Source organism: Pseudomonas sp. Eqa60 (assembly GCF_018326405.1).
Classification (GTDB): Bacteria; Pseudomonadota; Gammaproteobacteria; order Pseudomonadales; family Pseudomonadaceae; genus Aquipseudomonas; species Aquipseudomonas protegens.
The window spans coordinates 1,766,604-1,824,274 of sequence record NZ_AP024342.1 but is presented as its reverse complement, the minus strand read 5'-3'; the positions used below and the strand labels follow the sequence as shown (position 1 = coordinate 1,824,274).

Sequence of the window (57,671 nt, the reverse complement as noted above, 5' to 3'; positions counted from 1 at the left end):
GACTTCCTGGCCGGCCTTGTAGTTGGCCGGCGTCTTGTCCAGGTAGCGGTCCAGACGGGCCGTGGCGGTAATACGGCGAGTGTGCTTGTCCAAGTAGACATGCACCACGCAGTATTCGCCGGCGTTCATCTGGCGCTTTTCCTCGGAGTACGGCAGCAGCAGATCCTTGGGCAGCCCCCAGTCCAGGAACACCCCGATACTGTTAACTTCGACGACTTTAAGACTGGCGAACTCACCAACTTGAACTTTCGGCTTTTCGGTAGTTGCGATTAACTTGTCAGCACTGTCCAAGTAAACAAAAACATTCAGCCAGTCTTCATCTTCACTGGGAATGTCCTTGGGGATATAACGATTGGGCAGCAATATTTCGCCGTCCGCCCCACCGTCCAGATACAAACCAAAGTTAGTGTGTTTAACCACTTGCAAACTGTTGTAGCGCCCGACTAAAGCCATTTCCAATACCCTCATTGCGTGGGCGGCATTCTACCTGTTTTCCAGGCCTGCGTTGACGCTCCTGAATCGCCGGCCACGAAATCCTTGATTTTTCTGGCGTTCCCAGCGCTCAACCGGCCGCTCGTCAGGCAAACAGCCGTGCATAGAGCCTTTGCGGAGCACAGCGAGAGGGCATTTTTTTCGATGGGTCCTTAGTTAAAACAGCGACTTAGGAAAATATCCGAAAAATAAACTTAGGAAAAACAGCAGGAAGCGCCTTTCTGTTCCAGGGGATATTTACCAAGCAATTGTCAAGTATTTCTGATAAGATGCCTGGCCAAATTAATTTTCCCGAAAGGTTAAATGGCCGCCATGCGAGTAAAAGCCTCCAACAGCAAAGCAAAACCAGCTCCCGCCGTTGAAACCAGTGAATCGATCAACGAACAGATCGCAGCGTTCCTGAAATCGGGCGGCGAAATCCAGCAGATCGCCAAAGGCGTCAGCGGCCAGACTTTCGGCCCGTCCAAGCAGATCAGCCTGGGCAAGAAGTAACTCCCCCGCGCATTATCCTGGTCCCTTAGCGCTTTGCCCTCAAAGCGCTAGGACTGGCACCCCCTCTCCTCCCCACTACCAGCAAATCGACGAACGGCCTTCAGCCAATGGCATTCGCCGGTATCCTTTACCCCCTCTAGATCAATCGTTTCAGCCGCCTTTCAGGTTGTCGCTCCGCGCAGTTCAGGGAGTGCTGCATGCTCAAATCCTCGTTGCTGGCCTGCAGCCTGCTGTTGGCCTGCCCCATTGCCCATGGGCAAATCTTCCAGCGCGAGCTGGGGGATTTCGACCTCAAGCTGGGCACCAGCCCCAGCCGCAGCATGGCCCAGGGCCTGGTCAAGCCGTCCTCAAGCGGCTCGTTCCACGGCGGCCTCGACCTGAGCCACGACAGTGGCTGGTATGCCGGCCAGTGGGCCCCCAGCATGGGCCTGAGCCCCTCCAGCAAACTGGAGGTGGATTCCTACCTGGGCTTCAAGCAGCCCTTCGACCAGACCCTGGGCTACGAACTGGGAATGATCCACTACAACTACCCGCAGTTGCGGACCCAGGACAGCCAGGAATTCTACGGCGGCCTGACCCTGCTCGGCAGCCGCTTCGGCGCGGCCTTCAGCAATGACCCGGACAAACGCAACAGCACCCTGTTCGCTGACCTGGGCGGCAACGTACCGTTCGGCATTGGCGTCAGCGTCAAATACACCACCCATCAACTGAACAATGGCGTCTCGATCGCCGACGGCGGCTACGTGGCCGGCTTCAATGACTGGTCGATCAAGCTCTCGCGCCCCTGGCTGGGGATCGACCTGAACCTGATCTACAGTGACTCCAGCCTCAGCGGCAACGACTGCAGCGCCTACTCCGGGCATAACCCGCAATGCGACGGCCTGCTCACCTTCAAGGCCGAACGGGCGTTCTACTGAACGTCTGAACTGCGAGGCGCCTTCAGGGTTCAGATACAGCAACCCGCACTCGCAAGGACTCGAACATGGCGCGCCGCTGGCACCTCCTCATTCCGCTCCTGATCATCAGCCTGCTGCTGGGCGCCTGTAGCCGGGTCGGCCTGGCCTATCGCAACCTGGATGTGATCATTCCCTGGAACCTCAACGACTACCTGGACATGAACAGCGAGCAGAAGAGCTGGTTCAACCAGCGCCTTCAGCAGCACCTGAGCTGGCATTGCACCACCCAGCTCCCGGGTTACCTGGACTGGCTCGACCGCCTGCAACTGATGGTGCAGAACAACCAGGTCAGCGACCAGGGCTTGCAAGAGCGCACCCGGGAAGCCAAGCAAGCCATCGCCGAAACCGCCCGGCAGATCGCCCCGTCCGCCGTGGAGCTGCTCCAGGGTCTGAACGACCAGCAAGTCAAAGAGATGAATTCCGCCTTCGCCAAGGACCTGCAGGAACACCAGGAGCAATACCTCAAGCCGCCGTTGGCGCAACAGATAGAGCAGCGCAGCCAACGCATGAGCAAGCGCCTGAACGCCTGGCTCGGCTCCCTAAGCCCGAGCCAGCAGCAACGGGTGGAACAATGGTCCAGCAGCCTGGGCGAGCAGAACCAGCAGTGGATCGCCAACCGAGCCCACTGGCAGGCGCAATTCAGCGCGGCCGTGGAGCAACGGCAAAACAGCGATTTCCCACAACGTATCGAGCAATTGCTGGTACACCGCGAGAGCTTATGGACGCCGGACTATCGCCAGGCCTACGCCCACACCGAACAGGCCGCACGCAGCCTGCTGGTGGACTTGATGGCACAAAGCACCCCGGCCCAGCGCCAGCGCCTGCTGAAGAAAATCGACGGAGTGCGCAAGGACTTCGCCGAGCTCAAATGCCTGCAGAACGCCCGCCAGGGCTAGGCGCAACCTAGGCGATCTGGGCCTTGGAGGCCACCTGATCGAAGGTCGCCGAATCCAGCGCATCGGCCTGCTCATCCAGCACCTGGCGCGGGTGATCATTGCCCGGGATGCTGCTGTCAATCAGGCACAGCAGGCTGGAACCACGGGGCGTGAGCACGAAGTTCTCGCCATTGCCGCCCTCCTCTTCCGGCCGGCTTTCGATAAAGCCACGGTCCAGCAGTAACTTTTCGTACTCGGTGGCGGTGACTTTCAGGTCATCCAGATTGCCGGTGGGCTCGCCTTCCGCCGCCTTGGCCGCCGCATGCTGCTCGGCATAGGGTCGCGGAGTGAAGCTGTGGCCGGCGCCGTTCTGCACTTCGTGCAGCAGTCGTTCGATCAGATCCCAGTTATAAGTCGTCATCCTGATTCAACCTCCAGACAAGAGAATGAAATGCCTTCACAAGTTGTGACCGGCAGGCCATTCAGCCGTTCAGGAAATCCACCCCAGGCCGCCGCCCCCTGATCGGAAAACCGCTGGGCGGTTTGTCGATCCACTCCAGCGCCAAACGACTAGCGTGTGTAAGACCCATCGCCCCCACTGCCTTGAGGAGAGATGTCATGTCCGTTACCGAGCATCCCGTGGTCTCCCGGGAACAATGGCTGCAAGCCCGCAAACAGCACCTGATCCACGAAAAGGCCTTTACCCGCCAGCGCGACCAGCTCAGCGCCGAACGCCGGGCGCTGCCCTGGGTAAAAATCGACAAGCCCTATCAGTTTCATGGCCCCGATGGCCCGCTGGGCCTGGCCGATCTGTTTGGCGACCACAGCCAACTGCTGGTCTACCACTTCATGTTTGCCGAAGGTTGGGAGGAAGGCTGCAAGGGCTGCTCGTTCGTCGCCGACCACTTCGATGGCGCCAACCAGCACCTGGCCCACCACGATGTAGCGCTGGTGGCCATCTCCCACGCCCCTTATGCCGAGTTCCAGGCCTTTCGCCAGCGCATGGGTTGGCATTTCGATTGGTATTCCAGCGCCGGCGACGACTTCAACCAGGACTTCGGCGTCAGCCTCAGCGCCGAGCAACTGGCCCAGGGCACTGCCAGCTACAACTACGAACAGGCCAGTGGCGATGAGCAGGAGTTGCCCGGGCTCAGCGTGTTCTACCGCAACCCGCAAGGTGAGATATTCCACACCTATTCCACCTATGCCCGCGGGCTGGACCTGTTGCTGGGGGCCTACAACTTCCTCGACCTGACGCCCAAGGGGCGCAACGAAGAACAGATCATGGGCTGGGTCCGGCACCACGATCGCTACCAGGCAACGCCCCAGGGCAAGAGCAGCAGTTGCTGTTGTGACGATTGAGAACCTGCCGCAGGAGCCAGCTTGCCGGCGAATCGCACTCACAAACGGCACAAATCTGCGGCAGACTGTGACGACCCACCCAGCCAACTAAGCTGTAGACATGAGCGCCGCCTATCACAGCCTCCACGAATACACCCTGCGCATGAGCCGGGTGCTGGAGCATATCGACCAACACCTGGACCAACCCCTGGAGCTGGCGGACCTGGCGCGGGTCGCCCATTTCTCGCCCTACCACTTCCACCGCCTGTTCAGCGCCTGGGTCGGCGAGCCCCTGGGTGCCTACCTGCGCCGCCGACGCCTGGCCTGCGGTGCCTACCTCATGGCCAGCCGCCCCTCGGCCTCAGTGCTGGAAATTGCCCTGGAAGTCGGCTTCGGCTCCGGCGAGGCATTTTCCCGGGCCTTCAAACAGCACTTCTCGGTCTCCCCCAGCACCTGGCGCGATACCGAGCCCAAACGCTGGCACCGCCGCCTGGACGACATCCGCGAACGCCGCCTGCGTGAATTGCGCAATCCTGATCAGACCCACATCCCCGCCTTCGACGATCCTGACGCCTTCATTCACCTGAAGGAAACCGCGATGAAGGTCACCCTGCAGCAACTACCCGCCACCCGCGTGGCCTACCTGCGCTACATCGGCGCCTACGGCCCGGGCATTGGTGTTTTCTGGCGCGAAACCGCAGCGCCATGGATGCTCGAACATCAACTTTTCAACCGCGTGCGCTACGGCATCGGCCACGACGACCCGGACCTCACCCCCGCCGACAAATGCCGCTACGACGCCTGCGTGGAAGTGCCCGAAGACTTCAAGGCCAGCGCCCCGGCCGTCGTCACCACCTTGCCCGGTGGTCTCTACGCCGTGGCCCACTACCGCGGCCTGGGCCCGGCTATCGCCGACGCCTGGATCGAACTGTGCCGCGACTGGCTGCCCAAGAGCGGCCTGCAATTCGACCCGCGCCCGGCCTTCGAACGCTATCCGGCGGATGCGTACTACGACGTCAAGACCGGGGAGCTGGAGTGTGAGATCTGCATTCCGGTGAAAAAGCTATAACCCCAAAAGCACGTTGATCCCCCTGTAGGAGCGAGCTCGCTCGCGAACAACGCCAACGATAACGCGCCGCTACTGAAAGAACGCGACGCCCTGGCGCTCATCGCGAGCGAGCTCGCTCCTACAATCCCCCCACACACTCACTCAACGAGAAGGAATGGCCGTGATATCGCGAACGATGAACCTCGGCAGAGCACGAATGTAGAAGTTCTCCACATCCGAATTACCGCTGTTGGTGATCGCCCCCAACATGGTCTTCATATTGCGCAACTGGCCCATGGCCCCGGCAGGCTGCAAACCATCGCGCTCCTGGGCGAAATGCAACACCTCGGCGCCGTCGCGCTTGACCTGCACCTTGTAGCCAAAGTCGACACTGGCAAGGATCGTATTGTCATCGACGACCATCGACACCAGCCCGCCCTGGGAATCACTGAGGCGGCGCTTGTACACCGCATCTACATCCAGCAGGTAGTCGGCACTGTCCTTGGTGGCGGCGTAGCGATTGGCATTGCCCAACTGCCGGATCAACTCCATGCCCAGTTGCTGGCGCAACTTGTCCTCGGGCAGAAAACGCTCGCTCTCGCCGACCAACTGCAGGTTGAAGGTGTCGATCCAGTAAGTCGCGTTGGCGGGAATCTGCACCGGTTTGGGCGAGATGTAATAGTCCGGCGTGGAGGCGCAACCGGCGAGCAAAGCGAGGGTGAAGAGCAGAGACAACAGACGCATGACGGATCTTCCTTGAGAAGGTTTTCAACAACGCACCGCCACCTAAAAACCACCTGTGGCATGGCGATAAGCGTCGGCATTGTAAGCCAGGAAAATCGCGGCGGACCGGCTCGAAAAGATACTCTCGGCAAATTAGGAATTGCCTTACGGCAGAAGCAGACAATCCAGTAGGAATGAGGCTTTAAGGACAGGGAGAGCGCTGGATATAGTCGAGGGGTCGTTGAAAGGACGACCGGGTTTGGCGACCTGACACCAGAATTGATGCAAAAGCCTCTGCTTGCAGGTACTTTTGCTCCCGCACAATCGCTTCATGGCGGCTGTGCGTGGGAGATCCTTTTGGGTCTGCCGGCTTATCTGGTGCCGGTTCGCCAACCTGCGTACAGCTGCCACCTTTCGTTTGGCGACGGTAGGGACAGCATCACCCCATCACCAGAGAACTAACCATGAACAGATACATGCCGATTACCGGCCACGACTGCAACATTCCCTCACTTCTGATCGATACCCAAGCTCCCATAGACGTCCTGCACGATGCAGCGGCGTATCGCATTCGCGCCGTGACTCAATTGCTGGAGAACTTCGCGATTTCTGATGACGCGCCCAAAGGTGCAGTGGTGCTGCAGGAACTGTCGCTGGTGTGCTGCATTTTGCTGCGCGATGGGTGTGATTTGATGGATGTGGCAGGGCGACGGATGCAAGGGCAGATATCCGCATAAGCAGACAGGGGTGCTCCGAGCGCCAGGAAGAACTGGAGGCAGCTAAGGCTGCCTTCTTCATGCCAGGCAACAAGGTCCATCGGTTGAGTGGAGACGCTACCAGTTGCAGCTACGACCGTCGATTAAGTCAAACGGGCGCTTTATATTTTTCTCATAACCCTATCTACTCAGAAGATACTTTCTCTTAACCTGCGTCATAAAATCGATCACCTCTGACAACTTTTCCCCTCTTACCCCAATTTTCTCCAAATCATCCAAACAGCACCTCTCATAGACTTTAGCCAACCCCTCTAACATATCTTCCGCATAAGGGCTTTCTCCAGATAATTCTACTCCATACCGAATACCCTCCTTTAATATTGCAGTTTGCAGGACAGCAAAAAAACCAACATCAGCAGCAGTACAAAGGCACTCAGTTTCGTCTTGAACATATGCAAAGGCCTGCTCTGGCCGAAGACGGATCTGAGATATAGCTTTTTAATCCAGGTAGTTAAAATTACTTTTTCCGCTGAGAACTCAACTCCATTTTTTCGTATCACATTCAGATGTGATGGATCAACCGCTGCCTCCTTTGCAGAGAAGCTTCCCGTCTAACTCAGCAAATCCGTGGATACATTTCCGAGGCGAGCAAACTCATTAAAAACGTTGCAGACAAAACCCACATCGTATGTAACCGCCTTGGCGGGATATTTTTCTCCCAAGATGGTCATCAGGCCATTCGGCATGTTTTTGTTCGTTATTGTTCTCACACTGTGATCACCATCCTCATCATTCCCATTGAGCATCAGCAGGAATTTTCCAGAGTCCACATGCATTTCCAATTCGTAAGGGCCGTATTCTGGAGATGGTTTGCACCTCATCACGACAACACCTTTGCCCGCACTAGACACACGTTTAATCAAGTCCTCAGTATTTGAATTGCTTGGATTCAACTTGGCAGGCAACTGATGTCGTACATTATCAGAACTAATCAGATATCCGCCCAGAACAGTCTCTTTACTCATTGTTTTTCCTTGATGGACTTCATTCCTGGCTGCCAGTAATAAGTCTTGGGCAAACCTGTCACGTTGTCTACGGCGTGCACAGTCAGAGACTTCAATCCCGCAGCGTCGGCAGCAGCAGCTATGTCACCTATGCAGTACCCACAGACATCTCTCCCTGAAACAGTCATAGACATCCCTGACCCTTGAGTTTTGCCGGCGTTATACGCTTGTTGAATTACGCCAATTTCAGCGTGTGAATCCGCTACAGTTCCATTGGGGTGCGGTTTCCCTTTCGCCTCGGTCTTAGCGGTCACACGCTCAGCAATAAGCGTGGGTTCGTTTGTGGCACCAATTTTCGCACTTTGGTTGACATCCTCAAATACAGTACCGTTCACGGTGCCCTTTGCCGTCACCTTAGGCTCCACCCCTCCTTTTGCCGCGTTGGCGCCAGCTTGCTCCTTAAGTAAAACAGAAGCTCCCGTCCCATTCGCGAGCTTAGCCGCGCCCTTGAAGAGGACAATCTCAAGCGCCGCCCTAGCCGCCGCAGTCCCATAGTCGCGCATCGGGCTGACATCGCCAGGATAGCTCTCTGAACTAAACGAATTGAGGACTTTACTGCCTTGAGTGTATTCGTACGGAGCAAACAACTGGCCCGTCGCCTGCCATCCATCATGGAACGAGAGCGTACCCCCCAATGCAGAGAAAGTAGGCAGTGCGCAACCTAAACCCGTGACGCAGGCCGGAGTAGTCAATATCGCACCGCCGAATCCGGCAGCTGCACCAACCGCTCCCAAGACTGCTCGGCTAGCATTACCTGAGCGACTAAGCTCTTTGTCGTTTCTTAGAAGTTCATCATTCGCCTTGTCCCATGCTCCATACTCATCAAAAGCTCCGGTGCCCATGAGCTTGGCTTGCGCATCCTTGAAGTTACGCCCATCCGCCTCAAGCTGTGCAACGGCGTTATACAAGGGATCATCAGGAGGAACCGAAGACAAGCAGTTTACCAAGGCACAGGCAGCGGCCCGAAGCTGGTAGGCATTCTCTGGGTCTTCGCGCTGTAGTTCCTCAAGGGCAAGGGTTTCTTTCTGGTGCAGTTGGCGATTGTATTCATCGGCCATCTGCGCAACCCATGAAGCCTTGTTGACATCACCTCCAGCAGCACCCGCTACCGCCAATCCAACAATTTGTGAGAATCCCTGCCTCAAAGCAGGCTGCTGATCAAAGATGTCATTCAACACTTGCGCCATGGCCTGACTGGCGCCAGCGGCGATAGCTCCTGTCTTGAAGTCACCTCCTGTAGCACTAGACACCGCGCCACCAAACAAGGCATGCATCGCGACTCTGGCTGCGCCCCCCTCAGCCCACATAGCCATCCCCGTTGTATCACCAGCATTCTTTGCAGCTTGCCAATGCTCTTGCGCATACCCCCAACGAAGTTAAACGCAGTAGCGGCGACTACGTTTCCAGCTTGAGAAACCAGGCTTGCATTCAGGTTCTGAGTAAAACTACCTCCATCAATGGCGGTTTTAATCGCCCCTGCTGCCACCCCCTGAGCTCCCGCATGTGCTGCGAAACCACCAATACCCTCCAGTGTTCTGAGATCAAATCCTTTGGTGAGGCCATTAAAGGGTTTGGTTTGTCCCCCTAGCTGAGGATCTATAACTCCCGTGGTGAATCCAGCGGTCAGGCTCGATATTGCAGCGCCTTTCAAGCTGTCACTGCTGAAAGTTTCCTTGAACGCTGCGCCAAGATTGCCCTTGTTGTTGATGACACTGACAGCCCCGGTGCTGGCCATTGAAGTCAGGCCGGCCGTAACCATGGCGTTGCCCCAACCGGCCGCAACAAAGGTGCCTGCAGAAGCCCCAACGGTGGAAACCCCGCCAGCCGCCATAACGGTGCCACTACCTGCAGAACCGGCACCCGCAAATGCCGTACCCACCGCGCCACTCGCCGCGCCTGCGGTCAAAACAGTCACGATGATAATGATGGCCAGCATCGCCCCTTGGCCAAGCCCGGAATGGCTGTATTTGTAACTGTCATGGACCTCTTTCACCCTGCGCCAGTCCACATCGCCGCGCTTCTCGGCCTCCTTGAGCCAGGCCAGTTGCGGATCGGCTTGCACCATGGCGTCGATGGTCTGACTGATGGACTTTTGGTCGATTTGCTTGAGGTCGATCTTCAAACCATCGGTGGCTTTGATGATCAATTCGCCCTTAGCCACCAACTGACTCTGACGCAAAGTCTCATCGGTGTTGCCCTTACCCTTGGCACTGGTCCAGGCGAGGCTGTTACTGCTCTTCTCATGACTCTCTTGGTGCAGGTCCTTCACCCCTTCAAAGGTGATAGCGCCACCACTCTCCAGGGTCAGGTCCTTGCCACTCTCCAGCTTGGCGACCTGATACCTCTGGTCACCGTCACTCTTGAGCGTCAGGTTGCCACCAGCGCTGATCTCACTGCCAACATGGGTAACCCGGGTGACTTCATCGCGCTTGGTTTCCTTGCTGCCCCAGCCTCCCTTCTTCTTCATGTCATACAGCGAATGCTCACTGTCCTGCTCCGCCAGCAGGTTCAGTTCGCCACCGGCCACCAGATAGGCTTCATCTCCAGCCTTGACCTTGCTGGAAATCAGGGTCATGTCCTGGCCGGACTTGAGCATCACATCCCCGCCCGCCGTCACCGTGGTGGCTTGTTGGTGGACACGATCCTCTTCGCTCTTGGTGGTACCGGTCTTGCTGGCCCAGTGTTGTTCATTGGCGGCCGAGGCCAGGGTCAGGTTGTCCTTGGCCGTCATCGAGACGTCGCCCTTGGCGTCGATCTGGCTGGCGATCGCGGTGACGTTGCCACCGGCCTCAATGCTCAGGTTGCCGCCGCTCTCCAGGGTGGCGCCGTGCTGGGTTTTGCTCTGGTCGAGGTTGCCGATGCCACGGTCGTTGCTGACCACTTGCTCGACGGCGTTGAGGCTGACGTTGCGACCGGCCTTGATGCGGGTGTCGCCACCGCTGTGCAGGACGCTGCCGTTGCTGTCGAAGTCCCGTTCGGCATCGATGCTCAGGCTGTTGCCGGCTTCGATGCGGGCGGCGCTGTCGAGGAAGTCGCGACGCTGCTCGCGGACGTAGTCTTCGCTGCTGCTTTGGTGGGTGGTCAGGGTGCGGTCGTTGATCACGTCGCCCTGGGTGGTGGTCAGGGTCACGTCGCGCCCGGCGATGATGCCGCCGGCGCGGTTGACCAGGTAGTCGCCCGCCAGCAGGTCCTGGCGGTTGCCCGCCTCCACCAACCCACTATTGACCAGGTTCTCCCCCGCCACCGCCGACAGGTCATTGGCCGCGCGCAGGGTGCCGACGTTGTTCAAGTCCTTGCCGGCAATCAGGCTCACGTCCTTGCCGGCGATCAGGGAGCCGTTGGGCGCCAGGCGGTTGTTGGCCTGGGCCAGGTACAGCACGGGTACCAGCACCTGTTCGCCGTTCACTTCATGGCTTTCCAGCCAGACGATGTCGTGGGTCAGGGCGGCGACTTGCTCGGAGGTCAGGGTTATACCCACCGCCAGGTCAAGCTGCTGCTTGCTCTGGATGGCGTTGTCCATCAGGTGCTTGAAGAGCTTTTCGTTGCTGTCCTGGCCGTCGATAAAGCGTTGGCCGGTGCGGGCCACCATGGCTTGCTGGATGAGTTTCTGTTCGTAGAAACCGTCCCCCAGGCGCTTGGCGCTTTCATCGGGGTTGTAGCCCAGGTTGGACAGCAGGTAGTCCGAGCTCATGAACTGCTTGAGGTTGGTCAGCGCCGGGTTGGTTTCGATCAGGTACTTGTGCGGCCGGGACAGGCTCGCGGCGTCCGGCAGGCCGGCGATCTGCGCAGGCGTCGGGGCCTGGGCCAGGGTGCTGCCCTGGCCGCTGAGACGGAACAGGCCGTTGCCGCCGGTGGGCAGGGTGAAGCCCGGCAGTACCAGGGGGTTGACCTGTTGCTGGGCCAGTTCCGGGGGCAGTTGCGGGTTGATCCGGATCGGCGTCGAGTAGCCGTTGCCAACGCCGGTGTCGGTCAGGGTCTTGCCGGCGCCGACGTACTCGTAGAAGGAGCGGATCACACTGTTGTCGAGGGTTTTGTCAGCCTTGAGGTTGACCTTGCCGCCGGCCTGGATGGTGGCGGCGAAGGATTGGTCGCCATCCACCACTTTGCTGCTGGAGGACAGCATTACCCCGGTCCAGGCGATAAAGGCGCTGAGGTCGGAGGCAAAGCTGGCCGAAGGCGTCGGGTTGTTGCGGGCGTTGAACGCGGCGGCTAGGGCTGCGGCGGTGCCGGTTTCGTTGACGAAGCTCCAGTAGCGCCGCAGGGTGGTGATTTCCTGGGGTTGCAGGCCCTGGTTGTGGACGGTCTCGGCCTTGATGTTGATGTCGCCGGCCGCGGTAATCAGGCTGCTGGTGTTGGTCAGGGTCTGGGTGTCGATCTGCAGGTCGGCGCCGCTGTTGAGGCTGGCGGCGGCGCTGCTGTTGGTCACCCGCAGGCGGTCGGTCTCGGCCACTTCCCACAGGCCGTTGATGCGGCCACCGCCGCGGTCGTCGCAGCCGGCGACGGGAATCAGGGTGCAGGACAGGCGGGTGATGCTGGCGGCACTCTTTTCGTGCTCGGTGTACTGCAGCACGTCCATGACGTTGTTGAGGGTGCTGGCGGCGATGGTCAGCTTGCCCAGGCTTTCGATATCCCCGGAGCGGTTGTCCAGCAGGTCGGCCCTGGCTTGCTGGTCGTCCTTGGCGATCAGCGCGGTACCCAGGCTGTACACCTGGGCATAGCGGTTGGTGAAACTGTTGGTCAGCAACTGCATATTGCCGCCGCTGGAGATCAGGCCATGGTCGTTGACCAGGGTGGCGGCGTTGAGGCTCAGGTCTTCGCCGCTGCCCAGGGTGCCGAGGTTGTGGATGCTGGCGGCATTCAGCAGCAGCTTCTGGCTGGCGGTGATACGCCCGGCGCTGTTCAGCGCACCGTCGATCTTCAGGGTGCCGTTGGCGCCACCGGCGATGCTGGCGCTGTCCGCCAGGTCCAGTTGGGCGGCATGCAGGTCCAGTTGACCAATGCTGCTCAGGCGCCCCTTGCCGCTGTAGTTGCCGTTCAGGTCGAGGTTGAGCGCGGCGTCACTGCCGATCAGGCCGTCGTTGTTCCAGTGGCTGCCGCTGCCGGTCAGGCCGGTGCCCGCCAGGAGCTGGCCGTCGGCGGTCTGGGTCAGGTGGTCGACCTTGACCAGCAACCGGTCGGCTTGGATTGCACTGCTGTTGGTCCAGCGCTCGGCTTCCAGGGTCAGTTGGCCGGCGGTCTTCAGGCGGCCGCCGACGTCTTCGAGGTTGGCCATGGAGATGCCGAACACGCCACTGCCGCTGTGCAGCAGGCTGCCGCCGCGGTTGTTGAAGCCGCCGGCGTCGAAGGCCAGGTCGTTGTTGGCGGTTTCCAGGGAGCCGTCGCGGTTGTCGAAGGTGCCAGCGATGCTGAACCGGGTCTTGCTGGCCAGGCCCAGGGCCCGCAGTTGCCCGCGCTGGTTGTCCAGGCTGGCAGCAGCGGTGGCCAGGGTACTGCCGCTTTCGATCAGGCCCTGGCGGTTGTTCAGGGCACCAGCGAGCTCCAGCTCGATCTGCCGGGCGCTGATCTGGCCGGCGCTGTTGTCCAGCTCCCTGGCGCTGATATGCAGAGCCTGCTGGGCGAAGAGCGCGCCGTCGCGGTTGTCGAGGCGGCCATCGGCCGCGGTTTCCAGGGTGGCGCCGCCGTTGAGGGCGGACACCTTGCCGGCCCTGTTGTCGAGGTGGCCCGCCTTGAGCGTCAGGTCGCCCTGCTGGGCAATCACTTGTCCGCCTTGGTTACCGGCGTCGGCCGCCACATCGAGGCCCAGGGTGGTCTTGGCCTGCAGCAGGCCTCTGGCGTTATCCAGTCGCTCGGCATTGAGTTGCAGGTCGGCTTCGCGGCTGAGGATCTCTCCGCCATCGCTGTTCTGCACTTCGCCACTGGCGCTGATCAACACCGACTCATTGGCCGCGACCCGGCCCTTCTGCCGGTTGTCCAAGTGTTCGGTGAACAGCCGCAGCCACTGCTGGCTGAAAAGTTCGCCGCCCTGGTTCTCAACCTTAGTGCTGCGCTTGAGCAGCAAAGGGCCAGCGGCGGACAGGGTGCCCTGGTTGTTGATCAAGTGTCCCAGCAGGTCGAGGGTAACGCCCTGCTTGCCGGTGAAGGTGCCGTGGCTGTTGTCCAGGTCGCTGCCGATGAACTCCAGGTCGCCGGCGGCGTTGACTGTGCCGCCCTGGTTGCCCAGGGCCATGGCCTGCAGGGTCAGGGTGGCGGCGCTGTCGATGGAGCCGCCCTGGCTGTTGTCCAGCAGGTCGCTGATTTTGAGGCTCTGTGCACCCGCGCTGGAGATCATGCCCTTGAGGCTGTTGTCGAGGCTGGCGGCCTTGACGTCCAGGGCCTGCTGGCTGACCAAGGCGCCGCCCTGGCTGTTGTTCAAGGCGTCGCTGAGGGTGACCTCGACACCGCCCTTGAGGCTGGAGACGGTGCCTTTGTTGCTGTTGTTCAAGCCGGTGCCGTTGAGGGTCAGGCCCTGCCAGCCCGACAGCAGCCCGCCCTGGTTGTCCAGCTCAGCGCTGCCGGTGATGGTCAGGGTCTGTTGCGCCAGTACCACGCCGGTGAGGTTGTCCATGCCGGCCAGTACCAGGGTGCTGCTGCCCTGGCTCGACAGCTCGCCGCCGCTGTTGCCCAGGTGGCCGAGGGTGGCATTGAGGGACTGCTGGCTCTTGATCAGGCCGCCCTGGCCGTTGCGCACTTGCTCGGCATCGAGTTGCAGGCGCTCGGCGCTCAGCAGCTTGCCCTGATGGCTATTATCCAGAGTCCCGGCACTGACCGTGACCTGGCGCTGCCCGCTCAGGGTGCCGCCTCGGTTGTCCAGGATCTGTGCCGTGTTCAGGGTCAGGTCGCGGCTGGCGACAATGCTCTTGCCGCGGTTGTCGAGATCCCGGGCGTTGAGGCTGATATCGCCGTTGGCGTTGCGAGAGTTATCGGCATTGACCCCGGCTTCGATGATGCCCTGGTTGCTCAGTTGGCCACCGCTGTCCAGCTGGATGCTGTCGCGGGCGGCGAGGGTTTTCTGGCTGCTCAGGTCGCCCCGGGTCTGTACCTTGAGTTCGCTACCGGCGTAGACCGCGCCCTGGGCCTCCAGGCTGCCGGCCTTGATCGCCACCGCGCCCTTCTCGGCAGTGGCGTCCGCCATGCGCAACTGGCCATCGGCGTCCAGTTGGATATCACCGCCACTGGCGATCAACTTGCCGTCGAGCTTCACCCCCACCCCGGCCTCGGTGCCCACCAGTTTGATGGCCCCGGCGTACATGCCGCCCAGGGCGCTGCTGTCGATGGCCAGTTGCGGTGCATCCGCCGGGTTGGCGGTGCGGGCCGTGGCGTTCAAGGTCTTGGCGTCGACGTCGTTGGCCCCGGCGATCACCGCCAGGTGCCGGGCCTGGATCTCGGCGTTGATCTTGGCGCTGCGGGTGATGATTTCGAACTGGTCGATATTGCTCGCGTTGAGGCCCGCACCTTCGATGGCGACGCTGCCCTGGTCCACCTGGTAACGCTGGACCTGGCCGTTCTCGATCACCGGCTTGCCGGTGGTCAGGGTGGCTTTCGGGGTGTTGATAAAGCCGCAGCCGTTGCAGCTCACGCCATAGGGGTTGGCGACAATGACATGGGCCGACTGCCCGGCCACTTCGGTGTAGCCCTTGAGCTGGCTGGGGCTGCCGCCGTTGACCTCGTTGAGGATCACATTGGCCGCGCGGCCGCCCAGGTTGGGGTTGCCGAGAATGATCCCGCCCAGTTGGGTTTCCTGGGTGCGGCCGGTGGCGTTATTGAGGATCACCCCCTGCTGGCCGACGTTGTAGTCGCTGAACTTGTTGTGCGACAGGCCGCTGCCATTGGGCGTGGCAATGTTGACGATGGGCACGCCATTGCCGGCCTGTCCCAGTGTTGTGCCGCTGCCGTTGACCACGATGCCGTCGGCCATCGCCACCACGGGCTGCCAGAACATCACGTTAGCCAGGATGAACGCCAGACCGCGTTTGGACAGCCCCCAGAACGAATCCCGCGCTTGCAGGGTGGCGGAAGGCTGGCGGGCCAGAAAGGCGAACTGACGAGCGTCCATGTCGTATATCTCGGGCAAAGAGCGGAGTTAAAGGAACAGGTCCAGGCGGAAATAGATCGGGGCTTCCCGTTCACTCAGGGCTTCGGGCCGTTCGAGGGAATGGGCAAAGGTCACGCTGGCGGCAAGGTGCTTGCCCCGGGCGAAGAATTCGATGGAGTCGCTGGAGACCCGGCCATGCTGCTCGGCGTTGTAGCGGTCGTTGCGGATCGCGCCGAAGTCATAGCCCAGCCCCGTGCCGTATTCGGCGAACACCGGGCGCAGCCAGTCCCAGCCCACCGGACGAGTCCAGCGCAGGTCGTTGCGCCAGTAGTAGCCGCTGTCGCCATTGAGGCTCTGGTCCTTGTAGCCGCGGATCGAGGACTGGCTGCCCAGGCTCATGCGTTGCGAACTGAACAGCAGGTCCTCGCTGCGCTGGCCGGTGACCAGGCTGCTGAACACCAGGGATTCTTCCCCCAGTTTGAACGGCTGCAGATAGCTGGCGGTGGCGGTGTACTTGCGGTAGCGGGCGTTGGCCTGGCGATTGCCGTATTTGTCGCGCTGGTTTTCGCGCTGGGCATCGAAGGCGCCAATACCGTCCTGCAGCCCCAGGTCGAGGTTGAGGAAGGCACTGCCGATACGCCGGCCGTGGTTGATGCCGAACTGGGCTTCGCTGAGGCGGTTGCTGCTGTTACTCAGCTTGCTGTCTTCGATGTAGTTGTTGGTGCGCAGGTAGCTCAGGCCGCTGTTCAGCGAGGTCTTGCTCAGGGCGTCGCGATGGATCACCCGCTCCAGGCGCAACTGGTGGTTCTGGCTGTCGCCGGTCTGCTTGAAGTTGAAGCCCACGGCCTGGGCCAGGGAACGGTATTCGCTCTGACTGTAGCTGTAGCTGAGGTTCCACCAGCCAAACGGCAGGTTGTAATAGAGCATGGCGTTGCGCGAGGTTTTCTGGTGGTCGCTGATGGCGTCATGGCCGCCGCGCAGCACCAGTTGGTCGGCCAGGCCCAGGGGGCTGTCCCATTCGAAGGAGCTGCCCCACTGCTGCTCGCCGGTGCTCTTCTGGCCCTCGTTGCTGCGTGATAGGCCAACGCGCCAGGGCTTTTGCGCGTTGTTCTTGACCAAGACCTCGCTGCCGCCCACGGCCTGGCCCGGGGCCAGTTCCATCTGCGCCTGGTTCGACGGCAGGCGGTTGAGCTGGTCCACCATCTGTTCGATCTGCCGCAGGTTGAGCAGCTCACCGCTACTGCCGGGGAAGGCCATGTTCAGCTCACGGGCACTGAGCTTGCTGTCTTCGGCGGCCTTGAGCCCTTCGAGCTTGCCCTCCACCACCAGCACTTGCAGGTGGCCGCTGGAGAGGTCTTGCTGCGGCAGGTAGGCACGGCTGGTGACCAGGCCTTTTTCGATATAGCGGTCGGTAATGACCTTGAGCAGTTCATTGAGCTGCGCTACCCCCAGGCACTGGCCGATGTAGGGCTGGAGCAGGCGCTCGCGCTCGGCAGCCGACAGCGAGTCGGCGCCCTTGAGCTGGATGTCCTTGATCGGGAAGCAGCGGCTGTCGGCCGGCGCCGTGGGCGCTACAGGCGCGGCGCTCTTGCCGGGCAGGTCCTTGAGTTCTTCGAGGCGCCGCTGCTGTTCTTCCAGCAGGCGGTTCTGGCGGTCGCGGATCAGGTCCTGGTCGCCGGGGTTGAAAGCCGGGCCCGGCAACGGCGCGGCAGTGGCGCTGGGCAGCGCAGTGACCAGCAGCAAGCAGGACAAGGCACAGCACAACCTCATCCCGAGGGTGGAGAGAGACATATTCGGTCCTTCGAAACGGCAGCAAGGGTAGAGAAAGGGCGCGCGATGTTAATGTGCCACCATTCTGACGTCAATTAAGCGCGAGCATCGTCGATGGATGGCTGGTTTTGCGGGGCACGCGTCCTGCTACAAGGCCGGATGTTAGAGCTATCGGCGACGCCGGCAAATCAGATCCATCTGAATTGCCGAGTAAGAATTCCTGATCAGGCACGGCAATCAAAGCCGCGGCCACCGGCTCAATCCAACTGAACTTTCCCTGCCTCCGCTGCCTCAACCGGATGACTGCCCGTTCCGAATCACGAGGCCTACGCCATGAAGAACCTGAGCATTCTTACCCTCGCCAGCAGCCTGCTGTTCGCCCTGCCCACCTGGGCCTGCACCCCGGACGAAGCCACCGCCAAGCGCGAACAGCTGGCCCAGGAAGTCAGCAAGATCACCGAGCAGAACCCGGCCAAGGCCAAGGAGATCAACGCCGAACTGCAGAAGATGGACCTGAGCACCTCCAGCAAGGACCTGCCGGACAATTGCCAGTTGATCGACCAGCGGCTCAAGGAACTGGCCACTGCCGAGAAAAAGGCCGAGAGCTGACACCCGCAAAGCAAAAAGCCCGGACCAGGTCCGGGCTTTTCATCTGCATCAGGCGCCAGGCTTATTCAGCGGCGGGGGCCTGTGGCTTGCGGCGCTTGAGCGGCGCCAGGCCATCCTGGCTGACCAGGCTGTCGCTCTTGGGCCGGTTGGCGGTCTTGCGCTTGGTCGGGGCCTTGGCCACGGCCTTTTTCTTGTCGCCCTTGGCGTCGGTCTTTTTCTTCTTCACGCCCACCGCCTTGCCGGAGGCCTTGACCTTCTTCGGCCCGCTGTAGGTGCCTTTGACTTCCTTGATGGTGCGGCGCTCGAAGCTCTGCTTGAGGTAGCGCTCGATGCTCGACATCAGGTTCCAGTCGCCGTGGCAGATCAGCGAGATGGCCAGGCCATCGTTGCCGGCACGGCCGGTGCGGCCGATGCGGTGCACGTATTCGTCGCCGCTGCGCGGCATGTCGAAGTTGATCACCAGGTCCAGGCCGTCAACGTCCAGGCCGCGGGCAGCGACGTCAGTGGCCACGAGGATCTTCACCCCGCCCTGCTTCAGGCGGTCGATGGCCAGCTTGCGGTCCTTCTGGTCCTTTTCACCGTGCAGGACGAAAGCCTTGTAGTCCTGGGCCACCAGGCGGCCGTAGATGCGGTCGGCCATGGCCCGGGTGTTGGTGAAGACAATGGCCTTCTGGTAGGTCTCGTTGGCCAGCAGCCAGTTGACGATCTGTTCTTTGTGCTGGTTGTGGTCGGCAGTGATGATCTGCTGACGGGTGGTTTCGTTCAGCTGGCTGACGCTGTTGAGTTGCAGGTGCTCAGGGTTGTTGAGGACCTTGGCGACCATTTCCCGCAGGCCGGAGCCGCCAGTGGTGGCGGAGAACAGCATGGTCTGCTGGCGGTTCGGGCATTCGTCCACCAGGCGCTGCACGTCTTCGGCAAAGCCCATGTCGAGCATGCGGTCGGCTTCGTCGAGCACCAGTACTTCGACTTCCTTCAAGTCCAGGTTGCCGGCGTTGAGTTGCTCCAGCATGCGCCCCGGAGTGCCGATGAGGATGTCCGGCACCTTGCGCAGCATGGCAGCCTGGACCTTGAAGTCTTCACCACCGGTGATCAGGCCCGACTTGATGAAGGTGAACTGGGAGAAACGCTCGACTTCCTTGAGGGTCTGCTGGGCCAGTTCCCGAGTCGGCAGCAGGATCAGGGTCTTGATGCTGACGCGGATCTTCGCCGGGCCGATCAGGCGATTGAGGATCGGCAGGACAAAAGCCGCGGTCTTGCCGCTACCGGTTTGTGCCGTCACCCGCAGGTCACGCCCTTGCAGCGCGAGCGGAATAGCCGCTGCTTGCACCGGCGTCGGCTCGACAAATTTAAGCTCGGCCACGGCTTTGAGCAGGCGTTCGTGCAGGGCGAATTGGGAAAACACGGGTGCTACCTCGAAGATATGCAAAAAAACAGCTGCATAGGGTACCGGTTTCGAGCGCGAAGGCCGAGTTTCTTTGTGCAAACGGTGGCAAAGAGTTGGTTTTTTGTTAACCGATTTGTCCTTAACCGTAACTTTCCCAGGGTTAAATGCTCTAATCCCCCTCCTGTGCCTTATAGAAGAATCGTTTTAGCCCATGGATTTCAAACAGCTCTGGCTCAATACCCAGGATCTCTGGGGAGCACTCGACCAACACCCTCTCCTGCACGCCGGCATCGGCCTGGCCCTGTTACTGGTGGTCGCCCTGCTGGTCGGACGAGTGGCACGCTACCTGGTGCTGCACGCGGTCAAGCTGCTGGGCCGCCAGCCGGCCCTGCACTGGCTCAACGACCTGCGCCACAACAAGGTATTCCACCGCCTGGCACAGATGACTCCATCCCTGGTGATCCAGTTCGGCCTGCACCTGGTACCGGAGCTGAGCAAGACCAGCCTGCTGTTCCTCGGCAACCTGGCCATGGCCTTCACCATCCTGTTCCAGCTCCTGGCCCTGAGCGCCCTGCTCAATGCCCTGCTGGACATCTACGCGCGCACCGAACACGCCCGCACCCGCTCGATCAAGGGCTATGTGCAGTTGGCGAAAATGGTGTTGTACGTGTTTGGCGCGATCATCATCGTCGCCACCCTGATCGACCGCTCGCCGCTGTTGCTGCTGTCGGGCCTGGGCGCCATGTCGGCGGTGATCCTGTTGGTCTACAAGGACACCCTGCTGTCCTTCGTGGCCAGCGTACAGTTGACCAGCAACGACATGCTGCGGGTCGGCGACTGGATCGAAATGCCCCAGGTCGGCGCTGACGGCGACGTGGTGGACATCACCCTGCACACGGTCAAGGTGCAGAACTTCGACAAGACCATTGTCTCCATCCCCACCTGGCGGTTGATGAGCGAATCGTTCAAGAACTGGCGCGGCATGCAGCAGTCCGGCGGCCGGCGGATCAAGCGCAGCCTGTACATCGACGCCAGCGGCGTGCGCTTCCTGCATGACGACGAAGAGGTGCGCCTGAGCAAGGTGCGCCTGCTCACCGACTACATCGGGCGCAAGCAGTCCGAGCTCAAAAGCTGGAACGAAGCCCAGGGCAACGTCGCCGCGCTGTCGGCCAACCGCCGGCGCATGACCAATATCGGCACCTTTCGCGCCTATGCCCTGGCCTACCTGAAGAGCCACCCGGAAATCCAGCCGAACATGACCTGCATGGTGCGCCAGATGCAGACCACGGCCCAGGGCATTCCCCTGGAGATCTACTGCTTCACCCGCACCACCGCGTGGGTGGATTACGAGCGCATCCAGGGGGATATCTTCGATTACCTGCTGGCGGTGATGCCGGAATTCGGCCTGAACCTGTACCAGCAGCCCAGCGGCACCGACCTGCGGGCCGGCCTGCTGCCCGCGGTGCTGGGTGCCAGCCATGTGCCGACAGTAGAGAAGCAGGCTCTGTAACCCGGTAGGAGCTGGCTTGCCAGAGAAGGCGTTGGCCGGCCAGACGCAACGCTTGCGGGCCCTTTCGCCGGCAAGCCGGCTCCTACAGGTTAGGGCGTCAGGCGCGGCGCCGCGCCCCGGCGGCTGATCCACACCGCCCCCAGAATCACCAACCCGCCCAGCAACAGCCGCCCCAGGTCTTCGTGCTGGTTCCAGATCAGCAGGTTGATCAACAGCCCCACCGGCACATGCAGGTTGTTCATCACCGCCAGGGTGGCGCCGGTCACCAGGCACGCGCCCTTGTTCCACCAGTACATGCCCAGGGCCGTGGACACCAGGCCGAGGAACAGCAGCACCGCCCATTGCAGCGGCGCGTCGGGCAGGTAGTGGGCCTTGCCGAACAGCAGGAACGCCGGCAACACCACCAGCAGCGCCCCCAGGTAGAAGTAGCCGAAGCGCCGGTAGTGCGGCTCGTCGCTGGGGTAGCGCGCCACCAGGTGCTTGTACAGCACTTGCCCGGCGGCATAGGTGAAGTTGGCCAGTTGCAGCAGCAAGAAGCCCATGAAGAAGTCCGGGTTGACGCTGTCGTAGCGGATCACCACCGCGCCTGCCACCGCCACCAGCGCCGCCAGCAGGCCCCAGGGGTTGAAGCGCCGGTTCAGGGCGTCTTCGATCAGGGTCACATGCAACGGCGTGAGGATGGTGAACAGCAGTACTTCCGGCACCGTCAGCACGCGAAAGCTCAGGTACAGGCACACGTAGGTGATGCCGAACTGCAGCGCACCGATCAGCAGCATGCCGCGCATGAAGGCCGGGGCCACCCGGCGCCAGCGGGTCAGTGGAATGAACACCAGCCCCGCCAGCAGCACCCGCACCAGCACCGCGAAGTAACTGTCGACATGCCCGGCCAGGTATTCGCCGATCAGGCTGAAGGAAAACGCCTGGATCAGCGTGACAAAAAGTAGATAGCCCATGTTCGCCTCGTCTTGAATGGCGGCGACGATAGCGGTTTTGCCCCCTCAGATGAAATCCCGGGCAAAAAAAAGCCCGATCTCGCTAGGCGTGCAATCGGGCGTCGGTACTGAAGGAGCAACCAGTACAAAGGGAGGTTCGATGCGCGAACCGGCTTGAAGGGGGATGCGCAGGCGCTACTTGAACACCGGTGGATTATCTGCGGATTAACGGCGCCGCCCTGCCCTTCGCTGAGCGGCGCCTGGGCTCAAGAATCGCGACTCAGGCCACCTGGGCCAGCTTGGCATTGGCCTGGTTCAGGCCCTTCTCGTGGAAATCGCCCCCCAGGTTCAGGCCTTCGGCGTGGATGAACTCCACATCGTGGATGCCGATAAAGCCCATCACCTGGCGCAGGTAGGGTTCCTGGTGGTCCGCGGTGCTGCCGGCGTAGATACCGCCGCGGGCAGTAAGCACGTAGGCACGCTTGCCGGTGAGCAGGCCCTGGGGCCCGGTGTCGGTGTACTTGAAGGTCACCCCGGCGCGCAGTACGTGGTCGAGCCAGGCCTTGAGGGTGCTGGGAATGGCGAAGTTGTACATCGGCGCGGCCATGACCAGGACGTCGGCGGCCAGCAATTCCTCGGTCAATTCATTGGAGCGTTGCAGGGAGTCCTGCTCGGCGGCGCTGCGCTGCTCGGCGGGTTTCATCCAGCCCCCCAGCAGGTTGGCATCCAGGTGCGGCACCGGGTTGCGGGCCAGGTCGCGTACCGTGATCGAATCACCCGGGTGGGCGGCTTGCCATTGCTGGATAAAGGTCTGGGTCAACTGGCGGGATACGGAATCCTGCTGGCGGGCACTGCTTTCAATGATCAGGACGCGGGACATGGCACAAATCTCCATCGGGGTATGCGTAAGTCGATGGAGCGCAGATTAAACAGAGTGATATCGATGAAAAAGCGCAAATAACTGCTATAACCAATCAACAAATTCGTTTATAAGCGGAGCCAGCCCTGCAGCAACCGGCCGGGCCGGGCCCACTTCGATCATTTGGCCTGGCAGGTCAGGTCCAGGCGCAGCTTGATGATCTTGCGATTGAACTTGGCGGTAACGTTCTTGCTCTGCCCTGCGGCGACTTCCACCTTGCGGGTGCGCGGCGCTTCGGGGCCATTGCGAAACACCACCGAGCACAGCGCATCGCTCTTGCCGTAGTTGTTCAACTGGATGGAGCCGATGTCTTCATCGGTGTCATAGGCCGTGTAATCGATGCTCTGGCCGTTGAGCTGCTTCTCGACTTCGATGGGATAGGCCCAGGCGCTCAAGGGCAACAGAGCCAGCAACACACAACAGAATTTTCTCATTCGGCAGTCTCCAGTAAGGAGCGCCAGCTTAGGACAAGAGGAGCCCCTCATGAAAGCGCCCCGCGTGACCCTGGATCAATGGCGCACCCTGCAGGCGGTGGTCGACCACGGCGGTTTCGCCCAGGCCGCCGAAGCGCTGCATCGGTCCCAGTCCTCGGTCAGCTACACCGTGGCCCGCATGCAGGACCAGCTCGGCGTGCCGCTGCTGCGCATCGACGGCCGCAAGGCAGTGCTCACCGAAGCCGGCGGCGTGTTGCTGCGCCGCTCCCGGCAACTGGTCAAGCAGGCCAGCCAGCTGGAAGACCTGGCCCACCATATGGAACAGGGCTGGGAAGCCGAAGTGCGGCTGGTGGTGGACGCCGCCTACCCCAACGCGCGCCTGGTACGCGCCCTGACCGCCTTCATGCCGCAAAGCCGTGGCTGCCGTGTGCGCCTGCGCGAGGAAGTGCTGTCCGGGGTCGAGGAAGTGCTGCTCGAAGGGGTGGCCGACCTGGCTATCAGCGGCTTCAACATTCCCGGCTACCTGGGCACCGAGATGAGCTCGGTGGAGTTCGTCGCCGTGGCCCACCCGGAACACGCCCTGCACCGCCTGCAGCGGGAACTGCATTTCCAGGACCTGGAAAGCCAGTTGCAAGTGGTGATCCGCGACTCCGGCCGCCAGCAACCGCGCGATGTCGGCTGGCTCGGCGCCGAACAGCGCTGGACCGTGGGCAGCCTGGCCACCGCCGCGACCTTCGTCGGCAGCGGCCTGGGCTTTGCCTGGCTGCCCCGGCACCTGATCGAGCGCGAGCTGCGCGAAGGCCTGCTCAAGGTCCTGCCCCTGGACCAGGGCGGCAGCCGCCACCCGACCTTCTACCTTTACTCCAACAAGGACAAACCCCTGGGCCCGGCGACGCAGATCCTCGTGGAGCTGCTGCGCACCTTCGACACCGCGCCCCTGGATGCGCCCTTTGCCGCCCCCGAGCAAGCCTGACGCCCCACCCACCAGAACAGGAGTTCTGCCATGGCCTATTTCGAGCATGAAGGTTGCACCCTGCACTACGAGGAATACGGCCGGGGCGAACCCCTGCTGCTGGTCCATGGCCTGGGCTCCAGCGCCCTGGACTGGGAAAAACAGATCCCCGCGCTCTCGGCCCGCTATCGGCTGATCGTCCCGGACATCCGCGGCCACGGGCGCTCCGACAAGCCCCGGGAGCGCTACAGCATCAAAGGCTTCACCGCCGACATCGTGGCGCTGATCGAGCACCTGAACCTGGGCCCGGCCCACTACGTCGGGCTGTCCATGGGCGGCATGATCGGCTTCCAGCTGGGGGTGGACCAGCCGCAGTTGCTCAAGAGCCTGTGCATCGTCAACAGCGGCCCCGAGGTCAAGCTGCGCAGCGCCAACGACTACTGGCAGTGGTTCAAGCGCTGGAGCCTGGCCCGGGTGCTGAGCCCGAGCGCCATCGGCAAGGCCCTGGGCCCGCGGCTGTTTCCCAAGCCGGAGCAGGGCGAGCTGCGGCAGAAGATGGCCGAGCGCTGGGCAAAAAACGACAAACGTGCTTATCTCGCCAGCTTCGACGCCATCGTCGGTTGGGGGGTTCAGGAACGTCTGTTGCGAATCACCTGTCCAACCCTGGTCGTCAGCGCCGACCGCGACTACACCCCGGTGGCGCTCAAGGAGGCTTATGTCAAACTGCTGCCGGACGCGCGGCTGGTGGTGATCGAGGACTCCCGACACGCCACGCCGCTGGACCAGCCGCAGCGCTTCAACCAAACCCTGCTGGACTTCATGACCACAGTCGACACCACCACCCAGGATCACTGACACATGCTGAAAAAAATCGCCCTCGTCGCCGGCTCCGTACTCTTCGCGGCCAACCTGATGGCCGCGCAACCGGCCAAGGCGCCCCACGTCCTGCTGGACACCAGCTTCGGCAAGATCGAAGTGGAACTGGACCCGGTCAAGGCACCGATCTCCAGCAAGAACTTCCTCGACTACGTCGACAGCGGCTTCTACACCAACACCATCTTCCACCGGGTGATCCCGGGGTTCATGGTCCAGGGCGGTGGCTTCACCGCGCAGATGGTGCAGAAAGACACCCGCGACCCGATCAAGAACGAAGCCTCCAACGGCCTGCATAACGTGCGTGGCACCCTGTCCATGGCCCGTACCTCGAACCCCAACTCGGCCACCAGCCAGTTCTTCATCAACGTCGCCGACAACGCCTTCCTCGACCCGGGCCGCGATGCCGGCTACGCCGTATTCGCCAAGGTGGTGAGCGGCATGGACGTGGTGGACCAGATCGTCAACTCCCAGACCACCACCAAGCAGGGCATGCAGAACGTGCCGATCGACCCGGTACTGATCAAGTCGGCCAAGCGTATCGACTGATACTTCGCAGCCTGTCCCGACGGCGGCGCCCTACCCGGCGCCCCGTCCGTTTTCTGCACAGGAGAGCCCGTACCCCGGGCTTCAGACCCCATGCTCTTTCGTCGTTTTGAACAACTGATCGACATCTTCCGCGACGCTCCCAGCGCCACCCCGCCCAACCGGGTCCTGCCCTTCTACTTCCACTACATCAAGCAAGTCTGGCCGAGCTTCGTCGCCCTGCTGGTGGTGGGCCTGTTCGTGGCCCTGATCGAGGTGTCGCTGTTCAGCTACCTGAGCACCATCATCGACCTGGCCCAGGGCACCCCCAGCGTCCAGGTGTTCACCGACCACGGCCTGGAACTGGCCTGGATGGCGGTGGTGGCGCTGCTGTTCCGGCCCCTGATGGTGGGCCTGCACGACCTCCTGATGCACCAGACCATCAACCCTGGCATGACCAGCCTGATCCGCTGGCAGAACCACAGCTACGTGCTGCGCCAGAGCCTGAACTTCTTCCAGAACGACTTCGCCGGGCGCATCGCCCAGCGCATCATGCAGACCGGCTATTCGCTGCAGGACTCCTCGGTGCAGGTGATCGATGCCCTGTGGCACGTGACCATCTACGCCATCGGTTCCCTGGTGCTGTTCGCCGACGCCGACTGGCGCCTGATGATCCCGCTGCTGCTGTGGATCGCCGGCTTCATCGGTGCCATGCGCTACTTCGTGCCACGCATCCAGAAGCGCTCGGTGGACGCCTCCGACGCCCGCTCCAAGCTGATGGGGCGAATCGTCGACGGCTACACCAACATCACCACCCTCAAGCTCTTCGCCCACACCCACTTCGAGCAGAGCTACGCCCGCGAGGCGATCGCCGAGCAGACCGAAAAGAGCCAGCTGGCCGGGCGCGTGGTCACCGCCATGGACGTGACCATCACCAGCCTCAACGGCCTGCTGATCGCCGGCACCACCGGCCTGGCCCTGTGGCTGTGGAGCCAGTCGCTGATCAGCGCCGGGGCCATTGCCCTGGCCACCGGGCTGGTGATCCGCATCGTCAACATGTCCGGCTGGATCATGTGGGTGATCAACGGCATTTTCGAAAACATCGGCATGGTCGAGGACGGCCTGAAGACCATCGCCCAGCCCCTGCAACTCACCGACCGCGAGCAGGCACCAAAGCTGGCGGTGGCCCAGGGCGGCGTGCGTTTCGAACATGTGGAATTCCACTACGGCAAGGCCAACCGGGTCATCAGCGACCTCAACCTGGAGATCCGCCCGGGGGAGAAGATCGGCCTGATCGGCCCGTCCGGGGCCGGCAAATCAACCCTGGTCAACCTGCTGCTGCGCCTCTACGACCTGCAGGGCGGCAAGATCCTCATCGACGGCCAGGACATCGCCGGGGTAACCCAGGAAAGCCTGCGCGAACGCATCGGCATGATCACCCAGGACACCTCGCTGCTGCACCGCTCGATCCGCGACAACCTGCTCTACGGCCGCCCCGACGCCACCGACGAGGAGCTCTGGGAAGCAGTGCGCAAGGCTCGTGCCGACGAGTTCATCCCGTTGTTGTCCGACGCCCAGGGCCGCACCGGCTTCGACGCCCATGTCGGCGAGCGCGGGGTCAAGTTGTCCGGCGGCCAGCGCCAGCGCATCGCCATTGCCCGGGTGCTGCTCAAGGATGCGCCGATCCTGATCATGGACGAAGCCACCTCGGCCCTGGACTCGGAAGTGGAAGCGGCGATCCAGGAAAGCCTGGAGACCCTGATGCAAGGCAAGACCGTGATCGCCATTGCCCACCGCCTCTCGACCATCGCCCGCATGGACCGCCTGGTGGTCCTGGAACAGGGGCGCATCGCCGAGACCGGTACCCACGCCGAACTGCTGGCCCACGGCGGCCTGTATGCGCGCCTGTGGCAGCACCAGACCGGAGGCTTCGTCGGCATCGACTGAGCCTCCGGTCTGGTGCTGCCACAGGCTGCGATCGGCCCCGCAGGGGCCGTCGAACCGGAGTTCGCGGTTCGTCTGGTAAAACGCGGCGGCCGCCTTGCGAGTCCTGCGGACTCGATCGCAGCCTGCGGCAGCGGCTACAGGGTGCTAATCAGCTACAGAAAGTTGCCGCACAATGCGCCAGAGCCCCCGGTTTCAGGGGGCCCTGGCGTTTTTCATGGGCGAGTGGAATTGCGCCGAAAGCCTGCTGTACTCAGCCTAGGTTCCGGAGCGGAACCTGTAGTTAACCTGCGGGATGCATAACAGTTGTATCGCGTTGATAGGTTGACCTATCAAGGACTCTCTCATGTCTTTGTTCAAACGTTCTGTCACCGAATTGCTCGGTACGTTCTGGCTGGTCCTGGGCGGTTGCGGCAGCGCCGTGCTGGCGGCGGCCTTTCCCAACGTCGGTATCGGCCTGCTCGGGGTCGCCCTGGCCTTCGGCCTGACGGTGCTGACCATGGCCTTCGCCATCGGCCATATCTCCGGTTGCCACCTGAACCCCGCGGTGTCCGTCGGGCTGGTGGTGGGTGGACGCTTTCCGGCCAGGGAACTGCCGGCCTATATCGTCGCGCAGGTGATCGGCGGGGTAATCGCCGCGGCGCTGCTGTACTTCATCGCCAGCGGCAAGCCGGGGTTCGAACTGGCCTCGGGGCTGGCGTCCAACGGCTATGGCGCACACTCCCCCGGCGGCTATTCCATGGCCGCGGGTTTTGTCTGTGAGTTGGTGATGACCTTGATGTTCGTGGTGATCATCCTCGGCGCCACCGACAAACGCGCCCCGGCGGGGCTGGCGCCCATCGCCATCGGCCTGGCCCTGACCCTGATCCACCTGATCTCGATCCCGGTCACCAACACCTCGGTCAACCCGGCCCGCAGCACCGGACCGGCGCTGATCGTCGGCGGCTGGGCGTTGCAGCAGCTGTGGATGTTCTGGCTGGCGCCGATCCTTGGCGCAGTGATCGGCGGCGTGGTCTATCGGTGGCTGGGCAAGGAAGACGGCTGAGTAACGCCGGCGAGGGTCACGCCTGCCGATAGGGCAAGGCGTCCCTCGCCTCTTGCGCATAGGCGCGGATTCCGGCCTGTTCCTGTTGCAGGAAATCCTTCACCGCAGCCTTCAGCCCGGGATGGCGCAGGTAGTGCCAGGAGCGGGTGAGCACCGGTTCGAAGCCGCGAATCAGCTTGTGCTCGCCCTGGGCGCCGGCGTCGAAGCGCTGCAGCCCCTGGGCGATGGCGTACTCCATGCCCTGGTAGAAACAGGTCTCGAAATGCAGGCGGTCGAACTCCGCCAGGCACCCCCAGTAGCGCCCATAGAAACTGTCGCCGCCCACCAGGCTGAAGGCCATGGCCACCGGGCGCCCGCCCTGCTTGGCCAGGACCACGCGGATCGCTTCGGGCATGCGCTCGGCCAGCAGGCTGAAAAATGCTCGGGTCAGGTAGGGTGACTGGCGCCGCACCGCGTAGGTGTTGGCGTAGCAGGCATAGACGAAATCCCACTGCGCCTGGTCCAGTTCATGGCCTTCGAGCCACTGGAAATCAATGCCCTGCCCCGCCACCTGCTCGCGCTCCTTGCGCATCTGCTTGCGCTTGCGCGAGCTCAGGGCATCGAGGAAATCCTGAAAGTCCCGGTAGCCACGGTTCTGCCAGTGAAACTGGCAGCCCAGGCGCTGCAGCCAGCCCGGTTGCTGCTCCAGGGCCGCGTCGCTGAAATCGTCGGTGAAGTTGATATGGGCACTGGAAAGCCCTTCGATCTCCAGGTAGCCGGGCAGGCTTTTCAGCAGTTCGAGCGCATCTGCCTGGGTCGCTGCCAGCACCCGGGCGCCGCTCACCGGGCTGAACGGCACCGCCGTCAGCAGCTTGGGGTAGTAGTCGATTCCGGCCCGGTCGCAGGCATCCGCCCAGCCATGATCGAACACGTATTCGCCGTAGGAATGCCATTTGCGATAGCTGGGCAGCGCCGCCAGCAGCCGACCGTCTTCGACATGCAGCAGGTGCTCGGCCTGCCAGCCAGAGCGCGGGCCAAGGCTGCCGCTGTCTTCCAGGGCACTGAGAAAGGCGTGGCGCACAAAGGGTTGCCCGTCCTTGAGCAGGCCATCCCATTGCGCAGGATCGACGGCGGACAGGCTGTTCAAGGATTGCAGCGGCATCGGGGTCCCCGGAATTCAGATCGAACAACCCGGGGAGTATCCTCCATCCCCGGGTTCACCGAAACCGCCGCAGCGCTAGCGCCCCAGGTGCTCCGCCAGAAAGTCGATGAACACCCGGGACTTGCGCGGCAGGTGCGCACTGTTGGGAAACAGCACATGCACCGGCTGCGTGGCCAGCCGGTACTCGGGCAATACCCGCACCAGCCGCCCGTTGCCCAGGTCATCGAGGACCATCCACTCCGGCAGCACCGCCAGCCCCAGGCCGGCCAGGGCCATGGCGCGAATCGCCGTCGCCGAGTTGGACTCGTGCCCGGGGCTGACCTTGACCTCCACCTCGCCACGGCGCGGATGGCTGAAGGTCCAGCCCGGCGGCCCGCCCAGGTTGCTGTTGCCAATCCAGGGCCAGGCATCGAGCTCTTCAGGCTGCGTCACCTGCCGGTCCTTGAGCAGCGTCGGGCTGGCCACCAGGACAATGGCGTAGTCCGCCAGCTGGCGCCCCTTGAACCCCGAGTCCGCCAGGTGCCCGAGGCGGATCACCAGGTCGAGCTTTTCCGCCACCAGATCATTCAACGACGAGTTGAAGTGATAACTCAGGCGCACCTCGGGATAACGCGCGGTGAACAACGGCAGGATCGGCAACACGAACGTCTCGGCATACTCCGCCGTGGAGCTGATGCGCAACTTGCCACTGACCCGGTCGCGCCCGTGCAGCACATTGTCGAAGGCGGTGTCGATATTGGCGACAATCCCCTTGAACTCGTCGTAGAGGGCCTGGCCGGTCTCGGTCAGTGTCACCTGCCGCGTGGTGCGGATCAGCAAGGTGCTCGCCAGCGCTTGCTCCAGGGCCTTTATGTGCAGGCTGGCCATGGCCTTGCTGATGCCCAGGTACTGCGCGGCGCGGGTGTATGAGCCGAAGTCCACCACCGCAAGAAAGGTCTGTACCCGGTGCAGCTGGCCGTGAAAATTTTCGCTCACTGTCAAATCCTATTAAACAATGCGTCAAGTATAGGCACCTCGACACCCTCCCCCCAAGCTCCCTAAGCTGCGCGCCAAAAGGGAGACGGCATGACTTACAGATACAAAGTGGCGGTGGTATTCCTTCTCGGATTCTTCATCGACTGCGTCAACATTTTCATGTCGGCGGTGGCCATGCCCGCTATCGCCGCCCAACTGCAAGTGTCCAGCGCCGCCGTGGCCTGGGTCGCCAATGCCTACATCCTCGGCCTGACCCTGGTGATCGCCATCAGCACCTGGCTCGCGGCGCGTTTCGGCAACCGCCAGGTGCTCTGCGCCTCTATGCTGCTGTTCAGCGTTGCCGGGCTGATGTGCGGGCTGGCCGACAGCTTCATGCCACTGGTGTTCTGGCGGCTGGTCCAGGGCATGGCCGGCGGCCTGCTGATTCCCCTGGGGCAGGCACTGACCTTCAACCTGTTCCAGGGCACGCAACGGGCGCGGATCTCCACCCTGGTGATGGCCGTGGCGCTACTGGCGCCAGCGCTGTCGCCCACGGTGGGTGGGGCCATTGTCGACCACAGTTCCTGGCGCTGGGTGTTCTTCGCCAGCCTGCCGCTGTCGCTGCTGGCGGCGTTGCTGTCCTGGTGCTGGATCAACGCCGAGCGCTCGGCGCCACCGCCGCGCCCGGACCTGCGCGGCCTGCTGCTGGTGACTGCGAGCCTGGGCTGCCTGTTGCTCGGCATGTCGCTGTACGGCAGCGGCTACCCGGCCCATCAGGCCGCACCGGGCCTGGTTGCCGGCCTGCTATTGGCCGAGTGCTACCGGCGTCACTGTCGGGCCTGCGCCCGGCCCATCGTCGAACTGCGGCTGCTGAAAAATCCGCGCCTGGGCCTGTCGGTGGCTATCTATCACGCGATCCCCGGGCTCTTCACCGGGGTCAATCTGCTGAGCCTGTTCTTCCTTCAGGAAAGCTTGCACTTGAGCGCCCAGCACAGCGGCATGTTCATGCTGCTGTATGCCGCCGGCGCACTGCTGGCGATGCTCGCCTGCGGACGTTTGTACAATCGCCTGGGCGCCGCACGGCTGTTCGCCATCGCCCTGGTGCTGCACAGCGCCGGCATCGCCAGCCTGTACGGGGTCGATTCGCTGGCCGATCTGCCCCTGATCAGCCTGGCCTACCTGCTGATGGGCCTGGGCGGCGGCGCCGGTGCCAATACCGCGCAGACCACCGCCCTGCTGGACTTCGACGGCGCCGATACGCACAAGGCCAGCGTGATCTGGAACATCAACCGGCAGATGGCCTTCAGCCTCGGCGCGGCCTTGCTGTTGATGCTCTACAACCTGCTGCTGGGTTATCGGGGCGTCACCGGCGCCTACCACCTGAGCCTTTTGCTGGCCGCCGCAGCCGGCCTGCTACCCCTGTTGACCCTGAACCGACTCCCACCACCCGAGGTCTCCCATGCCCAACTCGATCGCTAGACAGGCGCAATACAGCGTGCACTGGATTCACCAACTGATTCACAGCGTCTTCACCAACCAGCGCGGGGATGCCGAGGCCTGCATCGATCCCTTGCTGGGGCTGTTCGCCGAAGACTTCCAGATGGTCACCACCGGCGGCGCCATGGTCGGCCGCGAGCAGGTGGAACAGCTGTTTCGCGAAGGCCTGGGCCAACGCCCCGGTCTGGAAATCAGCATCAGCCAGGTGCGCTGTGTGTGGCAGGAAGGCCAGAGCGCGGCGATCCACTACAAGGAAACCCACCGCCTGGGCCAGGTCGAAAGCGCGCGCCTGTCCCTGGCGATCATTCGCGTGCAGGGCGATGCGGCGCAGTGGCTGTACCTGCACGAAACCGCCTGCCCTTGAGAGGCGCCCGTGCAGCGGGCAAAAAAAAACCCCGCCGGGGCGGGGTTAAAAACGAGAGGAGCTATAACGGATGAGAAAGAGCTCTACCTGGGTGTTGCAACAGCCTTAGAACACGTACTGCACACGGGCTACGAGGGCATCGCCGCTGTCATCGCCAACGTTGTTGGTGATCTTGTCGGTGTTGACCTTGATGTAGTTGGCGGAAATCTTGATCGCCTCGTTGGCGTACCAGTTGACCCCGATGGTGTTCATGGTGGCCTTGGCATCGCCGACGTCACGGGTGGCGGTGGCGGCTACGACGTTCTTGTCATCGACCTTGATGTTGTCGTAGCGGTAGAACACTTCCCAGGCACCGTACTGCTTGTTCTCGGGCTTGATGGTGTCGAACTTGGCGCCGTCGAGTTTGTACACCCGGGCCTCGCCGGTCAGGGTATAGGCCAGTTGGCCGTAGAAACCGGTGGCCTTGACGTCCTTGTAGGCGTTGCTGTCGGCCTGCAGCTTGCGGGTCAGGTATTCCGCCTGGGCCGAGAACGGGCCGGTGGCGAAGGCGAATTCACCGCCGAACACCCGGTCATTGTCATAGGCGCCAACGGCCGTCTGGCTCGACGCGTTGAGGCCGGCGCCGCCGCCGAAGGTGGCACGGTTGCCGTTGGTGCCGGCATCGTTGCCGCCGTTGGTGGCGATACCACGCACGCCCAGGCGTGGGCGGATCCGCGAGTCGAAAGCGGTGTCGCTCACATCACGGCTGGCAAAGTCCAGACCGAAGTGCAGGACGTTGCCGGTCTCGTGCATCGGGGCGAACACGGCACGGGCGTTGAACTGCTTGACGCTGTCGCCGTCCTTGTCGTTGATGTCCTTGGCCGCCACGCTGCCGGACAGGTAGGCCATGTCGGCGACCACCGAGCTGGCCTGCAGGCCCATGCCGTTCTCGTGGGAGTTGACCCAGTCGGCCAGCTCGTAGGCGGCGTTACGCTCCATGGCGGTAACCCACTTGGAACTGGTGGCCTTCTCCAGGCCGAAGTCTTCGTCGAAGCGGCCGGCGCGCAGGGTCACCGGCTTGAAGCCGACGTAGGAGATGGACGCCTCGTCGAAGTAACCGTCATCGGCGGTGCCCGAGTTGTGGGAGAAGTCGTAGTTGATCTGGTATTTCCAATCCTTGTAGGCGGTGCCGCCCAATTCCAGATAGGCGCGGCGGAAGTACGCGCCGTCGCCGCTGTCACCATTCTTGGTGTAGAACCCGTCGAAACGGCCATAGTCGGCTTGCAGACGACCGCCCAGCTTGAAGCTGAACGCGGAGTCGGTGGTAGCAACCTCAAGGCCGCCCTTGGTTTTGACTACGATATCGGCGCCGTCGGTGGTGACGGTGCCAGCGAAAGCCTGGGCGGTTACTGCCAGGGCCAGGGCGCTGGCGGCAAAACCGGCGAAGTGCTTACGGATCATCGAAGAGTTCCCCTAATTGGTGGTCTGTAGCGTTGGAAAACACGCGGGGTTGGCCCGCTGGTGTTGGGTGGGAATCTTGGCGAGGGGTTATTTCAGCCGGGTTGCTAATAGATAAAGATTTGATTACAGGGGAACTTTTTTACTTCGAAATGAAATAAGGCAAAAAGCCTGTACTAGAGCCTTTGCCCTGGGTTTTGCGGGGGAATAGGGGGACACAAGAACACTGTCACCTTTGATCGGATGACAGTTTCATGTGGCGTCTGTAGCCGTCGAGCCCCGGCGAGGCGGCGAACGGCTCTGTAGGAGACGCCGCGATCCTGAGGGCGCTGGAGGTTCGACGGGAGACCGTCAAGCAAGGCCCTGAGGGCCTTTTCGCAGCCTCGCCGGGGCTCGACAGCGGCTACCGAGCCATGGGGGAGGCAGGATCAGCGGTGGTTCTGGCGCTCGGCGGCCAGACGCTCGGCCAGTTCGTCGAGACCTTCCAGGGGCGGCTCCGGAAGCACCCGCAAGGTGGCCTGGAGCAGGCGCATCTGGCGAATGAAACGCCGGCAGTTGGGGCAGAACAACAGATGATGGCGCACCATCAAGCGCTCGCGAAAGCTCAACTGGCCATCGAGATAATCGCTGGATCGTGCCACTTGTTCCTTGCAGGTCAGCATTGGCCGGTTTCCTCAAAATGCTCCACGGTGGCGAAGACCTTCAGACGCGCCCGGTGCAGCAGTACCCGGACATTGGAGAGCGTGAGCCCCAAAAGGTTACAGATCTCTTCCAGCTCCAGGCCCTGGCGTTCGCGCAACAGCAGGACACTGCTCTGCAACTCCGACAGGCTGAGCAAGGTGTGCTCCAGGCAGTCACGCAGTTCGGACTCGGTCAGCAGGGCCTCCGGGGTGTCTTCGTGCCAGGCGAAAGGCGCCACCAGCCAGTGACCATCGCTGGAGGAGAAACGCTCATCACCCACGGTGCCATGGGGCGCCGGCAGATCGTCGAGCAACACTTCCCGGCGGTTCTGCTTGTAGCGGCCCTTGGCCGCGTTGGCGGTGATGGTCAGCAGCCAGGTCTTGAGGCTGGAACGTCCCTGGAAACCCGCCAGGTTGCGCACCACCGACAGCCAGGCGTCCTGTACCACTTCGTCGGCGTGGCGGTTGCCGACAATGGCGTAGGCCACGGCGCGCATGGCGCTCTGGTAGGTGCCGACCAGTTCCTTGTAAGCCTTTTGTTCGCCCGCCAACAGGCGCTCTAGCAGTTGCGTGTCATCAGCAGCGGCCATTCGTGCCTCGTTCAATCATGCAGGTTTGAGGGGGTGTGACGCGCCAATCCCGCCCGACGCCACACCCCAACCCTGAATCAACGCTTGCGCAGCAACACGCTACCGATCGAATAACCGGCGCCAAAGGAGCTGAGCACGGCCAGGGAACCGCTGGCCAGGTCGTCCTGGTACTTGTGGAAGGCAATCACCGAACCCGCCGAACTGGTGTTGGCGTAAGTGTCGAGAATCACCGGCGCTTCTTCCACCGAGGCTTCGCGGCCCAGGAGCTTCTTGACGATCAGGTGGTTCATGCTGAGGTTGGCCTGGTGCAGCCAGAAGCGCTTCACGTCGCTGACGTTGAGCTGGTTTTCTTCCAGGTGCGCAGCGATCAGCTCGGCCACCATCGGGCATACATCGCGAAATACCTTGCGGCCTTCCTGGACGAACAGCTTGTCGCGGGCACCGATACCCTCTTCCGCGGCGCGGTTGAGGAAGCCGAAGTTGTTGCGGATGTTGTTGGAGAACTGGGTCAGCAGCTTGGTGCTGACGATGTCGAACTGGTGCTCGGAGGTGGCCAGGTCGGCTCGCTCGATGACCACCGCAGTGGCGGCGTCGCCGAAGATGAAGTGGCTGTCGCGGTCACGGAAGTTCAGGTGCCCGGTGCAGACTTCCGGGTTGACCATCAGGATCGCCCGGGCCTGGCCCAGTTGCACGCTGTTGCAGGCCGCCTGGATGCCGAAGGTCGCCGAGGAGCAGGCCACGTTCATGTCGAAGCCAAAACCCTGGATGCCCAGTGCGGCCTGGACTTCGATGGCGATGGCCGGGTAGGCGCGCTGCAGGTTGGAGCAGGCGACGATCACCCCGTCGATGTCGGCGGCAGTCTTGCCGGCCCGCTGCAGGGCTTGCTCGGCGGCGGCCACGGCCATCTGGCAGAGTACCGACCATTCGTCGTTGGAGCGTTCCGGCAGGCGTGGAGCCATGCGCTGCGGGTCGAGGATGCCGTCCTTGTCCATGACGAAGCGGCTCTTGATGCCCGAGGCCTTTTCGATGAAGGCAGCGTTGGATTCGGTCAGGGCCTGCACTTCGCCGCGCTCGATGGCGGCAGCGTTGTCACTGTTGAACTGGTGGACGTAGGTATTGAACGATTCCACCAGCTCTTCGTTGGAGATGCTGTTGGCCGGGGTAAACAGGCCGGTGCCGCTGATGACGACGTTGTGCACGGTCGTTCCTCTAATGTGTTGAGGCAGAAGGTATTGGCACTCACGTGCCAAACCGTAAAGGGACGACTCCCGCCAAGGGAGCCGTTTCTGGCATCGCTTTATTCCGATCCGCCCAGGCTGCCTGCGATGCAGAAAGCCGGGGCCGGCATTTATGACGGCGGAGTTTGCCATAACCTCCGCCATTTCGCCGCAACTGCAAGATCGACGGAGTCAACCCTGTACCGCCCCTGGCGGCGCTTTCGCTAGCACGCCAGCGCCTGCGAAGGGCTTTAGATCAGGCGTCGACCAGGCTCCACTGCTTGCTCAGGCGCTTGTCGGAAATCGGCACCTTGGTCCCCAACTGCTGGGCGAACAGGGACACCCGGTACTCCTCCAGCCACCAGCGGTACAGCTCCAGCTGCGGGTCGCGCTTGCCTTCCTGGGCATGCTTCTGGGCCCGGGTCTGGTACTGGCTCCACAGGCCCGTGAGCTCGCTGCTCCAGACCCGGTCCTTCTGCACCTGGCTGCCGAGTTTCTCGAAGCGCAGTTCCACGGCCTTGAGGTAACGCGGCAGTTCCTTGAGCCACAGGGCCGGGGTTTCCCGGACAAAGCCCGGGTACACCAGGTTCGCCAGCTGGGCCTTGATGTCGTTGAGGGCCACGGCCTGGGCCAGGTCGATCTTGCCCTTGAAGCGCTTTTGCAGGCCGTGCCAGAGCTTGAGGATCTCCAGGGTCAGGCGTGCCAGGCGCTCGGCGTGCTCGGTCCAGGCACCACGCTTGCGCTCGGCCAGGGAGGCCAGGCCCGCGCCATCCCGAGGCAGCACGGCCTCGCCTTCAAGAATGCAACTGTCGAGGCTGGCCAGGAGAATGTCCTCCACCAGCGCATCGACCCGGCCCAGTTCGCGGTACAGCAGGCCCAGCTCGGTAAGGCCCGGCAACTTGCCCCGCAGGAACTTGGCCGGCTCGGCCAGTTGCTGCAACAGCAGGCGCTGCAAGGCCCGGCGATGCTGGAACTCGGCTTCGGCAGCGGTGGAGAAGCGCCCTTCCTTGACCGTACCCGCCTCCTCCACCAGGGCCGGGTACACCGTCATCGACAGCCCGGCGATCTTCTGCTGGGTCTTTTCCGCCACCGCGGCAAATACCTTGGCTTGCACCGGTTGCTGGCTCTTGGCAGTCTGCGGCACCGCCAGGGCAGCCTGGCTGGCTTCGGCGAAACGCGCGGTCAGTTCGGCCAGGTCCCGGCCTTCGCCGAGGAACTTGCCCTGGGCGTCGACGATTTCCAGGTTCATCCGCAGGTGGCTTTCCACCTGTTGTTCAGCTTCGCTCCAGGCCTCGTCGCTGACCCGGGCACCGGTCATGCGCAGCAGCTCGCGGCCCAGGGCCTGGGGCAAGGAGCCCTCGGCGAAGACCATGCGCTGCAGGGCGGCCTTGACGAAGTCCGGCACCGGCACGAAGTTCTTGCGCAGGGCCTTGGGCAGGTTGCGCACCAGGGCGATGCACTTGGCCTCGATCAGCCCCGGCACCAGCCATTCCAGGCGTTCGGCGGGCAGTGCCGGCAGCAGCGGCGCCGGCACCCGCAGGGTCACGCCGTCCCGGGGATGGTTGGGTTCGAAGTGGTAACTCAGGGCCAGTTCCAGGTCACCGATATGCAGGGTGTCCGGGTACTGCTTGGCGGTGACCTCGCTGGCCTCGCGGGCGAGCACGTCTTCCTCGCGCATGATCAACAACTGCGGGTTCTTCTGGCTGTGCACCCGGTACCAACTGTCGAAGGTCGCGGTCTGGTGGATCTCCGCCGGCAAACGTGCGTCGTAGAAGGCGAACAGGGTTTCCTCGTCGGCCAGGATGTCGCGGCGCCGGGCCTTGGCTTCCAGGGCATCGAGCTGTTCCAGCAACTGGGTGTTGGCGCTCAGGCACTTGGCCTTGGACTGGATTTCGCCACGCACCAGGGCCTCGCGGATGAACAGCTCGCGGGACACCACCGGGTCCACCGGGCCGTAATGCACTGGCCGGCGGCCGACCACGATCAGGCCGAACAGGGTGATCTGCTCGTAGGCCACTACCTGGCCGCGCTTCTTCTCCCAATGGGGCTCGAAGTGGTTCTTCTTCACCAGATGGCCGGCCAGGGGCTCGATCCAGTCCGGCTCGATCTTGGCCACCATGCGCGCATAGAGCTTGGTGGTTTCCACCAGCTCGGCGGTCATCAGCCATTGCGGGCGCTTCTTGCCCAGGCCCGAGGACGGGTGGATCCAGAAGCGCCGCTGGCGGGCCCCCAGGTAGTCGCCGTCTTCGGTCTTCTGGCCGATCTGGCTGAGCAGGCCTACCAGCACCGCCTTGTGCAGTTTCGGGTAGTCCGCCGGCTCCTTGTTCAGGCTCAGTTGCAGGTCGCGGCAGATCAGGCTCAACTGCCGGTGCGAATCACGCCACTCGCGCAGGCGCAGGTAGTTCAGGAAATTCTTGCGGCACCAGTTGCGCAGCGGGCTGGCGGTGAGGGCCTGGCGCTGTTCTTCGAAGCCGCGCCACAGGTTGACCAGCCCGGCGAAGTCCGAATCCACGTCCTTCCACTGGGCGTGGGCCTGATCGGCGGCCTGCTGGCGCTCCGGCGGACGCTCGCGGGGGTCCTGGATCGACATGGCGCTGGCGACGATCAGCACTTCCTGGAGGCTGCCGAGCTTGGCCGCTTCCAGCAGCATGCGGCCCATGCGCGGATCCACCGGCAGGCGCGCCAGTTGCCGGCCCAGTGGTGTCAGCTGGCTGTTGCGGTCGACCGCCGAGAGTTCCTGCAGCAGGTTGAAACCGTCGCTGATGGCCTTGCCATCCGGCGGCTCGATAAACGGGAAGGCAGTGATTTCCCCCAGGCGCAGGTGCAGCATCTGCAGGATCACCGCCGCCAGGTTGGTACGCAGGATCTCCGGGTCGGTGAATTCCGGCCGGCCGAGGAAATCTTCCTCGCTGTACAGGCGTACGCAGATCCCCGGTTCGACCCGGCCGCAACGGCCCTTGCGCTGGTTGGCGCTGGCCTGGGAAATCGCCTCGATGGGCAGGCGCTGGACCTTGGCCCGGTAGCTGTAGCGGCTGATGCGCGCAGTGCCGCTGTCGATCACGTAGCGGATGCCCGGCACAGTCAGCGAGGTTTCGGCGACGTTGGTGGCCAGCACCACGCGGCGGCCCGGGTGGGACTGGAAGATGCGCTGCTGTTCGGCCGGCGACAGGCGCGCGTACAGCGGCAGGATCTCGGTGTGCTTGAGCTGGGCCTTGCGCAGCATCTCCGCGGCGTCGCGGATCTCCCGCTCGCCGGGCAGGAACACCAGCACATCCCCGGGCTGCGCCTTTCACTGCGTTCATGGGCGGCGATTTCATCCAGGGTGGCGAGGATCGCCTGGTCCACCGTGAGGTCGTCCTCGACCCGGTTGCCCTCCTCGTCCTGTTCCAGGGTCAACGGGCGATACCAGGTTTCCACCGGGAAGGTACGGCCGGAGACCTCGACGATCGGCGCGTTATCGAAGTGCTTGGAGAAGCGCTCAAGGTCGATGGTCGCCGAGGTGATGATGACCTTCAGGTCCGGGCGCCGCGGCAACAGGGTCTTGAGGTAGCCGAGGAGGAAGTCGATGTTCAGGCTGCGCTCGTGGGCCTCGTCGACGATGATCGTGTCGTAGCGTTCCAGGTAGCGATCGTTCTGGGTTTCCGCCAGCAGGATGCCGTCGGTCATCAGCTTGATCAGGGTGCTGGAATCGCTCTGGTCCTCGAAGCGCACCTGGTAGCCCACCAGCGAGCCCAGGGGCGTGGCCAGCTCTTCGGCGACCCGGCTGGCCACGCTGCGGGCGGCAATCCGTCGGGGCTGGGTATGGCCGATCAGGCCATGCTGGCCACGACCGATTTCCAGGCAGATCTTCGGCAACTGGGTGGTCTTGCCCGAGCCGGTCTCGCCGGCAATGATCAGCACCTGATGCTTGAGCAGCGCCTCCTTGATCTCGTCGCGCTTGGCGGCAATCGGCAGGCTGTCGTCATAGCGGATCTGCGGCACGCTCTGGCGCCGCGCCGTCACCAGGTTGCAGGAAGCCTGCATGCGCTCCAGCCACTGGGCGAGCTTGGCCTCGTCGGGCTTCTTGCGCAGTTCGAGCAACTGCCGGCGCAACCGGTGACGGTCGCCGAGCATGGCTTGATCGAGGTTTTTCAGCAGTTGGTCGATTGCAGGCGATTCGTCAGTCATCAGGTACGCAAGGGTCGTCTATTTAGGCAGGGCGCGATTGTCGCAGAAAAGTCCATGCAATACGTAGGAGCCGGCTTGTCGGCGAAGGGGCCATTGAGGGCGCCTTCGCCGGCAAGCCGGCTCCTGCACGTCTATTTATTCGTCTTCCAGGCCTTGGCGCCGGTAAGGGAAGACATCGATCACCTTGCCGGCGCGGATGGCCTCCTGCAGGCCCTTCCAGTAATCGGCGTTGTACAGCTCGCCGTGCAGCTGGTCGAACAGCTTGCGCTGGCCGGCATCGGCGAACAGGAACGGCGGGAACTCCTCGGGGAACACGTCGTGGGGGCCGATGGAGTACCAGGGCTCGGAAGCCATTTCATCTTCCGGGGTACGGGGGGCCGGAATGTGGCGGAAGTTGGCTTCGGTGAGGAAGCAGATTTCGTCGTAGTCATAGAACACCACCCGGCCATGGCGGGTGACGCCGAAGTTCTTCAGCAGCATGTCGCCGGGGAAGATGTTGGCCGCCGCCAGCTGCTTGATCGCCAGGCCATAGTCCTCCAGGGCCTCGCGCACCTGGGCTTCATTGGCATGTTCCAGGTAGAGGTTGAGCGGGGTCATGCGCCGCTCGGTCCAGCAGTGGCGGATCAGTACCGTCTGGCCTTCCACCGCCACCGTGGAGGGCGCCACTTCCAGCAGTTCCTCAAGGCACGCCGGGTCGAACTTGCTCAGGGGGAAGCGGAAGTCGGCGAACTCCTGGGTATCGGCCATGCGGCCCACCCGATCCACGCTTTTCACCAGCCGGTATTTCTCGATCACCGTGGCCCGGTCGACGTTCTTCGACGGCGAGAAGCGGTCCTTGATGATCTTGAACACGGTGTTGAAGCCCGGCAGGGTGAACACGCTCATGACCATGCCGCGCACCCCGGGGGCCATGATGAAGCGATCGTCGGTGCTGGCCAGGTGGTTGATCAGGGCACGGTAGAACTCCGACTTGCCGTGCTTGTAGAAACCGATGGAGGTGTACAGCTCGGCGATGTGCTTGCCAGGCAGGATGCGCTTGAGGAAGCCGATGAATTCCGCCGGCACCGGCACGTCCACCATGAAGTAGGAACGGGTGAAGGAAAAGATGATCGAGACGTCCGCCTCGTCGGTGATCAGCGCGTCGATCTGGATCCCCCGGCCTTCGCGGTGCAGTAGCGGGATCACCAGCGGCCACTGTTCTTCATGGGTGAAGATGCGCCCCACCAGGTAGGCGCCCTTGTTGCGGTAGAGCACCGAGGAAAACAGTTCCAGGGTCAGTTCCGGGTCCTTGCACACCCAGTCCGGCAGGTTCTCCCGCAATTGCGCCTCCAGGCGCCGCAGGTCCCCGGCAGGTCGGCGTAGTCCTCGCTGAAGCGGTAGTCGGCGAATACCTGTTCGAGCATCGTCGCCAGTTCGCCCTGGGGCTTGTAGCTGCGGGTCTGCGCGGCCCGGGCCCGGCGCAGGCTGGGCCGGGTAGTGTGGATGAACATGCAGCCGTCGCTGATCAGGTCGTGGCTGAACAGGCCGCAGAAGATCGAGTTGTACCAGGTCTCGGACAGCTCATCGTCAAAGCGCAGGTCGATCAGGCTGATGTAGGCGCTTTTTACCAGTGGCCACTGGCTGACATCCATCAGCGACTCGGAGCTGAAGGCCTGGTGCAGGCGCGCCACGGTCTCGCCCACCTTCTCTTCATACAGGTTGATCCGCGCTGCCGAGGCCTTTTGCGCTTGCTGCCACTGCGCCTGCTCGAAGCGTTGCCGGGCACCGTCGGTGATCTGGCGAAAGTGCTCGCGGTAGTCGTCGAAGCCATCGAGGATCATTCGAGCGATATCGGCGGCGGGCCATGACTGCGACATAAAGAGACCTCTGCGGGAATTTACGATGCCAGAGCTTAGCCAGTGAAACGAGGTGAAGAGAAGCGTATTTTTGTGATGGGATGTACGCCGAAAAATGACCCGGCGGTCGTTCTGTCTCCAGGCCTCTGCAACGCAGGATTGAACGCAACAATCGGGGTGCGGGTTTTCTTCGCCCCGTGCGCCAATAAGGTTTGCCATGCCCGGCCACGCTGGGCAAGATCCCTCGCCCCGAACCCAAGGAACCTCCTGTGAAACCTGTCGATCTGCTGCGCCTGCTGTCGCTGGCCGCCATCTGGGGCGCGAGCTTCTTGTTCATGCGCATCATCGCCCCGGTGCTGGGCAGCGTGCCCACGGCCTTCTTCCGGGTGTCCATCGCTGCGCTCGGGCTGCTGGTGATGCTGGCCTTGATGCGGGTCGACTGGAACTTCCGCGGCAAGCTCAAGACCGTGCTGCTGCTCGGGGTGATCAACTCCGGAATACCCGCGACGATGTACTCGGTGGCGGCCCAGGTGCTGCCCGCCGGCTACTCGGCGATCTTCAATGCCACCACGCCGTTGATGGGGGTGCTGATCGGCGGCCTGTTTTTCCATGAACGCCTGACCCCGAGCAAATTCGCCGGGGTCTGCCTGGGCCTGCTCGGCGTCGGCATCCTGACCCGCGCCGGCCCCGTGGCCTTCGACCGAGACCTGCTGCTGGGCGCCCTGTCCTGCTTGATGGCCACCACCTGCTACGGCTTCGCCGGGTTCCTCGCCCGACGCTGGCTGGACCAGGCCGGCGGCCTGGACAGCCGCCTGTCGGCCCTGGGCAGCATGCTGGGAGCGACCCTGCTGCTGTTGCCGCTGTTCGCCTACAACGCCATCAGCCAGCCGCCCCCCAGCTGGGGTGGCTGGAGCGTATGGCTATCGCTTTTGGGGCTGGGGCTGGGCTGCACCGCGTTTGCCTACGTGCTGTATTTCCGCCTGCTCAGCGCCATCGGCCCGGTGCGCTCGATGACCGTGACCTTCATGATCCCGCCATTCGGCGTACTGTGGGGCGCGTTGCTGCTGAACGAGCCGCTGTCCATGGCCCACCTGTATGGCGGCGCGCTGATTGCCGCCGCGCTGTGGCTGGTGCTCAGGCCGGCGGCAAAGGCCGCAGCCTGAAACAGGCTGCCGGCATCTGCTCAAGGCCTGTTGCGGCCGCCCAGGGTCAAAGCGTGGCGTTGCTCATTTCTCCGTCCACCAGGCGTCGTATACCCAGCGGGTTGGCATTGCGCAGGGCTTCAGGCAGCAGCGCGTCCGGGTAGTTCTGGAAACATACCGGGCGCAGGAAGCGCGCGATCGCCAGGCTGCCTACCGAGGTGCCACGGGCATCCGACGTTGCCGGATAAGGCCCGCCGTGAACCATCGCATCGCAGACTTCGACCCCGGTCGGATAGCCATTGAGCAATAGCCGGCCGACCTTTTCCTGCAAGACCTCGCTGAGCCAGCGATGCTCCAGCAGTTCCTGTTCCTCGCCGATCAAGGTCGCGGTCAGTTGCCCACGCAGCCCCTGCAAGGCCGCCGCCAGTTCACGCTGATCCGCCACTTCGATGACGATGCTGGCCGGGCCGAAGACTTCCTCCTGAAGCAGTTCATCGCCCTCCAGCAACAGGCTGACATCGGCCTGAAATAGCTGAGCCTGTGCCTGGGCGCCCTGCTGTGGCCGCCCCGCCAGGTGCCGCAGACGTGGATGCTGGTGCAAGGCTGCAAGCCCCTGGCAATAGCTGACCAGCGTGCCGCTGTTGAGCATGGTCTGCGGCGCCTGCTGGTCCATCTGCGTGCTGAACTGCTGGAGAAAGGCGCTGAACTGCGGCGAGCGCAGGCCGATGATCAGGCCAGGATTGGTACAGAACTGACCCGCACCCAAGGTCACCGAACCCGCCAGTTCGGCGGCGATCTGCGAACCCCGGGCCCTGAGAGCCTCGGGCAGCAGGATCACCGGGTTGATGCTCGACATCTCGGCGAACACCGGGATCGGCTGCGGCCGGGTCGCGGCCATCTGGCACAAGGCATTGCCACCCTTGAGGGAGCCGGTAAAGCCCACCGCCTGGATCGCCGGGTGCTTGACCAGCCACTCCCCGACCCCGGCTCCGTAGATCATGTTGAACACTCCGGCGGGCATCCCGCTGCGCTGCGCCGCGCGGATGATCGCGTCCGCCACCCACTCGGCAGTCGCCATGTGCCCGCTGTGGGCCTTGAACACCACCGGGCAACCGGCGGCCAGGGCCGCAGCGGTGTCGCCACCGGCGGTGGAGAACGCCAGGGGGAAGTTGCTGGCACCAAACACCGCCACCGGGCCCAGGCCGATGTGGTACTGGCGCAGGTCCGGGCGCGGCAGCGGCTGGCGCTGGGGCAAGGCGCGATCGATGCGTGCAGCATAGAAGTCGCCTCGACGCAGGACCCTGGCGAACAAACGCAACTGGCCGCTGGTACGCCCTCGCTCGCCCTGAATGCGCCCGGCGGGCAAGGCAGTTTCCCGGCAGACAGTGGCGATGAAGTCATCCCCGAGGCCGTCCAGTTCATCGGCAATGGCATCGAGAAACTGCGCACGCCGCTCGGCGCTGAGGTTGCGGTACAGCGGGTAGGCCAGCGCCGCGGCCCGGGCCGCGGCATCCACTTCCGCCGCGGTCGCCTGAAAGAAGCTTCCCGGCAGGGCTTGGCCACTGCTGGCATCCAGGCTGTGCAACTGCACCTCGCCCAGAGCGCTGCGGGCGCCACCAATGTAGTTGTGTCCAGACAAGCGAGTCATGAGAATTCCTTGACCGGCGCCAGAGGCCGGTGGTTGAAGATTTACAGGGCCCGTACCTGGCCGATGGCCAAGGGCTGGACGCTTGCACCGATGGTGTTTTCCAGGGGCGCGCCGAAGGCTTCGAGGCTGATCTGGAAGCGGTCGCCGGGGCGCGTGCGTACACCGTCGGCAAAGGACAGGGTGGCGGTGCCGAAGTAGTGCACATGGACGTCGCCGGGACGCAGGAACTGCGCGTACTTGAAGTGGTGGTATTCGAGGTTGGCCAGGCTATGGCACATGTTGTCCTCACCGCTGAGAAACTCCCTTTCCCAGAGCACTTCAGCGTTGCGGATAATGCGGCTGCGGCCCACCAGGTGCCGGGGCAGTTCGCCGACCCGCAATTCCGGGCCGTAGGCGCAGTAGCGCAGCTTCGAGTGGGCCAGGTACAGGTAGTTGCGCCGCTCCATCACATGGTCGGAGAACTCGTTGCCCAGGGCATAACCGACGCGGTACGGCAGTCCATCATCACCGATCACATAAAGGCCGGTGAGCTCCGGTTCCTCACCCCCATCCTCGGCAAACGGCGGCAGCGGAAAATCGCCGCCGGGACGCACGACAATGCTGCCGTCGCCCTTGTAGAACCACTCCGGCTGGGCCCCCACTTGTCCGGCCTCGGGCTTGCCGCCTTCCAGGCCCCATTTGAAGATGCGCATGGTGTCGGTCATGCCCGCTTCGACCTCGCCGTCATGCTGGTGCATCTTGTCCCGGGCCGAGGCGCTGCCCAGGTGGGTCAGGCCGGTGCCGCTGATCAGGCAATGGGCCGGGTCCTCATGGTCCAGGGGCGGCAGCACCCGGCCCTGCTGCAACAGCTGTGCATAGTCCGGTCCCGGATCATTGCCGCGCAGCTGCGCTTCCTGCTGCAGGCTGCGCTGGTTGCGGATCGCCGCCAGGGCCAGTTCACGGGTGCTGGAGGTGTTGCGCAATACTCGCACTTGCTGCTCTTCGATCACTCCGACCTGACGCTGGCCGGTGCTGCTGGCAAATTGAATCAAGCGCATGTTCGCTCTCCCATAGGTGTGTACGGCGCCGCCCGCAAGCGGCGCCCGCGGCTTATTCGATGATGTTGAATTCGCTCAGGTAGTCTTCGGAGATTTCCAGGCCCAGGCCCGGCTTGTGGTCATCGAGCTGGATGTAGCCCTTGACTGGCTGCGGCTCGCCCTTGAACACGTAGTAGAAGAGTTCGTTGCCGACCTCGACGTCGAACACCGGGAAGAACTCGGCCATCGGCGAAGCCGTGGTGGACAGGGTCAAGTGGTAGTTGTGCATCTGCCCGGCATGGGGAATCACAGGCACCGACCAGGCTTCGGCCATGGCGTTGATCTTGCGCGCGGCGGTGATGCCGCCGACGCGGTTGGTGTCGTACTGGATCACGTCGACGGCGCGGCGTTCCAGCAAGTCCTTGAAGCCATAGGAGGTGAACTCGTGCTCACCGCCGGAGATCGGCATGATGCCCATCTTCTTCAGTTCGACGTAGCCTTCGAGGTCGTCGGCGATCACCGGCTCCTCCAACCAGCGCGGCTCGAACTCCGCCAGCTTGGGCAACATGCGCCGGGCGTATTCCAGGGTCCAGCCCATATAGCACTCGAGCATGATGTCCACATCCGGGCCGGCCAGTTCGCGCAGAGCGCGTACCTGCTCGATGTTGCGGCGCATGCCGGCCGGGCCGTCCTTGGGACCGTAGCCGAAGCGCATCTTCAGCGCAGTGAAACCCTGGTTGAGGTAGCCCTGGGCCTCTTCGAGGAACAGGTCGAGATTGTCATTGGCGTAGAGCTTGGAGGCGTAGGTCCAGATCTTGTCCTTGGTGCGCCCGCCGAGGAGCTTGAACACCGGCTTGTTCACCGCTTTGCCCATGATGTCCCAGAGGGCGATGTCGATCGCCGAGATGGCCGCCATGCCGATGCCCTTGCGCCCCCACGCGTGACTCTGACGGTACATTTTCTGCCAGATGTATTCGTTGTCGAAAGGGTCCTCACCGATGGCGATCGGAGCCAGATAGGTGTCGATGATTTCCTTGGCCACCCGCGGCGCCAGGGCGCAATTGCCGATACCCACCAGGCCGTTGTCGGTTTCCACTTCCACCACCAGCCAGCCGTGGAAACGGAACGAGCCCATGGCATCGCCACGCTCGAAGAGGATGTCCGTGGCATTGGTGCAGAAGTGCGCCTGAGGTGGCACGACTTTGCCTTTCCATTCGAATACACGGGTACGGATCGCGGTGATTTTCATCAGGGGGTTTCCTTGCAAGGCGTGGGTAGTGATCAGCCGACCTGGGACGGTGTGAGCTGTTTGGGAGCTGTCGGGGTGTACCGAGTATTCAGGCGTGACAGCAGGATGGCGCCGAGGATGCCTACCAGGGCCAGGGCGAACATCCCCGCACGTGGATCGGCAAACTGGGTTTCCATCAGGGTCTTGAGGTTCGGCGCGACAAAGCCGCCGAGGTTGCCGATGGAGTTGATCAGGGCGATGCCGCCGGCCGCCGCGGCACCGCTGAGGTAGCCGGTGGGGATGGTCCAGAACAGCGGCTGCACGGCGACGAAGCCGGCGGCGGCGAAACAGAAGGCCAGGACCACCGGGACCATGCTGCTACCCAGTGCGGAAGCAGCGATGCCCAGGGCGGCCATGGTCAGCATCACCACCGCCAGGCGCTGATGCTGACCACTGCGGTCGGCATAGCGGGTCACCAGGCGGGTCACCAGCAGGGCACAGATCCACGGAATCGCGGTGATCAGCCCGACGCTGAGGCCCACGTGGCCGTCCAGCAGCCCGGCGATGCGTGTCGGCAGGTAGAACACCACGCCGTAGACGCTCATCTGGATGGTGAAGTAGGCCAGGCAGAATTGCAGGACCCGGGGATTGCGCAGGGCACTGAGGAAGCCGTGGGGGCTGCTGTCCTTTTTCCTTGCGTCCTCTGCGGCCAGGGCGTCATGCAGCGCCTGCTTCTGCTCGACGCTCAACCAGCGCGCATCGCCGGGACGATCCACCAGGTAGAAGTAGGCGGCGATGCCGACCACCGACGCCATCAGGCCCTCGACCACGAACAGCCATTGCCAGTTGGTCAGGCCGAACACCCCATGGAATTCCAGCAACCAGCCCGACAGCGGGCTGCCGAGGACCAGCGCCAGGGGTAGGCCGAAGTAGAACAGCCCCAGGGCCTGGCCCCGGCTCTGGGCCGGAAACCAGTAGGTGAGGTAGAGAATGATCCCCGGGAAGAAGCCGGCCTCGGCCACGCCCAGAAGAAAACGCAGCACATAAAACGTCTGGGCGTTGTGAGCGAACATCATCGCCGCCGACACCAGACCCCAGGTGACCATGATCCGGCACAACCAGACCCGCGCACCGAGGCGATGCAGCATGTAGTTGCTGGGCACTTCGAAGAAGGCGTAGCCAATGAAGAAAATGCTCGCGCCAAAAGCGAAGGCTGCATCGCCGAGGCCGGTGTCGGCTTGCAGCGCCGCCTTGGCGAAGCCGACGTTGGAACGGTCGATAAAGGCCAGGATGTACATCAGGATCAGGAAGGGCAGCAGACGCAGCCGGCTTTTGGAGATGGCGCTGGCGAGCGCCAGCGCAGAATCTGGACGGGTCATGTGGAGGTTCCTTGAGTGCCGGTCAGGCCTTGCGCAAGGGACAAGGCGGGCTTTTTGTAGTTGTTCGATCGCTGAGCGAGTGGCTGGCAGCCGCTCAATCGATGAGGCGACTTTAGCCAGCGCCGACAGCAGCGGCTAATCACTTATGGGCATCCAACGATAACCACAGGTGATCGCCGGAGGGCTTTTATTGCCTTTTAGGGTTATCGGAGATATCTCGTTCCTTTCGCGGGCAAGCCGACGCCTGCAGCCATGCCGGCCAAGGCGCTCTAGCAAACGGCGGATGCCAGAAAGCATTCCCATGCCAAGGCATGGGAATGCGGGCACCAGGAAATGCTCCGATCAGTGGCGGTGGGCGCCTATGCGGCAAGCGATCTCGAAGGCCTGGCGTCGCCCTGAACCTTGAGGAAGATGGTGTCGCCCGGGTAAGGCCCGTCGGTGGCGATGCCCAGAGCCTGGGCGGCCTTCACCGCCGGGCCGATGATCATCCTATGTACCTGGGCGCGCTTGGCGCGCTATTGGCTGACCCTGCTGCGCAGCACTCTGGTGGGCTGCTGGATGGGCATCACGCCCGCTGGCCCGACTGCGGCCTCGTTCATGAGCTACAGCCTGGCGCGGCCCTTTTCCAAGCACCGAGAGAACTTCGGCAAGGGCGAAATCGAAGGCGTGATCGCCCCGGAAACCGCCGACCAGACTGCCGGCACCAGCGCCCTGCTGCCGATGCTGACCCTGGGCATTCCCGGCTCTGCCACCGCTGCGGTAATGCCTGGCAGCCTGATGATCTGGGGGCTCATCGCCAGTATGTACCTGGGCAACGTGGTCAGCCTGATCGTGGTGCTGGTCACCGTGCCGCTGTTCGCCTCGATCCTGCGAATTCCGTTCTCGATCATTGCACCGATCATCATGGTCTGCGCCATGGGTGCCTACTCGGTGCACAACGCCTTCTTCGACGTGGTGCTGATGCTGTTCTGGCCGCTGCTGTCTGCCGCCCTGCAGCGGCTGCTTCAGCGCCGTGCAGAAAGCTGAACGAACATCCCCCGGCCCAATGAGCCCCTACCCTTGACGTAGCCCCTGGCAAGGCCTGGCATTTATTGTCAGGCTTGCCGCTGCCTTTTACTGCGAGCCCGGCCCATGACCAAGATTCCTGATGCCAATGTGATCCACAGCCGCCTGCGCCTGCGACAACTGCGGCTGATGCTGGCCTTGCAGGAGTTCGGCTCGCTACGCCGCGCAGCGGACAACATTGGCATGACCCAACCAGCAGCCACCAAGATGCTCCACGAAGCGGAGGACCTGCTGGGTGTGGAGCTGTTCGAACGCCTGCCTCGGGGCATGCGTCCCACGCCCTTCGGCGAGACAGTGATCTACTACGCACAGATGGTCTTCGCCGAGCTCAGCGGCATGCGTGAGGAACTGGTGGCACTGGAATCCGGCAACCTCGGGCGGGTCGCCGTCGGAGCCATTCCGGCCCTGGCCTCGGGACTGCTGACGCGGACCATCGCCACTCTCAAGCAAAGCCATCCACGGTTGTCCATGAGCATCCAGGTCGACACCAGCGACGTGCTGGTACAGGCCTTGCTCCAGGATCAACTGGACATCGTCCTGGGCAGGATTCCCGGCGGCGCACGGGCCGAGGAACTGCTCTTCGACAGCCTGGGTGAAGAGGCCCTGTGCGTGATCGCCGGGGTGCAGAATCCACTGGCGCAAGCCACGCACCTGAGCTGGGCACAATTGCAGAACGAGACCTGGGTCTTGCAACAGCATCCCAGCCCCATGCGCTCGATCATCAACCAGGTGTTTCACAACGCCCGGGTCGATATCCCCAGCAGCATCGTCGAGACCACCTCGATCATGACCTTGCTGTCTCTGGTGCAGCAGACCGACATGATTGGTGTTACACCGGTTTCGGTAGTCGAAGACTATCCCGGGCGTCACCTGTTGGCGGTGCTGCCGATCCAGTTCGAGGCGCGCTTGCCGCCCTTCGGGTTGATCACCCGGCGGCACCGCATCCAGTCATCGGCGATGCAGGCCTTCATGAACTCGGTTCGCAAGGAACACGGGCTGAGCCGAGACTGAATCCCGCCAAGGGGCTCAGGGAACGTTCAGGGTGATCAGGTAGGCGCCCGAGGTCACGGCCTTGCCTGCCTGGTCGATAACGGCATAGTGCTGGTCGTAATAGCGCCCCTCGCGCCCGCTGTCGGCCAGGAGCTTGACCTTGACTACGGAGTTTCCCGGGCCGCTGGCGCTGGCCAGCGGGCCGACCCGCCGAACGTCAATGGATCCCCCGCGCGAGCCCTGAGGGCACTGACGCAAGTTCAGCCCATCGCTGGCAGCATTGGAGGTGCAGTTGGACTCTACGATCTTGCCGTAAAAACGGATGATGCCTTGCCCTGAGGGAGTGGCGGCAAGGCAACTGCCCGATAGCCCAAGGAACAGACTCAAAGCAGTGGAAGCAAGCGCTACGTTCATCCTGACTCTCCTTGTGTGTAAGGACTGTATCGTCAGTCTAGGTACGGGCTTTAGCTTTTGAGAAAAGTCTGATGGACTGTTTGGAAGCATTAGAAAAGAAGTCCAATCAACTGGTTATCAAAATCACCTGCAAGCGTTGCTCAGGCGACTCTTCGAGCTGCCTCACGCGGCGCTGAAGCCCTGTCCCAATGCAGTTGGCGAGTACCTTTTCGACCATGATGCCATATGGCCACCATTCGACATAAAAGTCGACCCTTCATGCCATAAATAGGGAAAACAACCGACCGGGCATTGCACCCGGCCGGTGTCGTCAGCGACGGCGCGCAGAGCTCACGCCGCCCAGGGCGGTCAAGGCTGCTTGCGGAACACGAACACCAGCCCGACGATGATCAGGCCCATGCCCAACAGGCTCAGCAGCCCCAGGCGATTGCCGAAGAACAGGTAGTCCATCAGCGCGGTCACCGCAGGCACCAGGTAGAACAGGCTGGTGACATTCACCAGGTTGCCCTGGGCAATCAGCCGATACAGCAACAGTGTGGCCAGCACCGACACCACCAGCCCCATCCACAGCAGTGGAATCACGAAACCTGCACTGTGCTCGAAGTGAAACGGCTGGAACGGCACGAACAGCGCGCACAGCAGCAGCCCTGCCAGGTACTGCACCGGCAGCGTGCCCAGGGGATTGTCGGTGATGCGTTTCTGCATGATCGAACCGGCGGTCATGCTGACCAGGGCCAGCAGCCCGCACAGCATGCCGGTGATGGACATCCCCGCCAGGCCGATGCTCTGGTAGACCACCATCACCAGCCCGGCCAGCCCCAGGCTCAGGCCAAACAGCCGGCTCCAGGAGCGCTGGCGCTCCATCAGCACCACCGTGAGGATCGGCTGCACCCCCATGATGGTGGCCATGACCCCGGGGGTCACCTTCAGGTCCAGGGCCAGGATGTAGAAGATCTGGTAGGCCCCCAGCAGCACCAGGCCGGTGGCCACGGCAAAGCCCATGGCCCGGCGCCCCCGGGGCAACCTGAGCTTGAGCAGGGGCGCCAGCAGCATCAGACCGATCAGGGCAATGACGAAGCGCAGCAGCAGGAAGGCAAAGGGTGAAGCGTGGGCCAGGCCCCATTTGGAGAAGATGGCGCCACTGCTCCAGAGCAGGACGAACAGGCTCGTGGAAGCGGCCGCGAGCGCGGACTTTTTTGAAATGAGCAACATGAAAACCACCTGTAATCAGGCAAGAAGCCAATTCAGCCGAGGCTGAAGTTCAGTAGTGTTTTTTCAGGCGGGCGCAGGGAACAGCAGCGGTTGCTGATCAGCCCGAGAAGCCAACGCCCGGCGGTGATACGACTGCGTACACCGGCGTGCTACTGACAGGTGGGGGTACTGACCGATCTGCACAGGCTGCTGATTCCCGCACGGCACGACGCCAGCGTTGACCGCTGAAACCACTACCGCGTTGAGGAGGGAAAAGGCCATGTACTGATGGTTCTCGAGAGAGGAAAAACCTGAGCCGCTGTGGACTCATCGGACGCCGAATATAACCAGCGCCCGATATTCATTGCAAGATTTATCCGAACAGCCACTTCCACAGGACTACCAGCACCACCACGGCCAGCACCGGGCGCAGGATGCGGTACAGCTGGGGATGGCGGCGCTTCCACTGCTTGACCACGCCACTGAAGCTGTCGCTGAAGCGCTTGCTCCAGGCGTAGGCCTGGTTGATCCCGCCGACACGCTCGTCATCCAGGTTCTGCGGCGCGGTGGCGCGGCCCAGTTGGGCGCTGACCCAACGGTTGATGCGGGTCATCAGGCGGCTGCTCAGCGGACGCTCGATGTCGCAGAACAGGATCACCCGGGTGATCTCGGTTTCGTTCTTCACCCAATGCACGTAGGTCTCGTCGAACATCACGTCTTCACCGTCGCGCCAGGCGTACTCCTGGCCATCGACGAAGATCCGGCAGGCGTCGGAGTTGGGGGTCGACAGGCCCAGGTGATAACGCAGGGAACCGGCGAAGGGATCGCGGTGCGGGTTGAGGTGGCTGCCGCCGGGCAACAGCGCGAACATCGCGCCCTTGACGTTGGGAATCGCGCTCACCAGCTCGACGGTCTTCGGGCACAGGGCCTCGGCCGAGGGCAGCGGCTTGTCGTACCACTTGAGGTAGAAGCGCTTCCAGCCCTTCTTGAAGAAGGAACCGAAACCGGCATCGTTGTTCTTCTCGGCGGCGCGGATGTAACCCTCGTCGAACAGGTGCATGGCCTCTTCGCGGATCACTTCCCAGTTGTCCCGCAGGATGTCCAGCTCGGGAAACTTGCTGCGGTCCAGGTACGGCTTGGAAGGCACCCCGGAGAACAGGTACATCAGGGCGTTATAGGGGGCGAACAGCGCCGAATGGTTGACGAACTGGCGCAGTACCGGCAGACGCGCCTTGCCGCGCAGGTGCACGTAGAGAATGCTGCCGACGAACAGCGACAACACCGCGACCTTGGCGGTAAAGGAAAAGCTCATGCAACGACTCCTTGGAAATAGGCACCTGTAGGGGGAGCGTTCACCCGACCTGGCAGCCGGCAATGATAAACACTCCTGGGCCCTGGAAAAACCCGCACAACCCAACATTCAGCGTTAACGGTTATGCAACAAAGGCGTTAAGTAGCATAAGCAGCCAGGCCCTGGCCTGATATGGGTCAGCATTCGCCGGCAAGCCGGCTCATGCGGGCGAATGCCTGATCCGTGCTTACTGCTGGTTTTCCTGCTCGGTGAACAGGTCGCTGAAGAGCATGCTCGACAGGTAGCGCTCACCGGAGTCCGGCAGGATCACCACGATGGTCTTGCCCTGCATTTCCGGGGTTTCCGCCAGGCGTACCGCCACCGCCATCGCCGCGCCGCAGGAGATGCCGCAGAGGATGCCCTCTTCCTGCATCAGCCGCAGGGCCATGGCCTTGGACTCTTCATCGGTCACCAGCTCCACCCGGTCGACCATCGCCAGGTCCAGGTTCCTGGGCACGAAACCGGCACCGATGCCCTGGATCTTGTGGGGGCTGGGCTTGATCTCTTCACCGGCGAGTTTCTGGGTGATCACCGGAGAAGTCGCCGGCTCCACCGCCACCGAGAGAATCGGCTTGCCCTGGGTCTTCTTGATGTAGCGCGACACACCGCTGATGGTGCCCCCTGTGCCAACCCCGGCCACCAGCACGTCCACCGCGCCGTCGGTATCGTTCCAGATTTCCGGACCGGTGGTCTTTTCGTGGATCGCCGGGTTGGCCGGGTTATCGAACTGCTGCGGCATGAAGTACCTGGCCGGGTCGCTGGCAACGATTTCCGCCGCCTTTTCGATCGCCCCCTTCATGCCCTTGGCCGGCTCGGTGAGCACCAGCTCGGCGCCCAGGGCCTTGAGCACCTTGCGCCGCTCGATGCTCATCGACGCCGGCATGGTCAGCATCAGCTTGTAGCCACGGGCGGCGGCGACGAAGGCCAGGCCGATCCCGGTGTTGCCCGACGTGGGCTCGACGATGGTCATGCCCGGCTTGAGCTTGCCGCTGCTTTCGGCGTCCCAGATCATGTTCGCGCCGATCCGGCACTTCACCGAATAGCCCGGGTTGCGCCCTTCGATCTTGGCCAGGATGGTCACCCCGCGCGGGGCGATGCGGTTGATCTGCACCAAGGGCGTATTGCCGATGGAATGGGCGTTATCAGCAAAAATTCGGCTCATGGCTGGGTCCTTATGCAGCAGTGAAGAAGTCCCCAAGGGTATGCCTGGCGCCCTTGAGCGTCCAGTCGCGCAACACCCGGGCCAGCCGGGTCGGTCGCGCCTATGCAAGAGACACATCAGCGACGCCGAGTTCATGGCCCGGCTCCTGCGTTCCCCGAACCTGCGCCCCAGGCCACCCCGGGAACATTGACTCGAACGTCTGCCAACGGACGCAGTCAATGCCTGTATACGGCTGGAGGCTGCTGATCATGAAAGCTCGTTACCGTTGGCCCCTGTGGGTCCTGGCAAGCCTGGTGGTGCTGCTGGTGGCCCTGCATATCGCCCTGCCCTACCTGGTGCGCGACTACTTGAACGACAAGCTGGCGGACATGGGCGACTACCGCGGACGCATCAGCGACATCGACCTGGCCCTGTGGCGCGGCGCCTACCGCATCAATGGCCTGGAGATCGTCAAGGTCAGCGGCAAGGTGCCGGTGCCCTTCGTCAAGGCGCCGCTTATCGACCTCTCGGTGAGCTGGCATTCGCTGTGGTACGACCACGCGGTAGTGGCCAAGGTGCAGTTCATCCAGCCGGAGCTGAACTTCGTCGACGGCGGGGCCGACAAGCAGGCATCGCAGACCGGTGAGGGCACCGACTGGCGAGCCCAACTGGGCAAGCTGCTGCCCATCACCCTCGACGAACTGCGGATCGATGACGGCAAGATCCACTTTCGCAACTTCAGCTCCAAGCCGCCGGTGAACATCGGCGCGACCCAGGTCAACGCCAGCTTCTACAACCTGACCAACGTGGTGGACATCCAGGGCAAGCGCGATGCGCGCTTCGACGGCAAGGCCCTGCTCCAGGGCCAGGCGCCCATGGAAAGCACCGCCACCTTCGACCCCTTGAGCAACTTCGAGAACTTCGAGTTCCGCCTGCGGGCCCGGGATATCGAGCTCAAGCGCTTCAACGACTTCGCCTCGGCCTACGGCAAGTTCGACTTCAATGCCGGGCACGGTGACGTGGTGATCGAAGCCCAGGCCGAGAAGGGCCAGTTGCACGGCTATATCAAGCCGCTGTTGCGGGACGTGGAAGTCTTCAACTGGCAGCAGGACGTGGAGAACCGCAACAAGAGCATTTTCCGCTCGGTGTGGGAGGCCCTGGTGGGCGCCGGGGAAACCCTCCTGAAGAACCAGCGCAAGAACCAGTTCGCCACCCGGGTCGAGCTCAGTGGCAGCGTGCACCAGCAAGATATCAGCGCGTTCCAGGCGTTTTTGCAGATATTGCGCAACGGTTTCATCCAGGCCTTCAATGCCCGCTACGAGCAGCCCAAGCCGTCGCCTGACTGAGTCACCCCGTGACGCTCCATTCAGAGACTGAATGGGGCGTCCACGTTCACAGTCGACCGGGCAGCGCGTTATAGTCGCGCCATCACTCCCCATTCAATCGACCTGCCCTGGGCAGCTCGCCGTCACCGTTCGAGGAATTGCAGATGAAGTTCGAAGGCACCAGCGCATATGTCGCCACCGATGACCTGAAGCTGGCAGTCAATGCCGCCATCACCCTGGAGCGTCCGCTGCTGGTCAAGGGCGAACCCGGCACCGGCAAGACCATGCTTGCCGAGCAACTGGCCGAATCCTTCGGCGCCAAGCTGATCACCTGGCACATCAAGTCCACCACCAAGGCCCACCAGGGCCTGTACGAGTACGACGCGGTCAGCCGCCTGCGCGATTCGCAACTGGGCGTGGACAAGGTGCACGACATTCGCAACTACCTGAAGAAGGGCAAGCTGTGGGAGGCCTTCGAATCCGAGGAGCGGGTGATCCTGCTGATCGACGAGATCGACAAGGCCGACATCGAGTTCCCCAACGACCTGCTGCAGGAACTCGACAAGATGGAGTTCTACGTCTACGAGATCGACGAGACCATCAAGGCCAAGCAGCGGCCGATCATCATCATTACCTCCAACAACGAGAAAGAGCTGCCGGACGCCTTCCTGCGTCGCTGCTTCTTCCACTACATCGCCTTCCCCGACCGCACCACCCTGCAGAAGATCGTCGATGTGCACTACCCGGACATCAAGAAGGACCTGGTCAGCGAAGCCCTGGACGTGTTCTTCGATGTGCGCAAAGTGCCGGGCCTGAAGAAGAAGCCCTCGACCTCGGAACTGGTGGACTGGCTCAAGCTGCTGATGGCCGACAACATCGGCGAAGCGGTGCTGCGCGAGCGCGATCCGACCAAGGCCATCCCGCCCCTGGCCGGCGCCCTGGTGAAGAACGAGCAGGATGTGCAATTGCTCGAACGCCTGGCGTTCATGAGCCGTCGCGGTAGTCGTTAAGAGGCTGATGCCATGCTGCTCAACCTGTTCAATGAAATGCGCGCGGCCAAGGTGCCGGTGTCGGTGCGCGAGCTGCTGGACCTGATCAACGCGCTCAAGCAGCGCGTGACCTTCGCCGACATGGACGAGTTCTACTACCTCGCCCGGGCGATCCTGGTGAAGGACGAACGGCATTTCGACAAGTTCGACCGGGCCTTCGGCGCCTACTTCAACG

Annotated in this window: 45 protein-coding genes and 4 pseudogenes (2 of these 49 cut by a window edge); 21 read left to right on the top strand and 28 right to left on the bottom strand. The window is 62.8% G+C overall.

Annotation, left to right across the window (positions count from 1 at the left end; all coding sequences use genetic code 11):
- Positions 1–453, bottom strand: partial view of a S1-like domain-containing RNA-binding protein gene (locus KI242_RS08185; RefSeq protein ID WP_015634586.1) — the 5' portion only. It extends 384 nt beyond the left edge of the window; the window shows 453 of its 837 coding nt (coding positions 1–453); its start codon is at positions 451–453; its stop codon lies beyond the left edge, outside the window.
- Positions 454–795: 342 nt separating this feature from the next.
- Between KI242_RS08185 and KI242_RS08180 the strand changes: the two genes are divergently transcribed.
- The 3 genes from KI242_RS08180 (at position 796) to KI242_RS08170 (ending at position 2,836) form a co-directional block, all read left to right on the top strand.
- A complete protein-coding gene (locus tag KI242_RS08180) occupies positions 796–984 on the top strand; it encodes a hypothetical protein (RefSeq protein ID WP_016962619.1) in 189 nt (62 codons plus the stop codon).
- Positions 985–1,181: 197 nt separating this feature from the next.
- Entirely contained in the window at positions 1,182–1,901 is a 720-nt protein-coding gene (locus KI242_RS08175; protein WP_011059901.1) for a TorF family putative porin, read from the top strand.
- 65 nt (positions 1,902–1,966) lie between these two features.
- The gene (locus tag KI242_RS08170) at positions 1,967–2,836 is read left to right on the top strand and encodes a DUF6279 family lipoprotein (protein WP_212806049.1); all 870 of its coding nucleotides are present in this window, start codon (positions 1,967–1,969) and stop codon (positions 2,834–2,836) included.
- A gap of 7 nt (positions 2,837–2,843) precedes the next feature.
- Here KI242_RS08170 and KI242_RS08165 read toward each other — a convergent pair whose 3' ends face one another.
- Positions 2,844–3,236, bottom strand: coding sequence for a hypothetical protein (locus KI242_RS08165; RefSeq protein WP_041116598.1), 393 nt, complete (start codon positions 3,234–3,236; stop codon positions 2,844–2,846).
- 197 nt (positions 3,237–3,433) lie between these two features.
- On the opposite strand from KI242_RS08165, the gene KI242_RS08160 reads away from it, so the two are divergent.
- On the top strand, positions 3,434–4,177 hold the full coding sequence (locus tag KI242_RS08160) for a thioredoxin family protein (protein ID WP_053149676.1): 744 nt from the start codon (positions 3,434–3,436) through the stop codon (positions 4,175–4,177).
- A 100-nt stretch (positions 4,178–4,277) separates the two neighbouring features.
- Positions 4,278–5,225, top strand: a complete 948-nt coding sequence (locus tag KI242_RS08155; protein WP_053156874.1) for an AraC family transcriptional regulator — start codon at positions 4,278–4,280, stop codon at positions 5,223–5,225.
- 141 nt (positions 5,226–5,366) lie between these two features.
- Here KI242_RS08155 and KI242_RS08150 read toward each other — a convergent pair whose 3' ends face one another.
- The gene (locus KI242_RS08150; protein ID WP_053156871.1) at positions 5,367–5,948 is read right to left on the bottom strand and encodes a hypothetical protein; all 582 of its coding nucleotides are present in this window, start codon (positions 5,946–5,948) and stop codon (positions 5,367–5,369) included.
- A 443-nt stretch (positions 5,949–6,391) separates the two neighbouring features.
- Between KI242_RS08150 and KI242_RS08145 the strand changes: the two genes are divergently transcribed.
- A complete protein-coding gene (locus KI242_RS08145) occupies positions 6,392–6,664 on the top strand; it encodes a hypothetical protein (RefSeq protein ID WP_047302568.1) in 273 nt (90 codons plus the stop codon).
- A 590-nt stretch (positions 6,665–7,254) separates the two neighbouring features.
- Here the strand turns inward: KI242_RS08145 and KI242_RS08140 are convergent.
- The 4 genes from KI242_RS08140 to KI242_RS08125 are packed head-to-tail and all read right to left on the bottom strand — an operon-like array spanning position 7,255 to position 17,569.
- On the bottom strand, positions 7,255–7,668 hold the full coding sequence (locus tag KI242_RS08140; protein ID WP_125062219.1) for a hypothetical protein: 414 nt from the start codon (positions 7,666–7,668) through the stop codon (positions 7,255–7,257).
- Positions 7,665–8,981, bottom strand: coding sequence for a hypothetical protein (locus tag KI242_RS31690; RefSeq protein ID WP_244868169.1), 1,317 nt, complete (start codon positions 8,979–8,981; stop codon positions 7,665–7,667). The genes KI242_RS08140 and KI242_RS31690 overlap by 4 nt, the downstream gene beginning before the upstream one ends.
- On the bottom strand, positions 8,879–15,799 hold the full coding sequence (locus KI242_RS08130; protein ID WP_212806048.1) for a DUF637 domain-containing protein: 6,921 nt from the start codon (positions 15,797–15,799) through the stop codon (positions 8,879–8,881). Before KI242_RS08130 ends, KI242_RS31690 begins: the two co-directional genes overlap by 103 nt.
- Positions 15,800–15,826: 27 nt before the next feature.
- Positions 15,827–17,569 (bottom strand): ShlB/FhaC/HecB family hemolysin secretion/activation protein, encoded by a 1,743-nt coding sequence (locus KI242_RS08125; protein WP_212806047.1) that lies wholly within the window; start codon positions 17,567–17,569, stop codon positions 15,827–15,829.
- Between the two features lie 312 nt (positions 17,570–17,881).
- Here KI242_RS08125 and KI242_RS08120 point away from each other — a divergent pair, with 312 nt between their 5' ends.
- On the top strand, positions 17,882–18,157 hold the full coding sequence (locus tag KI242_RS08120) for a hypothetical protein (RefSeq protein ID WP_011059888.1): 276 nt from the start codon (positions 17,882–17,884) through the stop codon (positions 18,155–18,157).
- Positions 18,158–18,218: 61 nt separating this feature from the next.
- Here the strand turns inward: KI242_RS08120 and KI242_RS08115 are convergent, their stop codons facing one another.
- Positions 18,219–19,559 carry a DEAD/DEAH box helicase gene (locus KI242_RS08115; RefSeq protein ID WP_011059887.1) on the bottom strand — a complete coding sequence of 447 codons (1,341 nt, stop codon included), beginning with the start codon at positions 19,557–19,559 and terminating at the stop codon, positions 18,219–18,221.
- 193 nt (positions 19,560–19,752) lie between these two features.
- Here KI242_RS08115 and KI242_RS08110 point away from each other — a divergent pair, with 193 nt between their 5' ends.
- Entirely contained in the window at positions 19,753–21,051 is a 1,299-nt protein-coding gene (locus KI242_RS08110; protein WP_011059886.1) for a mechanosensitive ion channel family protein, read from the top strand.
- An 89-nt stretch (positions 21,052–21,140) separates the two neighbouring features.
- Here the strand turns inward: KI242_RS08110 and KI242_RS08105 are convergent, their stop codons facing one another.
- The 3 genes from KI242_RS08105 to KI242_RS08095 form a co-directional block, all read right to left on the bottom strand.
- Entirely contained in the window at positions 21,141–22,004 is an 864-nt protein-coding gene (locus KI242_RS08105) for a carboxylate/amino acid/amine transporter (protein ID WP_011059885.1), read from the bottom strand.
- Between the two features lie 259 nt (positions 22,005–22,263).
- Positions 22,264–22,863: an FMN-dependent NADH-azoreductase gene (locus tag KI242_RS08100; RefSeq protein WP_011059884.1), complete on the bottom strand. Its 600-nt coding sequence runs from the start codon at positions 22,861–22,863 to the stop codon at positions 22,264–22,266.
- 158 nt (positions 22,864–23,021) lie between these two features.
- Positions 23,022–23,336, bottom strand: coding sequence for a hypothetical protein (locus tag KI242_RS08095; RefSeq protein ID WP_011059883.1), 315 nt, complete (start codon positions 23,334–23,336; stop codon positions 23,022–23,024).
- Between the two features lie 49 nt (positions 23,337–23,385).
- On the opposite strand from KI242_RS08095, the gene KI242_RS08090 reads away from it, so the two are divergent.
- The 5 genes from KI242_RS08090 (at position 23,386) to aqpZ (ending at position 28,675) form a co-directional block, all read left to right on the top strand.
- Positions 23,386–24,309 carry a LysR family transcriptional regulator gene (locus tag KI242_RS08090; protein ID WP_011059882.1) on the top strand — a complete coding sequence of 308 codons (924 nt, stop codon included), beginning with the start codon at positions 23,386–23,388 and terminating at the stop codon, positions 24,307–24,309.
- A 30-nt stretch (positions 24,310–24,339) separates the two neighbouring features.
- A complete protein-coding gene (locus KI242_RS08085; protein ID WP_212806046.1) occupies positions 24,340–25,143 on the top strand; it encodes an alpha/beta hydrolase in 804 nt (267 codons plus the stop codon).
- Between the two features lie 3 nt (positions 25,144–25,146).
- Positions 25,147–25,710 carry a peptidylprolyl isomerase A gene (locus tag KI242_RS08080; protein ID WP_011059880.1) on the top strand — a complete coding sequence of 188 codons (564 nt, stop codon included), beginning with the start codon at positions 25,147–25,149 and terminating at the stop codon, positions 25,708–25,710.
- Positions 25,711–25,800: 90 nt separating this feature from the next.
- On the top strand, positions 25,801–27,633 hold the full coding sequence (locus KI242_RS08075; RefSeq protein ID WP_015634574.1) for an ABC transporter ATP-binding protein: 1,833 nt from the start codon (positions 25,801–25,803) through the stop codon (positions 27,631–27,633).
- Between the two features lie 343 nt (positions 27,634–27,976).
- Positions 27,977–28,675 (top strand): aquaporin Z, encoded by a 699-nt coding sequence (aqpZ, locus tag KI242_RS08070; protein WP_011059878.1) that lies wholly within the window; start codon positions 27,977–27,979, stop codon positions 28,673–28,675.
- A 16-nt stretch (positions 28,676–28,691) separates the two neighbouring features.
- Here aqpZ and KI242_RS08065 read toward each other — a convergent pair whose 3' ends face one another.
- Both KI242_RS08065 and KI242_RS08060 read right to left on the bottom strand, forming a co-directional pair.
- Positions 28,692–29,816, bottom strand: a complete 1,125-nt coding sequence (locus KI242_RS08065) for a GNAT family N-acetyltransferase (RefSeq protein WP_011059877.1) — start codon at positions 29,814–29,816, stop codon at positions 28,692–28,694.
- 75 nt (positions 29,817–29,891) lie between these two features.
- The gene (locus tag KI242_RS08060; RefSeq protein ID WP_212806045.1) at positions 29,892–30,797 is read right to left on the bottom strand and encodes a LysR family transcriptional regulator; all 906 of its coding nucleotides are present in this window, start codon (positions 30,795–30,797) and stop codon (positions 29,892–29,894) included.
- A gap of 84 nt (positions 30,798–30,881) precedes the next feature.
- Here KI242_RS08060 and KI242_RS08055 point away from each other — a divergent pair, with 84 nt between their 5' ends.
- On the top strand, positions 30,882–32,249 hold the full coding sequence (locus KI242_RS08055; protein WP_077933558.1) for an MFS transporter: 1,368 nt from the start codon (positions 30,882–30,884) through the stop codon (positions 32,247–32,249).
- Positions 32,230–32,631 carry a nuclear transport factor 2 family protein gene (locus tag KI242_RS08050; RefSeq protein WP_026019998.1) on the top strand — a complete coding sequence of 134 codons (402 nt, stop codon included), beginning with the start codon at positions 32,230–32,232 and terminating at the stop codon, positions 32,629–32,631. The genes KI242_RS08055 and KI242_RS08050 overlap by 20 nt, the downstream gene beginning before the upstream one ends.
- A 105-nt stretch (positions 32,632–32,736) precedes the next feature.
- Here the strand turns inward: KI242_RS08050 and KI242_RS08045 are convergent, their stop codons facing one another.
- From KI242_RS08045 to aceK, 6 genes and pseudogenes are all read right to left on the bottom strand, one after another.
- Entirely contained in the window at positions 32,737–34,071 is a 1,335-nt protein-coding gene (locus KI242_RS08045; protein ID WP_011059873.1) for an OprO/OprP family phosphate-selective porin, read from the bottom strand.
- A 425-nt stretch (positions 34,072–34,496) separates the two neighbouring features.
- Positions 34,497–34,730 (bottom strand): zf-HC2 domain-containing protein, encoded by a 234-nt coding sequence (locus KI242_RS08040; RefSeq protein ID WP_011059872.1) that lies wholly within the window; start codon positions 34,728–34,730, stop codon positions 34,497–34,499.
- Positions 34,724–35,338 (bottom strand): RNA polymerase sigma factor, encoded by a 615-nt coding sequence (locus KI242_RS08035; RefSeq protein WP_041116570.1) that lies wholly within the window; start codon positions 35,336–35,338, stop codon positions 34,724–34,726. The genes KI242_RS08040 and KI242_RS08035 overlap by 7 nt, the downstream gene beginning before the upstream one ends.
- Positions 35,339–35,415: 77 nt before the next feature.
- On the bottom strand, positions 35,416–36,537 hold the full coding sequence (locus tag KI242_RS08030) for a beta-ketoacyl-ACP synthase III (protein ID WP_019093329.1): 1,122 nt from the start codon (positions 36,535–36,537) through the stop codon (positions 35,416–35,418).
- Between the two features lie 274 nt (positions 36,538–36,811).
- Positions 36,812–40,722: pseudogene (gene hrpA, locus KI242_RS08025) on the bottom strand (ATP-dependent RNA helicase HrpA).
- A 135-nt stretch (positions 40,723–40,857) separates the two neighbouring features.
- A pseudogene (aceK, locus tag KI242_RS08020) lies at positions 40,858–42,542 on the bottom strand (bifunctional isocitrate dehydrogenase kinase/phosphatase).
- Between the two features lie 284 nt (positions 42,543–42,826).
- On the opposite strand from aceK, the gene KI242_RS08015 reads away from it, so the two are divergent.
- Entirely contained in the window at positions 42,827–43,720 is an 894-nt protein-coding gene (locus tag KI242_RS08015; protein WP_011059867.1) for a DMT family transporter, read from the top strand.
- A gap of 46 nt (positions 43,721–43,766) precedes the next feature.
- Here KI242_RS08015 and KI242_RS08010 read toward each other — a convergent pair whose 3' ends face one another.
- The 5 genes and pseudogenes from KI242_RS08010 to KI242_RS07990 all read right to left on the bottom strand — a co-directional run.
- Entirely contained in the window at positions 43,767–45,347 is a 1,581-nt protein-coding gene (locus KI242_RS08010) for an aldehyde dehydrogenase (NADP(+)) (RefSeq protein WP_212806044.1), read from the bottom strand.
- 41 nt (positions 45,348–45,388) lie between these two features.
- Positions 45,389–46,384, bottom strand: a complete 996-nt coding sequence (gene araD1 / locus KI242_RS08005) for an AraD1 family protein (RefSeq protein WP_212806043.1) — start codon at positions 46,382–46,384, stop codon at positions 45,389–45,391.
- A 52-nt stretch (positions 46,385–46,436) separates the two neighbouring features.
- A complete protein-coding gene (locus KI242_RS08000; protein ID WP_019093325.1) occupies positions 46,437–47,612 on the bottom strand; it encodes an L-rhamnonate dehydratase in 1,176 nt (391 codons plus the stop codon).
- A 32-nt stretch (positions 47,613–47,644) separates the two neighbouring features.
- A complete protein-coding gene (locus KI242_RS07995) occupies positions 47,645–48,970 on the bottom strand; it encodes an MFS transporter (protein ID WP_015634564.1) in 1,326 nt (441 codons plus the stop codon).
- 383 nt (positions 48,971–49,353) lie between these two features.
- Positions 49,354–49,455 (bottom strand): annotated as a pseudogene (locus KI242_RS07990) (4-hydroxythreonine-4-phosphate dehydrogenase PdxA); the annotation flags it as partial.
- Between KI242_RS07990 and KI242_RS07985 the strand changes: the two are divergent.
- Positions 49,448–49,972 (top strand): annotated as a pseudogene (locus tag KI242_RS07985) (tripartite tricarboxylate transporter permease); the annotation flags it as partial. The pseudogenes KI242_RS07990 and KI242_RS07985 overlap by 8 nt on opposite strands.
- Before the next feature lie 129 nt (positions 49,973–50,101).
- Entirely contained in the window at positions 50,102–51,046 is a 945-nt protein-coding gene (locus KI242_RS07980) for a LysR family transcriptional regulator (RefSeq protein ID WP_019093322.1), read from the top strand.
- A 15-nt stretch (positions 51,047–51,061) separates the two neighbouring features.
- On the opposite strand, the gene KI242_RS07975 is transcribed toward KI242_RS07980, so the two are convergent.
- The 4 genes from KI242_RS07975 to cysK all read right to left on the bottom strand — a co-directional run bounded on the left by KI242_RS07975 (position 51,062) and on the right by cysK (position 55,143).
- Entirely contained in the window at positions 51,062–51,439 is a 378-nt protein-coding gene (locus KI242_RS07975) for a hypothetical protein (RefSeq protein ID WP_015634561.1), read from the bottom strand.
- A 348-nt stretch (positions 51,440–51,787) separates the two neighbouring features.
- The gene (locus KI242_RS07970) at positions 51,788–52,651 is read right to left on the bottom strand and encodes a DMT family transporter (RefSeq protein WP_015634560.1); all 864 of its coding nucleotides are present in this window, start codon (positions 52,649–52,651) and stop codon (positions 51,788–51,790) included.
- Between the two features lie 352 nt (positions 52,652–53,003).
- Positions 53,004–53,942, bottom strand: coding sequence for an aspartyl/asparaginyl beta-hydroxylase domain-containing protein (locus KI242_RS07965; protein ID WP_053149623.1), 939 nt, complete (start codon positions 53,940–53,942; stop codon positions 53,004–53,006).
- Positions 53,943–54,168: 226 nt separating this feature from the next.
- A complete protein-coding gene (cysK, locus tag KI242_RS07960) occupies positions 54,169–55,143 on the bottom strand; it encodes a cysteine synthase A (protein WP_011059857.1) in 975 nt (324 codons plus the stop codon).
- 248 nt (positions 55,144–55,391) lie between these two features.
- Between cysK and KI242_RS07955 the strand changes: the two genes are divergently transcribed.
- The 3 genes from KI242_RS07955 to KI242_RS07945 all read left to right on the top strand — a co-directional run.
- Positions 55,392–56,468 carry a DUF748 domain-containing protein gene (locus KI242_RS07955; RefSeq protein WP_212806042.1) on the top strand — a complete coding sequence of 359 codons (1,077 nt, stop codon included), beginning with the start codon at positions 55,392–55,394 and terminating at the stop codon, positions 56,466–56,468.
- Between the two features lie 143 nt (positions 56,469–56,611).
- A complete protein-coding gene (locus tag KI242_RS07950; RefSeq protein WP_011059855.1) occupies positions 56,612–57,457 on the top strand; it encodes a MoxR family ATPase in 846 nt (281 codons plus the stop codon).
- Positions 57,458–57,469: 12 nt separating this feature from the next.
- Positions 57,470–57,671, top strand: partial view of a VWA domain-containing protein gene (locus tag KI242_RS07945; protein ID WP_011059854.1) — the 5' portion only. 977 nt of this gene lie beyond the right edge of the window; the window shows 202 of its 1,179 coding nt (coding positions 1–202); the start codon lies at positions 57,470–57,472; its stop codon lies off the right edge, out of view.

Excerpts from the sequence above, each read along its gene's own strand:
- KI242_RS08120 (WP_011059888.1), top strand. The coding sequence starts at position 17,882 with ATGAAGAACCTGAGCATTCTTACCCTCGCCAGCAGCCTGCTGTTCGCC.
- KI242_RS08145 (WP_047302568.1), top strand. The coding sequence starts at position 6,392 with ATGAACAGATACATGCCGATTACCGGCCACGACTGCAACATTCCCTCA.
- KI242_RS07980 (WP_019093322.1), top strand. The coding sequence starts at position 50,102 with ATGACCAAGATTCCTGATGCCAATGTGATCCACAGCCGCCTGCGCCTG.
- KI242_RS08155 (WP_053156874.1), top strand. The coding sequence starts at position 4,278 with ATGAGCGCCGCCTATCACAGCCTCCACGAATACACCCTGCGCATGAGC.
- KI242_RS08130 (WP_212806048.1), bottom strand. The coding sequence starts at position 15,799 with ATGGACGCTCGTCAGTTCGCCTTTCTGGCCCGCCAGCCTTCCGCCACC.
- KI242_RS08000 (WP_019093325.1), bottom strand. The coding sequence starts at position 47,612 with ATGAAAATCACCGCGATCCGTACCCGTGTATTCGAATGGAAAGGCAAA.
- KI242_RS08095 (WP_011059883.1), bottom strand. The coding sequence starts at position 23,336 with ATGAGAAAATTCTGTTGTGTGTTGCTGGCTCTGTTGCCCTTGAGCGCC.
- KI242_RS08075 (WP_015634574.1), top strand. The coding sequence starts at position 25,801 with ATGCTCTTTCGTCGTTTTGAACAACTGATCGACATCTTCCGCGACGCT.
- KI242_RS08080 (WP_011059880.1), top strand. The coding sequence starts at position 25,147 with ATGCTGAAAAAAATCGCCCTCGTCGCCGGCTCCGTACTCTTCGCGGCC.
- KI242_RS07955 (WP_212806042.1), top strand. The coding sequence starts at position 55,392 with ATGAAAGCTCGTTACCGTTGGCCCCTGTGGGTCCTGGCAAGCCTGGTG.
- KI242_RS08170 (WP_212806049.1), top strand. The coding sequence starts at position 1,967 with ATGGCGCGCCGCTGGCACCTCCTCATTCCGCTCCTGATCATCAGCCTG.
- KI242_RS08045 (WP_011059873.1), bottom strand. The coding sequence starts at position 34,071 with ATGATCCGTAAGCACTTCGCCGGTTTTGCCGCCAGCGCCCTGGCCCTG.
- KI242_RS08010 (WP_212806044.1), bottom strand. The coding sequence starts at position 45,347 with ATGACTCGCTTGTCTGGACACAACTACATTGGTGGCGCCCGCAGCGCT.
- KI242_RS07965 (WP_053149623.1), bottom strand. The coding sequence starts at position 53,942 with ATGAGCTTTTCCTTTACCGCCAAGGTCGCGGTGTTGTCGCTGTTCGTC.
- KI242_RS07970 (WP_015634560.1), bottom strand. The coding sequence starts at position 52,651 with ATGTTGCTCATTTCAAAAAAGTCCGCGCTCGCGGCCGCTTCCACGAGC.
- KI242_RS08150 (WP_053156871.1), bottom strand. The coding sequence starts at position 5,948 with ATGCGTCTGTTGTCTCTGCTCTTCACCCTCGCTTTGCTCGCCGGTTGC.
- KI242_RS08140 (WP_125062219.1), bottom strand. The coding sequence starts at position 7,668 with ATGAGTAAAGAGACTGTTCTGGGCGGATATCTGATTAGTTCTGATAAT.
- KI242_RS07995 (WP_015634564.1), bottom strand. The coding sequence starts at position 48,970 with ATGACCCGTCCAGATTCTGCGCTGGCGCTCGCCAGCGCCATCTCCAAA.
- KI242_RS08160 (WP_053149676.1), top strand. The coding sequence starts at position 3,434 with ATGTCCGTTACCGAGCATCCCGTGGTCTCCCGGGAACAATGGCTGCAA.
- KI242_RS08110 (WP_011059886.1), top strand. The coding sequence starts at position 19,753 with ATGGATTTCAAACAGCTCTGGCTCAATACCCAGGATCTCTGGGGAGCA.
- KI242_RS08050 (WP_026019998.1), top strand. The coding sequence starts at position 32,230 with ATGCCCAACTCGATCGCTAGACAGGCGCAATACAGCGTGCACTGGATT.
- KI242_RS08040 (WP_011059872.1), bottom strand. The coding sequence starts at position 34,730 with ATGCTGACCTGCAAGGAACAAGTGGCACGATCCAGCGATTATCTCGAT.
- aqpZ (WP_011059878.1), top strand. The coding sequence starts at position 27,977 with ATGTCTTTGTTCAAACGTTCTGTCACCGAATTGCTCGGTACGTTCTGG.
- KI242_RS07950 (WP_011059855.1), top strand. The coding sequence starts at position 56,612 with ATGAAGTTCGAAGGCACCAGCGCATATGTCGCCACCGATGACCTGAAG.
- KI242_RS08125 (WP_212806047.1), bottom strand. The coding sequence starts at position 17,569 with ATGTCTCTCTCCACCCTCGGGATGAGGTTGTGCTGTGCCTTGTCCTGC.
- KI242_RS08175 (WP_011059901.1), top strand. The coding sequence starts at position 1,182 with ATGCTCAAATCCTCGTTGCTGGCCTGCAGCCTGCTGTTGGCCTGCCCC.
- KI242_RS08065 (WP_011059877.1), bottom strand. The coding sequence starts at position 29,816 with ATGCCGCTGCAATCCTTGAACAGCCTGTCCGCCGTCGATCCTGCGCAA.
- KI242_RS08105 (WP_011059885.1), bottom strand. The coding sequence starts at position 22,004 with ATGGGCTATCTACTTTTTGTCACGCTGATCCAGGCGTTTTCCTTCAGC.
- KI242_RS08035 (WP_041116570.1), bottom strand. The coding sequence starts at position 35,338 with ATGGCCGCTGCTGATGACACGCAACTGCTAGAGCGCCTGTTGGCGGGC.
- KI242_RS08100 (WP_011059884.1), bottom strand. The coding sequence starts at position 22,863 with ATGTCCCGCGTCCTGATCATTGAAAGCAGTGCCCGCCAGCAGGATTCC.
- KI242_RS08180 (WP_016962619.1), top strand. The coding sequence starts at position 796 with ATGGCCGCCATGCGAGTAAAAGCCTCCAACAGCAAAGCAAAACCAGCT.
- KI242_RS08085 (WP_212806046.1), top strand. The coding sequence starts at position 24,340 with ATGGCCTATTTCGAGCATGAAGGTTGCACCCTGCACTACGAGGAATAC.
- KI242_RS08055 (WP_077933558.1), top strand. The coding sequence starts at position 30,882 with ATGACTTACAGATACAAAGTGGCGGTGGTATTCCTTCTCGGATTCTTC.
- KI242_RS31690 (WP_244868169.1), bottom strand. The coding sequence starts at position 8,981 with ATGCATGCCTTGTTTGGTGGCGCGGTGTCTAGTGCTACAGGAGGTGAC.
- KI242_RS08165 (WP_041116598.1), bottom strand. The coding sequence starts at position 3,236 with ATGACGACTTATAACTGGGATCTGATCGAACGACTGCTGCACGAAGTG.
- KI242_RS07975 (WP_015634561.1), bottom strand. The coding sequence starts at position 51,439 with ATGAACGTAGCGCTTGCTTCCACTGCTTTGAGTCTGTTCCTTGGGCTA.
- araD1 (WP_212806043.1), bottom strand. The coding sequence starts at position 46,384 with ATGCGCTTGATTCAATTTGCCAGCAGCACCGGCCAGCGTCAGGTCGGA.
- cysK (WP_011059857.1), bottom strand. The coding sequence starts at position 55,143 with ATGAGCCGAATTTTTGCTGATAACGCCCATTCCATCGGCAATACGCCC.
- KI242_RS08090 (WP_011059882.1), top strand. The coding sequence starts at position 23,386 with ATGAAAGCGCCCCGCGTGACCCTGGATCAATGGCGCACCCTGCAGGCG.